The following is a 57,671-nucleotide window of genomic DNA, read 5'->3' as shown; positions in this document are numbered from 1 at the left end:
GACGAGGCGGAACGTCGTACATGGTTCCTGTTCGAGTTGACTAGAAGGGCTTGAGAGCAACGTCAGCTCGCGAAATTCGGGCGACCGGATCGGCTGGACAAAGCAGAAGCCCTGTGGCCACACACGTTAGCCGTCGGACCGCGCTTGCCGGGCCTCTGTCTGCCCAATCGGGTAGCGTAAGATCTGCTCGACGCCGATACTTAATCCAAAATGCGACGCCGCGAGTCCGAAGTAACAGCGCGTGCGGTAGAACTCAGGGCCATTCGGCTCCGGAGTAGCTGCCGTCTAACAGGACATTTGCTAACGCGCCTGCGATCAACGCACGCATCTCGACCGGCCTCACAGAATGGACTGGATACCTGACTTGAATAATACAAATGGATTGCAGGGTCCACGAGACGGGTCGACGCCGGCGACCGACGCTTCAGAGCCTCCCCGCGACCCGGAATTCGACGTCGACCTGTTCGTCATCGGCGGCGGTTCAGGAGGCGTACGGGCAGCGCGCGTTGCAGCCGGGTATGGCGCGAAGGTGATGCTCGCCGAGGAGTACCGGCTGGGAGGGACGTGCGTTATCCGCGGCTGCGTGCCGAAGAAGCTGTTTGTCTACGCGGGTCGCTTCCGCAGCACATTCGACGAGGCTACACAATTCGGTTGGCACTTACCGGTTCCTCGCTTCGACTGGCCGTCGCTCGTGGCGGCGAAGGACCGCGAGATTGCACGTCTGGAAGGGCTGTATGGCGCCGGCCAAGAACGTGCAGGCGTCGGGGTCGTGAGGTCTCGCGCTGTGCTCGACGACGCGCATACGGTGCGCCTCCTCCAGGACGGCCGCCGCGTGCGGGCGCGCACGATTTTGATCGCAACAGGCGCACGCCCCGCACTGCCTCCCTTCGAGGGCATTGAGCTCGGTATCACCTCGGATGACGTCTTCGACATGAAGACATTCCCCAGGAAGCTTGTCGTTGGGGGCGCCGGATACATTGCAATGGAGTTCGCCGGTCTGTTCGCCGCGTTGGGAAGTGACGTCACCGTCGTCTGCCGCGGAAGCAATGTCCTGCGCGGCTTTGACGAGGATGTGCGCCAAGCGATAGCCGGGTCCTACACGAATCGTGGCATTAAGCTGATGTTTTGCGACAGCATCTGCCGCCTCAAGAGACGTCACGGGGACGTTGGCGGTGGCGACGACGCAGGAAGGATAGACGTTACGACCGAACGGGGCGGGAGGCTGGTCGCCGACCAGGTACTGCTCGCCTTCGGGCGCGCTCCGAACACGAATTCGCTCGGACTCGACCGCGCCGGGGTCAAGACTGCAGCAGACGGCGGAATCATCGTAGACGCTAACTCGCGCACGAACATCGATAATATCTACGCTGTGGGCGATGTGTCGAACCAATTCAACTTAACGCCCGTCGCTATCCGCGAAGGCCAAGCGTTCGCCGACACGGTGTTCGGCAAAAAGGCTTGGCAGGTCGACTACTCCAATATACCAACCGCGGTCTTCTCCAGCCCGGAGATCGGCACTGTTGGTCTGACGGAGCTGGAAGCCAGAGCTCAGTACCTCGCAGTCGACGTCTACAAGGTCCGCTTCCGCCCGCTGAAGGCGGCCGTAACGGGGGATTGCGAGGCCTCTCTTCTGAAGGTCGTCGTGGATAGCGAGTCTGACCGGATCCTCGGGATCCATATCTTCGCTCACGAGGCCAGCGAGTTGATCCAGGTGCTCGCGATCGCCATAGGCAGCGGAGCAACCATGAAAGACTTCATGTCGGTCATGGCGGTGCATCCAACAGTTGGCGAGGAGATCGTCGGAATGCGTACGCCGACCGTGCGTTACGATCGGCGCGACGCCGCATCACTCGTCTCAAGCGCCGCTGTTTGATTCAGCCGCAGCTGGCTCGGAAGGACCCGCTCGGAGCGCCGCGGGACGTTGCGCTTCCTAAATGCTAAAAGCTTAGAGCGACCGCGAAACAATCGATAAGGTCGGGCCGCCTCCATAGCGTCGAGAGCGCTGCGGGCTTGTGCCGCTTGCCCAAACCAGCCACTCGTCGAGCCGGCTCGCTTGCTTACGTCCGAACATCTGAAATCTCCGATCCAGGTCCATAATTCCCTTTTGTTCGACCCGACACTCGATCCTGCCAAGGTAGTCCGCTCCTGAAGGAACGGATAAGCGCATCAGCTGGTACTTTTGACACGAGCAAAGGCGAGCAAGACCAATCGCCATTTCGCTGGCCCATGGCGAGGCGCGAGTGGAATGGAAACGATAACGATCCGTCATTTCTAATGTTTGGCGTTCCGGCATACCTTTCGGTGCGTCTAACCGGACTCGCGACCGTTGTGCACAGTGCCCGCCGCCATGGGGAGGTCCCATCGTCCTCTTGGATGGGGGCAATCTCCTCGTCGCAAGGGCCGGCCCCAGCAATCGCGCAGGAGTCACCGATGTCATTTCGCTTCATCACCAAGTCTTTCCACGCATATCTGATAGACTATCCCGTCGCGTTCGTCCTAGTCGCGGCGCCGTTCGTGCTGAAGCTGGGCCAGAGTGGACCGTTCGCAATGTGGCTTTCGGTTGTTGTCGGTGTCGCCGCGCTGCTCTTGGCCGCCATGACCGACCATCCCACCGGGTTGGTCCGCATCATTCCTTATTGGCTGCACCTTTGGGTCGATCGTGCAGTCGGCGTTGTATTTGCTATCGTGCCGTTTGCCTTTAAATTCGCTCAGCTAGATGCCCAGTACTACTGGCTCCTCGCCGCCGCTATCCTGCTCACGACTTCAGTTTTTAACGCGCCTGAGGAGTCAGTTGTGACGCCTTCGGGATTGTATCGGCGGCACAGCAGTTGAACTCCCCATCAAAGTCGAGGGGGGATCGCGGCATCTCCGTCGCAATGGGGCAGCACCTCGAAAATACAGGATCCGCCCCAGCTCGTTTTGTGGCAACGTTTAAGAGGAGCTACCTCACCGGAGGTCAATGACGCGGCAGGAGCTTGTCGTAGCGCATCTGGAGTTGCTGACGAGCGATGGTGCACTTCTGAAGACCAACGACTCTCGTGGGGTTCCTAGATGGAGCAGCACGCAACGCTATCCCTCCGCTCATCCGTTTGCGGCGGGTGCCCGGATCTCGGTCAATAAAGCGTCCAACGAGCCTCCATGATTTCACTTGAGTTGCCGCGCGACTGAGGCGCGCGACATGCTGCACAGGTCTGCGAGATTGGGCAGCTACTATGCGCTGGCCGACAGATGTCGGTTAATCCGTTTCGAATTATTGACCCTTCTTCTCAGGCGCAGCTCCGCTGGCAGCCTTCAGCTGTAGACTTTGGCAGCATTCCACGACCGGTTCATCGAGATGTTGCTTCGCGGGTGCACTACGCGGATTGGGAGACACGCGCAAGCTACCCTGATTAGACACATTAGATCGACTTCTGTTTTGACTTCGCACCGATTTTGGGTCCCATAGCTGCGCTAAGTCCGGCCTGGGTGATCCGAAATCTCCCCCACCCACTCAGAACTATCCATCTGTGATCGCCGGCAAACCCAATTCCGCGCTCGGATTCGTAATCATTGAGACCTGCCTCTGTGAGCCACGACTGTGCCATAGCGTCTGTGATATCGATATCCGGTCCGCACCCATGGTCGATGAGAACCCGCATCACACGCAAAGCTTCTTGTTCTTCCATTCCCGTGCTCCTAATTCCCGTGCGGTCAGGTACCGCCGGGTCGTGCGCCTGCCTTGCCACTTCGGACAGCGTAGTCCTGCAAAAGGGACACAAATGCGCGTCTCGTCTACCAGCCCTAACGAATGTTGGAGAAACTGAAGGATACCTAACTCGTCTCGTCTCCGCATGCGAAGTTAATGACGGGTCCTCGAGGCCAATTGTGACGGATTCGCTTGAACAAGCAGATCGGCGAGTTGGGGGGGGGCCAACTGCAACAAACCTTGGCAACCAGCCATTTCTGGCGTGGCATCGCAGATAACTATCGGTTCCCATGCACCAACGATTTGCTGTTCGGAGTGCCAATATTCAGTAGTTGCCGCTCGTACTCGCGCTCGATCAAGCTCCAGCAATGGCAGGAGATCTGCGCCAGCCGAAAAGCGTCGCGGACGACGAGGCAGCCACGCATCATTTCGATAAGCCCATCCCTCCTGAGTTGAAGAAGGCAGTCCGTAACGCCAGCACGACGCACTCCGAGAAGCTGAGCAAGCACTTGGTGTGTGAGAGGGATCTCGTCAGATCCCAAGGCATTGCGAGCGAGCAGGAGCCATCGCGCAAGGCGCTGCTGTAGTTGATGGGACGTATTACATGCCCCTGATTGGGCGATCTGAATAAGCACGGAAGCGATATAGGCATGCACCACGCTGCGGAAAGTCGGCAGCCGAGCAATCGCCTCCTGAAATCGATCCACCGTGAGTCGATTAGCCTCGCCGGCGACCTGCACAATTCGACGGTGCATCGGCTGCGTTTTTGCCGTCAACGCGAGATGTATTCCCGCTAGCCCTTCTGAACCGATCAACCACACCTCAACGAACTCTTGCGGCCCCACCTTGGCACCGACCGACACAAGACCACTCTCAATGAAATAGACGTGTTGCATGCGAACGCCGTAGCGATGAAGAACTTGCCGCTTCGTAAGCGGCACCTCTTCAGAGAGCAACAGAACGTGCTCGAGTTCATCAGGTGGGAGCAGACGTAGTAATCTGTTGCGCACTTCATACATCAGATTCAACGTCCTAATACTTTCTGAGAAACGGAGCTATCCGACTGTACGTTTTCGTACCAAAAAAAATGAGACGGAAGGCGACGTAACGCTCGCGGATCAGCTGCTCGGACTTGGTGACGGACGGGGGACGTGGATTGTGCCGCTACCAGACCTGAGTGTGCGAGGATGGTGCACGACAAGTCGACCGTAGCAGCGGCGTCATGATCAAGATGGTCAAGGTCGATGCATCGGCACGCGCAACATCGAGTGGTCCACGGCGGCAACGGAGTCTCTGCAGTTGGCGTCAGTTGAGTTCTCGGCTATGGCACCTGCGGATCGCGGCGGCAATAACGATCGTTTATCGACTCTATAGCGGGACGTGATTTCCCTCGGCAGCGCTAAACGGTCATTCTCGTCGGTGGTGGACAGTCAGTATCAACACGAATAGGGGCCGCCATGAAGATTTAAGTGGGAAGCGTGGCAATTGCTATTCCTCTCGCACTGCCGCAGACCTCCGCTAAATCGTCTGCTGCACCGATTAACACCGGTTCGATCAAGGTGGCGGCACCGGCCGTGACAACGGACGTGCGCTATTGGACGCATCGGGGTCATCCCGATGCTTCCTGCTGAGGCTATCTCGCCGATAGTTCGAGTTGGGCCAATCCATTCTATGATTCATATCATGGAGCAGACCGCTACCGGTATTACACTTCAAGCTTCCCGCACCACACCTCGGCGCTTTTGCGACGGCGTCCTGGACCGATACGCCGACGTGTCCGCCATATGGATAAACTTCCCTGCGTTCTCCTGAGGAGAGATGCTGAAATGAACAAGGCTGCAGAACCCCAGCCGGCCAATCGACGGGATGTCGCATGGGCAATTTAGCGAACTGGCTTTATCTTATCGGGTCGCTGTGCTTTGTTCTTGGTACAGTGATCAACATGCTTCCGGTTTGAGGAAGGCGAACGCCTGTTTGAACAGTTTCAGCCTTCCGCGGTCATGCGCACTGGTTCTTGGGTCGTTCTCGACGGAGCCAGGCGGTCCGGCCTGCCAATTGCTGTCCACTGAAGCGACATGACCCTTGCACGTAGGTGAAACGACGCGAAGGTCAAAACTCGAAATTAGCCCCAGTGCAAAGTCGATGGAGGCGTTGAGTGCCCTCATTGGTCACCTCGCTCCACCCCGCGATCTCGCACGTGCTCTCGATGAAGAGCACCGTCGATAGCAGCCGCCGGACCAATGCGGCTTTCCCATCACTGGGAACGGCCCGGGTGGTCAATCGTATCCTTTGGTATGGTCGTTTCAGACAAATGCAGTGCGCAGATCGACCTCAGTGTAATGGTCCGGTCCATCTTTCCTGAATAGGCTTGGATAAGAGGGAACAGTCGTCTGGAACTCCCGTACAGGAAGGGCCGAAAGGAAAGGAAAGAGTGATGGGCTGGATGTTCGACAACGTCGAACGTTTGATCGCCCGGCTGCAGAAGCCGGCCAATCGATGTGAGCCCCTCACCTCGGACGCTGCAACGACTGCCCTACGCCACACTCTTCAACCCGGTGACGTCCTGCTGGTCGAGGGCAAAGGTCGTCTTTCCAGCAGCATCAAATATATCACTCAGTCGACATGGTCGCATTCGGCGTTGTACGTCGGACCGATATCGGGCGCCACAAATGGCGGCGAGCCGCACGTCCTGATTGAAGCCAATATCGACGAAGGGGTCGTGTCGGCCCCTCTGTCGAAGTATTTGCATTGCCAAACCCGCATATGCCGGCCAGTCGGCCTAAGCGATGCGGACCGCGAACAGGTCTGCCGTTACGCATTCGAACGGATAGGTCTCGGCTACGATTTCAAAAACGTCATCGACCTCATGCGCTATCTATTCCCTTGTCCATTCACGCAACGTTGGCGTCAACGAACCATCGCGCTCGGCTCCGGCGATTCGCGTCGGATCATCTGTTCGTCTCTGATTGCGCAGGCATTCGACTCCGTGCGTTACCCGATCCTGCCCAACATCACGCACATGGAGAACAAGTCCGGGCGGTGCGAGATCGCCGAGATCCGTCATTCGTCTCTATATGCGCCGCGCGACTTCGATCTATCGCCCTACTTCATGGTGGTGAAGCCCACACTACCCGCCGGCTTCAACTACAAAAACATGCGCTGGGCAGATCTCCAAGTTGACGCCGCACAGGCTACACTTGCGCCAGACATAAAACGCGGGATCGCGGCAATGATTCAGCCCGACATTACGTAAGGTGAGGGCCAGACTATTGACTTCGGAATCGGTTGTTCTGTTGTCATTAGTCGCCATCGTGCTCTTTCAATAGGCTTGGACTCCGACTACCACTCATCGGCAAATTCTTCGCTGCTCTCAAAGGTTCAAAGCAAGCACGACCGGTTCGGAATAGCGCGCCATGACCAGTGGCTACTGACGCGTCGGCAGCTCTTAACCCCGCGCCCGGAGAGAACTGGGGTCTTTTCCGCTCCAAGGATTGGGGCGGCTTCAGCCGTTTCGCCACCGTGCGTAGGCCGCACGCCGTACGTTTCGGCCGCCCTAGCCCTGATCGCCTCGTCGGGCTAAACACCGGGAGGCGTGAAGCTCACCGGCTTGTGAGGCTCGCCACTCATTCGGTTTTCGCATAAGTTGGATCCGGGACCAAGCTCGAACATGACCAATCTCTGCGCAAATACGAGATGACTGATCGCCTCCTTGCTCTAACACTCTTCGTCCGTGTCGCACATACCGGTAGCTTCTCGCGTGCCGGCAAGGATCTCGGACTTTCGCAACCTTCGGCGTCCCGACACATCGCGTCGCTCGAACGCGAGGTAGGCGCGGCCCTCTTCGCGAGATCGACAAGGGCCGTCGTGCTCACCGAAGCCGGGGCGGACTACCTCGCGAAGGTCGAGCCCGCGCTTGCCATTCTGGAAGAAGCGACACAAGCCATTCACGGCAAGGGCGTACTTCGCGGCGTGCTCCGGATAGGGTTGTCGCCTAGCATGGCGATCCGGGAGGTCATACCGCGACTTCCCGCCTTCATTTCGAAGCACCCTGCGCTGCGGATCGATTTGGCGATGGACGACGGTCGCCAAGACCTTATCAGGAGCGCGATCGACGTCGCGATCAGGTCCGGAAAGTTGGAGGATTCCTCCGCGACTCTAAGACGGGTAGGATCAAATCCTCTGCTCATCGCCGCCTCGCCGGCCTACCTGAAACGGGCTGGCTACCCGAAAACGCCGAACGATCTGTCAGGACATCCCGTGTTGATTGGTGTCCCGGGCTCGAATGGCGTCTGTTGCTTCGAGAAGAACGGGAGAACCGTTTCCATAAAGGTGGAAGCTCCTCTGTCGGGGAACATCAACGAAGCGGCAGTGGCTGGCGGCGTCGCCGGAATCGGGATCGTGGCCTGCAGTCTCTGGGGCTGTCGCGCCGAACTCAAGTCGGGTGCGTTAGTGCAGATCCTCAAGGATTGGAACATGGGCGCCGCCGACGTAAACGCCATATTCCCGGCCGGACGCGGAGCGAAACTCGCGGCGCGCGCGTTCGTTGAACATTTTGCGAAGAGCCTCAAGACCAATCCGTGAGTCCCGCCGTGCGTCGGCCTGTCGTCGTTCGCATAGCTTGAAATCGTGGAATGCGTCCAGCATCCGACGAGAGAACCTGGCGCATACGTTCACTGTGACTCCTCAAAAGCCACCTAAGTGCGTTACGCAGCTCAGCGGCGCCGTTTGCGTCGTGCCAACGGGCGTGCGCGAAGATAATGCGCTCGGGCTCCCATGACAGCATCGTCTGGACCTCCACCTCCAGTTCATGCCGGTGCTGCCACGTGAAATTAGCCGCAGATCACGCGACCCGCCGCTGTACGGCGGTGCGATGCCGCCGATCGGCGAGCGCGTGCAATCAATCATCTGGCGCCGTCGCGAGCGGCCGGCGTCCGGGCCCGCGCAGACGCTCGATCACGAACGCCGCGCGTCCCGGTCCACGCCCCTAGGGGAACGCCAGGCCGAAAGCGGCCGGATCCGGCTTCTCGCCGTCGCGGGGGACCAAGAAGCGCTCCAGCCCACCCGGCACGAAGCTGACCAGCAGGATCGCCTGATCGCCGATCACCTCGACCGTATGCGGCACATCGCGGGGAAGAGCCGCGTAGGCCCCCGGCCCCACCTCGACGCGGGCATCGCCGACCCGCGCGATTAGCTTCCCCTGCACCACGTAGAGCAGCTCGTCCTCGCGCGTGTGGGTGTGCAGCGGCGGCTCCTCACCGGCCCGCAGCGTCCACAGGACAGTGCCATATTCGCCTCCGGACTGGCTGCTCTCCACTTTCAGCTCGATGCTCGAACCCGCACTTAACTTCACCGTCTTGCCGCCCCCGGGCGGCGTGAGAACCGGCTGCTTTACTGGCATTTATGGCCTCCTGATCGTGGACATTATTCGAGTCGGAGTGCCGCGTAAGCAATGGCGCACACTCTGCGAACAAGTTTGAGGGTGTCGCCGCCGCCGGATAAAGGGAAATGCCCTGTGATCATCTATCCGATAACCATTTATCATCGATCTCAATTCAGATGCGATCGCATCGCGGCGGTTTTGGCTGCTGCGGCTGCTGTTGCCACCTCGCGCATCTTCAATCAGAGTTCTGTCCATCACGCTCAGATTCTCCCGCGACCTGTCCATACACTTGACGAAAGGCGCGGAGAAAGCTGCTGCAGCTCCCATAATCGACGGCGCGATCTACTTAACTGAAAATATTCTCACAGCGAGCATGTCGGCCGCACGCTTCATCCATTTGACGGAGCGCGGACTGCCAATCATCCCCCCACCACTCCCCGAAGCCATACAGATAGAACTGGTGAGTTCGTTGTTTACCCTGTGGTTCAACTCACACCACCGCCGCAGCGGTAATTCCGGCCTGGGTGATCCGAAACCTCTCCCACCCACTCAATGTATTCCGGCGAGCCCTTCCGAACCGATCAACCACACCTCGACGAACTCTTGCGGTCCCACCTTCGCACCGACCGACACTGGGCTAGTCTCTATCAAATAGACTTGCTGCATGCGAACGCCGTAGCGATGAAGAACTTGGCGTTTCGCCAGCAGCACCTCCTCAGCTAGCAAAAGAACGCTCTTGAGTTCATCAGGTGGAAGCAGACGAAGTAATCTGTTGCGGATCTCATACATCAGGTTGGACGTCCCGATACCTTCCGAATGATCGGACATCCAAGTGTACGTTTTCGCACCAAAAAAAAGATGAGAGAGGTATTCGCATTTGATTCACCGCCTGACGACAACATTTTCCTGATGATGTTAGATCAACTGACTCGGTGTTTCGTCCCGCTTCAACCGCGGGCACCTTCCAGCCTAGCATGATGAACGCAGGTCACACCTTAATGGCTTCCAGCTCCAACAAGATCGCGGTGTTCATTGACGGTTCCAATCTTCACTCAACCGCAAAAGCGCTTGGCTTCGATATCGATTACAAGTGCCTGCTTAAGGAATTCGAGAGCTGGGGGACGCTTGTGCGCGTGTGCTATTACACCGCGATCATTGAGAGCCAGGAATACTCGTCCGTGCGCCCGCTGCTCGACTGGCTGAACTACAATGGATTTACCGTGGTGACGAAGGCCACGAAGGAATTCGTAGACGCGAGCGGCCGTCGCAATGTCAAAAGCAACATTGACATTGAAATTGCGGTTGACGCGATGGAGCTCGCAGATCGCATCGACGAAATGGTGTTATGCTCGGGAAACGGTTACTTTCGTCCGCTGGTAGAGGCGGTGCAGCGTCACGGCGTCCGTGTTACCGTCGTATCCAGCCTCGCTACTCAACCGTCAATGATCGCCGATGAGTTGCGACGGCAGGCCGACGTCTTTTGCGATATAAGGGAACTGCAGTCAAGGATCGGGCGCGATCGTTCCGAACGAGCACTATCTCGTATTGCGCGGGATCAAGCGCCACGGTTGATGCAGCGCGCGATCGGGCGGTCGAGTGATGATAACGATGAATAGCGAACCCGCGGAATCGGGTGAAGTACAAAGAAGATCTGTTTCGGACCATCCATGGCTGGAGAAAAAGAACAACAAGGCCGACGGGTCATTTTCGAGCACCCGGTACACATGATGGCTATCGACGGCACCTGGCGTCGCACGCGTAGCCTTAAAGATGTTTCACAACGCGGTGCGAGACTCCAAATTCAAGCGTCGATTGAAGGACTTACACTGAGCGAATTCTTTCTTCTGCTTTCGTCCACCAGGCTCGCCTATCGGCGATGTCAACTCGTCCGCTTGAACGGCGAAGAGCTGGAGGTCCGCTTCATACGGCACAAGAACAAGACGAAGGGGGAGAAGGGACTTTCCGACCCGAAAAGGCAATGTCGCGAGCACCCGCAGGGAACGGCGCGCGCAACACGCACGCGAAGAGCGGAGCTTCCCTCGCGGGCGAGCACGACATACTAAGGGAGAGTCAAAAAGGGCAAGCGGCGCTCGGCAACAGACGGTCGCAATCCCCGGTGAGCTCGAGCACCTCGCTAGATCCACCCGATCATCGACAGTGGGAGCGCCGCGCGCGATCCCACATTGCGCTGGGCAGCAAAGCCGATCATCTCGCTCAGCAGCTCCGCATCAGGGGTTTCTCTACGAGCGCGCGGGGGTTCATCATCTCATCGTTCATCGGTGGTTCCTCGAATCAGGTTGGTGTCAGCGACCTGACCCTACCGGCAAACTGCCGGTGACCACCGCAAAGCTGCCCCCGCTAGGCTCCATGGGAGGGCGCGCGTGCGGACGGCTTTGCTCTACCGAGCTACACCATCACCGGGGACACGACCTTCTTCGTGGGTATGGAAGCTTCAAAAGTTACGCCTCGTCGCGCATTAGTGAATGCGCGCAACATTCCCCCGTGCGCTTCCACGATTGAACGGCAAATTGACAGACCCATTCCCATGCCCGATGTTTTTGTCGTGTAGAACGGCTCAAAGATCCGCTCAATGTCCGCTTGGGTGACACCGGGGCCCGTATCGCTCACAGCAACGGTAACACTTTCATCGTCGCGCCGACTGGTACTAATGACCAAATCCCTCGGACCGTCATAATTTTCGCTCATCGCCTCGATTGCATTGAATACGAGGTTTAGCACGACCTGTTGCAGTTGAACCTGATCTCCTTCAACGAGGGGTAGCGTCTCGCAGAGTTGCGTCTGCATAATAACGCCCTTGCGACTCGCTTCCGCCCGTGAAAGGGCGACGACATCGTGAATTGCCGTATTAATATCAAGTGTCTCCTTTTGCTGCGGTGCTTTTTTGACCAGACTGCGAATGCGATCAAGGACATCGTTCGCCCGAATTCCGCCCTGTCGGATACGGGAGAATACCTGACGTGCCTCGTCGACTTTCGGATCGGCGCCACCCAAAAAGCGCTGCCCCGCGTCCGCAAGTGTGATAGTCGCGGCGAGAGGCTGCTTCACCTCGTGACTGATCATCGCCAGGAGTTGCCCCATTGTCGTCAGCCGGTTTGCATGGGCAAGCGCCGATTGCACTTCCCGGTATCGCAACTCGCTTTCGCTGGCTTCAGCTTCAGCGCGCTTTTGCTCAGTCAGGTCCAGCACGAAGGCAACACCTTCGTCCATACTCCCTTCGAAGCTGGCGATGCCCAGCAATACCGGGACACGGCGGCCGTCTTTGCGAAAAAGCTCCTTCTCGAATGGAGGTAACGTTCCGTCGCGTTTCAGCTTGGAATCCCAAATCTGCTCGTCACGTTCGGCCCAATCCGGAGGAGTCAGATCTGTCCACCGCACTTCGCCGAACTGAAAGTCATCGCGGTCGCATCCGACGATCTGAAGAAATGCGTCATTGGCTTCAGTGATGGTGCCTTGGCTTCCGTAAATGAAAATTCCGATGATATTGGCGTCCACGAGACGCCGGATCCTGCTTTCGCGTTCGAACAAATCGCGGTACAGCCGGGCGTTCTCCAGCGTGATCGCCGCCTGCGATGCAAGCAGCTTGAGCACGGGAATCCGGCTAAATGCGAAGATTCCCGGGCCCAGGTGATTTTCGAGGTATATGGCTCCGATCAGATTGGCTTGGTTGACCAGCGGAAGGCACAACACCGAGAGTGCTTGGTGCGCGTTAATATAAGGGTCGGCGGAAAACGAAACGTCCGACACAGCATCGTCGAGTAAAACATTGCGCCTTGTGCGCGCAACGTAATTGAGAACCGATTCGGGCAAGGTCGTATCGTTCATGGGCTCATCACAGAGCCTCACCGTGACCGAGTCGCTCGAGGTGACGGCTTCGGCCTGGACATTTAAACCCGTCTTTCGCCAAAGCATCAGCAGACCACGTGCAGCACCGGTATGCTCCATCGCCATTCGCATGATCGTGTCGATCAATTTCTCGAAGTCCATTTCGACTGATAGCGCTTTTGACATCTTAAGCACAGTGCCGAGATCCAGACTTTCGACAGTCGCGCCGAAAGTAGTGTCGAGTGAGGTGATGGTTTCGTGTGCAACTAGATGCGGATGCGACTCCTCGAGCTGCCGGACCTTGATGTTGGCACCCCAACGAAGGTAGCAGCAGCGGGCGTTGCGCAGATAGGCGTGTGAGACAATCTCCACGCCGCGGTCAGTGTAAAAGCGCGCAGCGAGTTCGCTGGCAAGGCCCTCGTTGTGCGGAAAGCCGTTCAACTGCGCGGCGCGAATCGCCTTTTCGAAAAGGCGTTCCGCGTCGAGGTCTCGTCCCTCGAGGCGCGCTATCTCCGCACCGACGAGCGCGGCCCGATCCTCGAAGTTTTCCGGTCCATTCCGCGCCCAGATCTCAAGCTGATGATGATGAGCAGCAATTGTTTCGCACAGCTGCTGCCGTTCTTCGATCGGCTTACCGGTCAGGGACGCGCAGAGCGCAAGCGCCGCATAAAAATGAAAGTCCGCTTCCTCGAGAAAAAGCGGGGATGTCCATAGCAGCGTGCGTGCTTTTGATAGCGCATCGATCGCGGCCGTATAATCCCCGATCAGATAACGCAGCTGCAATTTGCGAATCCAGTACCAGCACTGAGCGATAGCCAAGGCAGGGCTGTTCGAAAGGTATTGCTCGACCTGGTGCTCGTCCATGTCCTCATAGCCGAGGGAAGCAGGTTGTTTACCTGACCTGCGTAACGCCTTGATCAATGCAAGTTGAGTCGCGATGATGTGTTCGACCAGCCCAAAGCGGGCGTTTCGCACGAAATGGAGTCCCCACTCGGCCTCGCGCTCGGCATGGTCCAATGGGTCGCCGGCAAAGAGAAGATGCGAATTCAGGTTGTTCCGAGCGTACGAGGCATACAGCAGGTCTCCAATATTGTTTGCATCCGTGAAACCGCGGTGGATCAAGGCATTACTCGACCGAACGTGCTTGATCCAGCGGAGGCCGGTGAACACAAACACCAAAATCGTCGACGCACGGAATCGCCTGTTTTCCTGCCGTTCGATGAGGTCGAATCCCACTTGACCAAGCCGGAAGCCCGCGTCGTAATGGCCGTAACGTGGGCCGGCAACGCGCGCGAACATTACATAGGCAAAACACGACGTATCGCTATTGCCATGCGCGAGACTGATACTTACTGCCCTGCAGACTGCTAGTGACGCGAGGTTCAGGTCCGTGAACATGGCAGGCGTCTGCGCCTTGATTAATACTTCCATGACAGCCAGCGATGTTGAATCCTCCATGGATGGGGCTCTGAGGATCTCATCAATAGGCCGGCTGTTCAGAGTATGCAGGATCTGGTCGTACTCCCGGCGCACCTCCTCGTCCGCAGGATGGGCAGACCAGTGAATGCCTTCGTGCGCCAGGAAGTCCAGCGCGATAGCAATCGCACAATCGCTCTGGCCATTTGCGGTGCAAATATCCATCCTCAGGCAGGTGACGGCGGCGCGCTCTTTTGTACCGACGGCAAGGATGTTCAACCTCTCGAGGCGCGCGTCCGCGGCCAGTAGTTCACCCGTCAGAAATTCGCATTCTGCACGCTCGAATTCGAGTGCGTATATCAAATCGCGTAGACGAAGCTGACTATTCTCCTCCAATAGAGCGGCCCCCGCGATGAGGTATTTAAGTGCAGAAGTGTGAGCTGACGATGCTTTGGCACGCCGGGCGGCGATCAGATTAAGGTTAGCCAGTCGCTCGCGTTCCTCGCCCGTCACGATATGACTGGCCCGATTGAGTTGCCCGACTATGTCGAAGATCGCTTTCTCGAGATGCGCCGCGGGAGTATGTGCAACGAGAAGCCTTCCTATTTGCAGGTGCTTCTGTGCGCGTGTTTGCTCGGGTATGAGCGAGTACGCGGCCTCCTGTATCCGATCGTGGACGAACTGGTACTTATCCGGCAAGCGTTCTATAAGTTCCAACTGGCATGCTTCCCATAGATCCGCATCCACATCTTTTTCAGTTAACTGTCGAATTCTGGAAATGACCAGAACATCTCCCGTGTTGCCCAGACATGCAAGCTCCTGTAGCGCCTCCTTGCACGAGTCCGGAAGACGCTTGATTTTTTCGGCCAGCAGTTCAATGACGTTCTCCGTGTGCCGCGACGCCTGAATCTTTTCGACATCCCAATGCCAACATCCCGAAGCGCGATCGGGAACAATAGCGTTGCGATCGACCAGAGCATTCAAGAACTGACCCACGAAGAATGGATTACCATTAGTCTTCGTATGCACTAGGCGCGCAAGCGATGCGGCGCGTTCGAGACCGCAGTGCAGCGCATCCGCTATTAACTGCGCTAGATGATGGTGCTCAAGGGCATCGACACGAATCTCAGTGACTGCGGTTCCTGCATCGCTCATTGATTTCAGCGTCCGTGAAAGCGGATGAAGCGCGTCGACCTCATTTTCGCGGAAGGCACCGATTAAAAGCATATGACGCGGGTCTAGCCGCGTTGTCATATCCTCAATGAGGTCCAGCGTTGCAGCATCGAGCCATTGCAGATCGTCGAGAAAAAGCACTAGCGGATGTTCCGGTCTCGCAAAAACCGCGACGAACCGACGAAATACAAGCTGAAAGCGACCTTTTTCCTGTTGAGGAGGGAGTTCTGGTACTACCGGTTGCTGACCGATAATGTGCTCGAGTTCAGGCACGAGATCGGTAATGAGCCTGCCGTTTGGTCCGATTGATTCCAGAAAAGCGTTGCGCCATCCTCGTAACTCGTTCTCGGTTTTCCCGAGCAATTGGCGTACAAGCCCCTGGAAGGCCTGTGCCAATGTCGAGTACGGAATGTCTCGCCTCCGCTCGTCGAACTTTCCTGATGCAAATAGCGCGTGCGTTGACATCAGGACCTTACGTAGTTCTCCAACAATCGCAGACTTGCCGATACCGGAGCCACCGGATACCAGTACCAGCTCGGGAGTGCCGCTCCGGACGACGCGATCAAAAGCCGTCGTAAGCGTTCCGATTTGCTCCTCTCTGCCATATAACTTCTCAGGGATGAGCAGACGGTCTGATAAATCTAGCTCGGCTAGCGGAAACGGAACAACCTGGTAATTCGTTTCAAATTCCACAAGACAGCGCCGTAGGTCATGTTCGAGACCGACTGCCGTCTGGTATCGATGCTCCGCGGGTTTCGCGAGCAGCTTCATGATGACATCCGAAACTTGGGCCGGAATGTCAGCTAGTCCCTGTTCTGGAGGTACTGGCGTTCGCGCTATATGGCAGTGAATCCACTCGCCAGGTTCTGACGCGATAAATGGGAGCGTACCCGTTAGCATGCGATAGAGGATCACACCGAGCGAGTACAAGTCGCTACGCGCATCAACGGAACGATTCATGCGGCCAGTTTGTTCGGGCGCCATGTAGGCAAGAGTGCCCGCGACATATTCGGGCAGTTCGGACATACGACGCATGCGCTGTAGCTGTGTCGCGATTCCGAATCCGGTCAACCGCACATGCTCCTCGCCGAGCGCAATGAAAATATGCACGGGCTTCAGGTCTTTATGGACGAGCCCCTGTTGATGAACACCAGCGAGCGCCTCAGTCAACTTGATGGCGAGCCGCAAGAAGCGGCCAAGCTCAAATGGTGTCCCGAGCAGAGCCTCGAGAGGTTCCTCGCCATTGTCCTCGAGGAGCAATGCAACGCGCCCACTTCGATTGACGAGCGAGAGAGGGCAAAGCGCCCATGCGCCGTGAAGCCGATCTTTTAATCCATATTCATGAGAGAGACGGGCCAGGCTGTCAGCGGATGGCATCGCGGCCAAGTTGCTAACGGTGAAAACGCTCGTTTGCTCGCCATTGCTGTTTGTTCGCCATTCTCGACAGAATATGCGTTCGCCATCTCTCCATAGGACATCTATTCCATTGTTTCTCACTGTCGATCTCGTTCGTTCAAGAGATTAACTCATCATCGGTCCACGGCCATCGGAGGCGTTGCCGTAGAGGCCAAGCCAGAGCTGTACCGCGTAGGAGACGGCCTGGGCTCCGCGGACTGCAACTTCCCATTGGTTATGGAATCGATGACAGTATGTTTCGCATCACCAGGCGGGTTGTTGGCTGACCACCCGGACCTCCTGCGTTATTCTCTAAACCGGTCCAGTTGCAGGAACGCCTGATATCATCTGGGTCGATCTAGTAGCTTGCGAACCCCACTCTTTCCGTCACATTTTGAGGCCGTTTCCGCACCACCCACAGCCGGCGCCATGACAAGCGGCTAAGTCGCTGGAACAATTAAGGGGGCTCGTAGCGCGTCTACGCCGCAATCCGAATATGTGAGCGGGAATTCGTACTCCGCCAGTGGACGGAAGTCGGGAAACGGGCCGCATGACGGGCAGTCGTATCGAAACGATAGCGACGAGGCTATAGCGCTAGAGGCCGTGCGTCGCTCTACCCTGAGCGGTGATGCGGACGACTTCCGGGTCACGTTGACGTCGGGGCATGGCGGTGAACGGACCTGTGTTTGGCGCGATCCGCGCCTGCGCCTTTGTCAGCAGCGTCTGCCAATCGAATCGCCTGCAAATCTTTATGAAAGCGTCGAGCGCAGGCGAATATTGACGTCCCCCGACAACAAAGAGCTCAACAGTGTGTTTGAAGTCGAAGTCCGCGATAGGACGGACGACAGCATCCGGCAGTGCTGGCGCGTGCTCCGGGGTTAGCATAACGCCAAGGTTTGCGCTAACTAGGTGCTGCAGGTGCTGCAGCCCTTGCGCGCGGTGCCCGGGCTGTGCGACCTGCCCCTCGCACAGCTGCTCGCGGAACGCACGGTAGATCTCGCAGTCAATCGCTTCAAGCCATTTTGCGGACCGCAGATCCTTCAGGCTAACGGTGGCCTCCTCTGCCATCCGGCTCCCCTCGGCGCATGCGACAAAGACTCTCTCGCGGAATAAGCTGAAACGCTCGATGCGTTCGGGCGTTGGCCCAATGCAGCTGCTACCCAGAGCGGCGCTGACGTCGCCGTTCAGTAAGCCTTCGAAGACGTTAGAGGATTCAGCATCGACCAGATCGACTTGGAGGCCCGGTAGCTGGGTCGTGAGCGCGGCGATCGGTTGCGCCAGGATCGACGCCGAGATCATCGGTGTCAGGGCCACCCGGAGTGTGGCGACCTTCTTCCGCTTGAATTTCTTAGCATTGGCGCGAGCATCCTCGACGGCGAGCAGCGTCCGCTCCAGCGCGGGCAGCATTAGCTTTCCAAGGTCTGTTAACTGGCTGAGGTGCCTTTCACGGAAAACCAGTGCCCCACCAAGTTCGTACTCCAGCTTCTGAATTGACTTGGTCAGCGCAGGTTGGGAGACGTTGCACTGTTCGGCCGCCCGAGTAAAATTCATGCACTTGGCAAGGGCTACGAAATACCGAATTTGGTGGAATTCCATGGTGGCTCCTTCTTATTTCGTCAGCTAGCCCGTCAAGCCGGCTTTCGTCAGGGGACTTCGTTCGTCAACGAGATCCGGCTGGACGTCCGTCATGCGGCAACACTCCGTTGAACGATGTCGAGCAGCGATTGCGTCTCGATTGGCTTTCTGAAAAACCCGGCCGCTCCGGAGTACATCGCGCGTTCGCGCCACGACTCCTCAGGGCGCCCGGTAATGAGAATGACCTTAGGTGGATCCGACATCTCGACGACGCGCTCGACCAGATCGATACCGGACAGCCCCGGCATATCGATGTCCGCGACCACGCAGTCACAGCGCTCGCTCTCCTCGGAATCGAGGAAGGACTCGGCGCTCCCGAAGCAGGCTACTTCGTGGCCAGCAGCACGCAGCAGGTAATTCAGCGACTCCCGGAGGAGGGCATCGTCATCGACGACGCAGATGAGAGCTTTCTTGTTCATGAAGCGAAACTGCGCCTATTCGACGCGCTCGCCTACTCTCCCTCGGCTGAGGTTAGTCCTGTCCTTTTGGACAGGCATCGATGAGCACCTACTCCTCGCCTTCCAGAAGTGCCGCCATCCGGGTCAATTCCGCGAGGCTGCTGGCCATCATCTTCATCATGACCGCGCTCCGATGAAATTTCACGGTGGTCTGCTGGATCTCTAATGCGCCCGCGATTTGCTTGTTCATTTGGCCTGCGCACACTAGCGCCATGACCTCGCGTTCACGTGCGGTCAGGCTTTCGTATCGTTTGCGCAATTCCGACAGCCGGTCCGGCGCCGCCGATGGCGGCTTCCACGTTCGGATGGCGTTGGCAACTGCCTCCAACATCTCCTGGTCCCGAAAAGGCTTTTCGATGAAGTCAACAGCGCCCGCCTTCATCGCCTGAACTGACATGCGGATATCGCCATAGCCGCTCATCAGGATAATTGGCAAACGGTTATTACGCTGAGCGAGCGACGCCTGCAGTTCGAGCCCGCTGGGCCCCGGCATCCTGACGTCGATGATCACGCAGCCAGGGACATCAGCTAGATCGGCAGCAAGAAAGTCCTCCGCACGACCGTAGAGCTTCACGGTGTAACCGACTGATCGCAGAAGATCGTCGATCGAATGTCTCATGAGGTCGTCGTCGTCGACGACATGGACGATAGCGTCGCCCAACATAGCTATTTCGTCTTCAGAGCAAGCGGTTGCCCTTCGGTCACGTTCACCGCTTATGGTCCCCAAGCTTCGGCTTCCGGTCGATCCGACGCGCTCGTCCCCTCTATCATTTTGTTGGGAGACATTGGTAGGCATCGAGTCAATTCCCAATGGGAATGGATGTAGTGCCGCTGCTGAAACGCGGACGGAACGCAATTTTCCATCATCCAGCATCCCAATATCCCGGCGGGCGCCGCCACAGGACGTCCGGTTAGAGGATAGCGTTCCTAGGTCATCTCCGACAGCCATAGATGCCCAAGAGAGTCACGTCCGAAGAGCTCGCGGGCCTGTTGATGACCATCACATGCAACTGAGATCAACGTTGAAGATCACCGGGCTTACCTCATACGCATCTGACTTCAGCGAGGCGTGCATCTTCACCGCCGTTATGGCCGCGCTCGCGTGCGCCCTGACCTATCGCTATTGTGTTTCGAGGATACCGCGCTCGTCCGGCGTCTAATCGGGCGCGGCTGTTCCCTTAAGGTCGATTGACTGTAAGGAGTGTCGCGAAGTCGGACCCGCGCCTCGCGAGGGGCCGCGATAACGTAGGGATATAGAACTTATGGCGACCGATGTCTCCAAATCGGTCCAAAGTCGTTCTCGTCGCGGTGTCGCATGTCGGCGCTGTGACGAGAACTTGAGGGAGACGCGAATGTCGGTCGTGAGCTTGCGAGAAACGTTGAAGTCAGCACTGGGAGCTATTCTTTCGCTACCAGATGCGGCCGCTGTTCCTATCGGAGACGGAGCGTTCGCGATAGATCTCTCCGCCGTGACAGAGGCGACATCTGCAAATGTCCGCAATGGTCGGGCGGAGATCCCTTTGCAAGGAGCAGATGGAGAGACCACCAGCGTCCTGTGCAAAATCATTTCCAACGATATTCCGATCTGCGGGCCCGCAGACATCGATCGAGACACCACGAAGATCTTCGTCCATGACATCGCAAATCTCTTGGCAGTTATCGATGGAGGCCTGCGGCTGCTTGATGTAAAGACTGACGCGCAAGATCGCGCTGTGATCATTGAAAGGCTCCGCCGCGCAGTCCAGCGCGGCGCGTCGCTCAGCCGCAAACTGCTGGACAGCAACCGTCCGTATTGCAGCACAGCTCGGACCGTCTCCCATGACCATATCGTGGACATCGGTGATCTGGTCGACCAGACGCTACGCGCTGACGTTGTTGTCGACACGCACATCAACCCGGGCCTCGGGCAGTTCCAAGCTGATCCGGAGGAGCTCCATCTTGCACTCCTCAATCTCTGCAAGAATGCAAGCGACGCGATGCCCGAAGGTGGGACGATCAGTATTAGCGCGCGGAACGTCTGCGTGCAGATAGACGCTCCCTGGGTCGAGATATCGGTTTCCGACGATGGGACCGGCATGAGCCCGGACGTGCTCGAACGAGCCTTCGAGCCCTACTTCACGACGAAGGAAATCGGCACAGGCACAGGGTTGGGCCTCACGCAAGTCAAACGCCTCGTCGAGCGCTGCAATGGAACGATTAATATCCAGAGCGCGGAAAACAAGGGAACTATCGTGCGTATGCTATTTCCCTGCGCGTAGAATGGCATCAGCGCGGCCGATCCGCAGGGCAAGTGGAGGACGGTCGGGCATATCGTCCATGAAGGCGATGGCGCCTTGGGGTCCTGAGCCAACGCGGTGCCGACCGCTAGGCACAGAACAGCCGACGCAGCGAGTTTGATCATCATGGCCGCCTCCTTAGTTGTACGCATCCGGCGTAGGCCGCAGGCTGGTTGGATCATTCCCGTTGCCAGCGCGTGAGCAGCTTGGGGTTTTCTTTGTAGAACCTGACGAGCTCGATCAGGTTTTCGATGCCAAAGTCGGTGAACGCCTGAACACCATCTTTGCCGACGCCATAGACCCAGATCAGGCCGTCCTCGATCTCCATTTCGACGGCAATGTCGCGCAGCCGGTCCTCGTCTTCGCCGAGGTCCTTTGCGACCTGGGTGATGGTGGTGACGTGATGAACCTTGTTGACGTGCGTGGTCATGCCGCTCGAGCGGAGAACGCTGATGCCGGCGTCCAATTCCAGGGCAGAAGCTCGTCCAGCCGGTGAGCTGGGTGGGCGGCGATGCGGGCAAGGATATCTGAGCCAGGCCTGCGGATCGACGCCATTCATTTTGGCCGTGATGATCAAGCTATACATGGACGCCGCGCGCCGTCCGCCGCGATCAGAGCCGCAGAACAACCAGGATTTTCGTCCAAGAGCGATGCCTCGCAAGCCTCTTTCGGCGGCATTGTTGGAGAGGCAAACCCGCTCGTCCTCCAGGAAGAGAGTGAAGCTCGCCCATCGCTTTAGGATGTAGTTGAACGCCTTGGCCAGGCCGTGCCCACGGGACAGCTTGGCGAGCTGCTCCCGCATATAGACCTGCAGGCCCTCGACCAGAGGCCCGGCTTAGCGTCCGTCGCATCTCCAGACGCTCTTCGGGCCTCCTGCCATTGATAGAGCGCTCGATCTCGAACAGCGTATCGATCCGCCGCACGACCTCGACCGCGATGGGCGAGAGCGGGATCTCCTTCTTGCCGGCGGCCTTGCGACGCGCATTCTCTTCGATATCGGCCATGGTGAAGACCGGGCGCCGCGCATGGACCCAACACGCCGCTTCCTGGATCGGTCCAGGGTGGCGTCCCGCCAGATAGGGCTGGTTGTACCCGTCATAGGCGTCCGCCTGCAGGATGCCGGCATACCCCGCCAGATGCGCCTGGGGATGCTCGCCCCTACGGTCGCGGGAGTAGAACATCGCCGCCGGCGGCCCGGCGCCGCCAAACGGCCGAGCGTCCCGAACGCAGATCCAGCACCGTGCCGTATCGGTTTTGCCCTTGGCCAGCACCGGCACCGTCGTATCATCGGCATGCAGGCGCTCGGCCGCCATGACATGGGCTTCGACCAGGCGCAGCAGGGGATCCAGCGCCGCACAGACCGACCCCACGGCGTCCGCCAGGGTCGACAGCGCGATCGGCACGCCTTCGACGGCGTAGCGCTCGGCATGACGGTTTGAGGGCTGATGTTGGCCGTGCTTCTCGAACATGATCATTGCCAACAGGCTCGGGCCGCGGATCGCCGACCGCCTTGAGATAGCGCGCGATGATTTCGTTGAACGGGGCTCGTTCCGGCGCTCGCCTGCAACCGGAGGCCGTCCGGAGTTTTCCTCGCTCCCCTAATGGCATCGCGTTGACGCAATGCCCCCCGGCGAGTCGGTCTAGATAGCGATACCCGCGCGTTCAAGCGGCGCTATGGCGCGCCAGGCAGCTATCGCACAAGGACGACATTTAGCATTGAGCGCCGCCATGCGCGTTTTGATGCAACCTGGTTGCACGACGCTAAAATTAGCTGCAATCTGTTGTTGTAGTAGTCGCCCTCGCCGGAGTTTTGCATGCTGGGGTATTGCTCTGTCGGAAATTGCGTTTTCGAGCCGTTCCGTTTTCTAAGCCAAAGGCTTGTCAGCGGCGGGAGATTGCGAGTTTCCTCAGTACTCGGCGCCATGTTGCTGGTCTGGCTCCTAGGTCCAGTCGCCGCGCAGAATGCGGATCGACCGCTTATTTTTATTCCTGGAATATTCGGCAGCAAATTATGCCAGGACGGCGACCCGAAGCACGTGATTTGGGGATCTGTAGCTGCACTAAGTCTTCTTCCGAAATTAAAATTACATGCCGACGGGAAGACGTCCGATGTGGTGGTCAAGCCTTGCGGCGAAATTGATGAGTTCGTCTATTTCGGCCCGCTCGGACAGGACATCTACGGTGATTTCCTGAAGGCCCTGGATACTGCAGGTTACAGGCGCGACAAAAATCTGTTCGTGTTTGCGTATGATTGGCGGCTGAGCAATTTCGAAAACGCCAAGATTCTCGAGGCGGAAATTGAGAAGTATGCCGCCCTCGCGAACCTCGGCCCATCTGATCAATTCGATGTTGTTGCCCACAGCATGGGTGGATTGATCATTACAATTCTGCAGAACTCAGCAAATCCAAGGATCGCCCGTGTCGTTACTGTGTCCACGCCATTCCAGGGATCTGTCAAACTGTTCTCCTCTCTCGAGATCGGTTGGGGTTGGATTCAGCGCAAGCTCGTTTCGATGAAACAAGTTCGAGAGACCGTGCTGAGTTTTCCGTCATTGTATGAGTTGTTGCCGACCTATCGAAATTGCTGCGCTCTCGGATCGGGAAGGCCGGGAAAAGCGCTTGACATGCGGAAAGCGGGCGACTTGCAGAGCATTGCTTGGTTGCGTGGAGTTCCAAGCGACGAGTTAGCCAAGAGGCTGGACTCGCTTTTGAAACTGCGGGCGCTCTCGGCAGCATCGCAGACCACTTCGGCCCGACTATACGGCGTCAAGGAAGAGACGCCGGAACAGATTTACCTTGCTCCCGGACAAGATGCCGATCCTGATCATCTGATCAGGAAGATCGTCCCCTCGTGGCTGGGTGACGGCACGGTGATGGACTACAGCGCTATGCGCGACAATGATCTTGGAAGGCTCCCTGGCGCTAGATTACACGAACGCATCATGTCCGACCCTCAGATTTTCGAGCAGATCAAGGCCGCGCTTGGCCGCCGGGGGCCGCCAGACGTGATTGCCGGCGCGCCTTTGGCAAAATGCGCCACTTCGAAGGGAGACCTTGAAATCGATGGGGCAACCATAGACGGGTCCGAAAGGCTGAACTTTCCCGAGCAGGATATGTCGGCAGTCTTCTACGTCCGCAGTTCGTCGGAAATGCAGGATCCGTCGGTGCTGCGTTCTATACCGATCGAAGGTCTCGTGGTTTCACCCGACGGCGAATCTTCCGTCAGGTTCGCCCCACAAGGGGCGCCGGAATTCGACAAGGAGCAAACAAAGGACGGGCCTCTCGACTTCTACACTCAGAAGTTCTCCGCAAGCTTTCGCGCTCCACGGCATCCGGGAGATGCAAAGATCGTAGTTCGTTGCCGCCCCCAACAAAGAGACGTTATTGCCTCGTGGGATTTCAGGGTTGCAGAATGATCGCTCGAACCTGGCTATTATCGTTGTCCTTCGGATTGGCCCTCGCCGGAGCGGCCGAATCTCAGACTCAGTCGTTCGACCGTGCTGTAGGTCTGGCGCGGAAATACACCGTGAAGGTGAAAGTTGAGGGCACGAGAACTGACAACGCAGAACCTGAGCGGTACGGGTCCGGCGTGATCCTGAGTAGCGACGGCTTCATTGCGACCGCAGCACACGTGATCGGTGCAAACTCGGAATGGGTACAAGGCGAAACTGACGGCTTGTTGAAGCGAACGGTCAAGGTCCGGATTTCGGACCCTTACGGAGAACTGGAGGATCGTTGGAGAAGCGCGATCGTAATTAAGGACTTGCCCGCCTCCGACGTGGCGGTGATAAAGATTACAGGAGGCGGGTTCGCTCGCGCCGAATGTAGATCCCTGCAGACGGTCCGCGGCACGGACATCTATAGACTCGGTTTCTCCGTGGGCGCCGCTTCGTCCGCTGATGAGAAACCCGGCACGACAGCGGTCAGCGAATTGCCCCAGAACTTCCGGGGAAACATGATATCCGAAAAGGGAATGAGCGGCGGACCTGCTATTGATATCAGCGGTAAGGTCGTCGGGATCGCCGTGAACCGCGAGGACAATCCACGTTTTGCATCTCAAAGCTATACGGAATTCGTCCGAATCGAAGAGGCCGCCGCACTACTCCCGAAGTCAGTCGGCGAGTCGAACTGCGCTGTCGGAGCGGATTCGGTCATCGGCGGCGGATCTCCGGTCGATATAACCGACAGGCTGAGGTCGCTCGGCTCGACTTCCACCCTCGTACTCCAATATCCCGATCAGACGGTTACCATCCGCGAAGGCGAGTATGTTCTTGACGGTCGGAGCCTTCGTCTGACAGCCAAGAGGTTGATCGTCTCAGGGAAGGTCACGCTCCGGTCATTCGCTGAAAATGCGTCGGCGCCTTTGGGGCAAACTGGCAATACCGGCGGCCCAGGGGGCCAAGCGGGCGGCGACGGACAGAACGGTGGGCCCGGTCTACAGGGAGGCCCCGGGTCGACCGGAGGCGACGGGCAGCCTGGCCGCGCGAGTGGCGCCTTTCTGCTCGATGTTGCCGATATAATCTTCGGAGCAGACGCCTCGCTCGAGATTTTCGCCAATGGCGAAGCCGGCGGGCGTGGAGGACCCGGAGGCGTAGGTGGGCCAGGAGGTGCGGGCGGCGCCGGCCGAAACCGTGGCGGCAACGCCGTCTGCGCCGGTAGCAAATCTCCAGGTAACGGCGGGCCGGGAGGAAAGGGCGGCACGGGCGGTAAGGGTGGTAACGGCGGCCGCGGCGGCGATGGAGGACAAATTGCATACTCGGCCTCGCTTGCAGACTATGTCGCTGACAAGAAACTGGTTCTGGTTGCTCCCGGCGGCCGTGGAGGACCAGGCGGCGCGTCTGGGGGAGGCGGCGCCCAAGGATCCGGCGGCGCAGCTGGCGCCGGTAGCCACTGTGGCGGTGGTGGAGATGCAGGAGCAACTGGTCCAGCAGGCGATCCTGGACCGCAAGGTCAGGTCGGCTCGACTGGCTCTTACGGAGATGTGCGCGGACTCTAAAGGGGTGGTGACTACTCTCGACCCTGAAAGTCACAGAGGGACATCGACTTTGTGAACCCTAGGACTTGCTGGAGTCCTTTTTTTTGCTGCTCGTCAACCTGATCTCGCCATCGCTTGACGAGATCGCGCCTGCGACCAGGATATCGCTCTTCGATCAGCTCCACCCGCTCGATACGGTCTGCACGGAACGTTCGAAAGTCCTCCCGGAGCTCGCACCAGCCGGCCACGAAACGCTTCGACTCGATGAAACTCAGCACGATCGGCCAGATGACGCGTAGCGTTTCGCTGCCCTTCGTATCGCGATAGGCGATCTGAAGCTTAAATTGTTCGCGCATGGCCTGGCGGACGATCCGCAGGTCCACGGCCGGCGCTCTGGTCTGTTGCGGCCGACGTGAAAAGCTTTTTCGGTGAGCAAGTGCCGCAACTCGGTCGGCGGCACTGCATCGATCTTCGCAATCGCGTTCTGGGCGGCGAAGGCAAGTCCGTCGTCCGTCTGGCGACCGACCCACTGTGCGCCGAGAGTCAGCGCCTGAAGTTCCTCCTGAGAGAACATTAGCGGCGGTAGCAGAAAGCCGGGCTTTAGCACGTAGCCGAAGCCTGGCTCTCCGTCGATATCGGCGCCCATCGCTTGAAGGGTCGCGATATCGCGATACAGCCTGATTTTCGAAGCTTGCCTTCGGCCCCGAATCTCTTGATCTTCGGCCGAAAAGGGAATTCGCAAGTGAATGGCGCTGGACCAGCTATCCGGACGGCAATCATTGAGGGATCACTCGCGTTTCATACGCATCGGCTTGCCGCTGCTCGCGCAGGGCTTTCAGGACTTCAGATCCTCACCCTCCCCCAACTTGCGGCAAGGCTAGCAGGCGGGTTCTCCACGCCAGTCACTCTTGAGCATCTCGAGCCCGCAATCCAAGCGGCCCTGAATCAAGGGGACTTCGTCGAGTTCGAGCCCGTGCGCCGTTTGCCTGGTATGGCGCGAGCCGTGGCAGGCACTCTGAGGAAGGTATGGGAAGCTGATCTCGATCTTTCTGCGGCTCGCTACGCCGAGAGTGCCCGTATTCGTGAACTCAGGCTCATTGGGGACCGCCTAAGAACCTTTCTGCCGAAAGCCATGCCCAGCACGCGCGAATTGCGCGACGCCGCGATGGAGCGGCTTCAGCACGCGCCGCGCCTGATCGGCCCGGTTCGTATCGAGGGTCTGTCCAACGTCGTGCCAGTCTGGCGGCAACTTATCAATGGACTATGCCGCGTCGTTCCCGTCGAATGGCACGCTCCCAAGGACGCGGATACTGGGTGGTTTCCTGGGACCGTCAGGTCTATCGAACATACTGCGCCACCCAGTGAGCCGAGCTTGGTCTCGTGCGCCGATCCTCGTCATGAGGCGGTCGAGAGTCTGCGGTGGGCGCGCGAACTCATCACATCAGGAATCGCGAAGCCTCACGAGATCGCGATAGCCGCCTCCAGTACCGGGGCGTGGGACGATCACTTCCTAGCGCTGGCCGCCGACACGGATCTGAAGATCCACTTTTCGCATGGCATTCCTGCTCTAGCCACGAGAGATGGACAGCGCTGCGCAGCCTTGGCCGACATCTTGATGCATGGATTTAGCCAACGGCGCATCCGGCGCCTATTCTCGCTCTGCCGTGGTCAGAACCCCGAGTTCGACGATTTGTTGGATCGATGGATGGCGGTCGTGCCGCGGGGCGCGAGCCTGCTGACATTGGAAGACTGGGGGCGCGCGCTCGATACGGCGAAGCTAAGAAACCCATCCCTCGGTCCGGCGGAAACTGTCCTCTCAAGGCTGGAAGTTCTCGCGAAGGGATCGCCGGCTTCTGCAGACGCAGCGTCCCTGTTCTTGCGCGACCGGTCACTACAGATCTGGGAAGCAGCGACGCGCTCCGCGCCGGTGGACGCGATAGAGTTGTCCCTCCGGAACACCCGCCTTGCGGCGGAAACCGATGCGACGGACTCCATCGCTTGGTGTACAGCGCGCGAGCTTGCAGCCGCGCCACGTCCCTATGTGCGTCTCTTGGGGTTAACCAATCGGGGTTGGCCGCGTCGGACGGCCAGCGACCCCATCCTTCCGAGCCACATCGTACGCGCGCGCGAGCTCGATCCCGATCCGGCCTCGCAAGCTGATCGTAGACACTTCGAGGTAATTCTCGGAGCCGCAACGGGGCAAGCCGTATTGTCCCGCAGCCGCCGGGGGGCTCAGGGTAGCCGTGTCGGACGAAGCCCTTTGCTACAAAATCGGCCTGAGACCGCGCTGTCGCGTGCGCGCATTCCCGAACATGCCTTCAGTGACGCTGACAGATTAGCGGCGCGCCCTGATGAGGCTCGCGAGGTAGGCCTGATCGCATCGGCAGGGCGATGCTGGCGTGATTGGCACGAAGAGAACCTCACAGCGCACGACGGGCGCTTCGAGCCAGGTAACGCCGTGATCAAGTGGGCAATCGGGCGGGTTCAATCCGCGACTTCGCTGCAGAGACTGCTGCGCGATCCGCTCGGCTTTGTCTGGCGATATGCGTTGCGCTTCGATGCGCCGCGCGAGCGAGCCAATCCGCTCACAATCGCACCGGATGAGTTGGGAAAGCTGGTGCACGAGCTCTTGCGGCGTGCGGTGGATTCTCTCGAGCCAGATCCTGGTTACGCGAGTGCTTCCGACGTGCAGATCGAAAATGCGTTGAAGGATGCCGCAGACGCAGTTCACCGGTCTTGGCCACTCGAACAACCCGTTCCACCAAGACTGCTATGGGCAAACACAGTGGAATACGCCTCGGCGATGGCGCTCGCCGGACTGTTGCGCAAGGAGATCGCTGAGGCGACCACGCGAAGTTGGACCGAGGTGCCTTTCGGCCAACCTGAGGACTTTCGTACGGATCGAGATCTTCCGTGGGATCCGACGATTCCGGTTCTTATACCCGGTACACCAATTCGTCTTTGCGGCTCAATTGATCGCCTCGATCTGAGGAAAAATCCCGTTGCCGCAAGAGTGACGGACTATAAGACCGGCAATCCTCCTAAGAATCCGGAGCGCGTCGTGATCGGCGGTGGCACGGAGTTGCAGCGCTGCCTCTATGGTCTCGCCTGCCGACAGCTCTTAGAGGATGAGCCAAGGGTGATAGCGCGACTGCTGTACTTGGCGGGAGACCCGTTTGCCGTAAAGCTTGACGATCTCGACGCGGCGCTCGAACAAGTCACCGGCTTCGTGAACGAAGCAGTTGCGACGCTAGAGCGCGGCACCGCGGTACCGGGGCGATTGTCGTTCGATTCGACCAACGATCTCCGGTTGGCACTACCGGCATCTCCGAGCTACGAGCGCCGCAAGCGGACGGTTTTCGGCAAAGCTGCGAACGATCTTTCCCGTTTCTGGAGCTACCCGTGACGGACGAGACGGACGACCGGAATAGACTTCGCGCCCTTGCTGAAATGCAATCGACCCTGCTCGTCGAGGCCGCGGCGGGCACAGGCAAGACTTCTTTGCTCGCCGGCCGAGTGGCCATGCTTCTTGCCGAGGGCACGGATCCGGCGTCCATAGCGGCCATCACATTCACCGAGCTCGCGGCAGGCGAGTTGCGGCAGCGCGTCGCGCAGTACCTCGACGCCTTGTTGGCCGGGCGAGTCCCCGAAGAGATGAAGCTTTGTCTGCCGAACGGGTTGAGCCCCGAGCGGAAGGAAAAGCTCAGGGCGGCAAGCGGCTGTCTCGACGAGCTAACTTGCTCGACCATTCACGGCTTTTGCCACGATCTCTTGAGCGCCTACGCAGTTGAAGCGGGCATTGACCCCGGCGCGGAGGTGATGGATCGCGACCAGGCGGATTTCGTTTTCGGTGCGATATTCGAGCAATGGTGGCGCGATCGTCTCGACGCGGCAAAGCCAGACCACGATCCGATCGCTTTGGTGGCACGAAAGGATCCCATCGGCGCCGAAGAGCTTCTACGCGATTTTGCCAACTTCAGGCGGCGCTATCGTAACGCACGGCCACTTCGACCTGACCTCGACAAAGATGCGATCATCGACTTTTCGGAGGCCGTCCGCGAGTTCAGGCGCTGGTGCGCGAGCGTCGCCGCTCCTCCGGAGGCCGAGCCGGAAATTGATCATCTGGAGGTGTTGGTATCGCATTTCGGCCCTATCTCCGCCGGCACGCTCAGTTTTGAACTCTTGTGGGACATGGCGCACCCTGCCTGGCTCCCGATTATGAGGAAGAACTCGTTCGATCTTCGTGAATACAGGCGCCGTTCGATGTGGAAACGCGTCGGTGGCAATGAACGCGGAGACCGTCTGGCCGATCAGGCTGAGGAGCATTACGCGCGCTGCCGCGCATGCTACAGCAGGCTCATGGGCCGGATTGCCACCTGCATCGTGAGCACCTTCTCCGCCGAGCTCGATGGTCTGCTCATAGAGTACGAAGCGTTCAAGCGCCGTGCTGCTGCGCTGGATTTCGACGATCTTCTCTTCACTTGCCGTGAGGTGCTCCGCCAGTATCCGCAAGTCCGCAAGGCGGCGGGCGATCGGTTCTCGCGCATTCTCGTGGACGAATTCCAGGATACCGATTCGGTCCAGGCCGAGATCATGTTCCTGCTGTGCGGTACCGACGATGACAGCGAGAGCGAGAGTTGGTACGAGCGTCGCCTTCAGCCTGGGCATCTTTTCGTGGTTGGCGATCCGAAGCAGGCGATCTATCGCTTTCGCGGCGCTGACCTCGCGATCTATCTCTTGGTCCGTGGTGCCATCCAAGCGCAATTCCCCGACAACATACTTCGTATCACCGCGAACTTCCGCTCTCGGGTTCAGATACTGAATCACATAAATCGGTGCTTTGCGGATCCGCTGGCGGCGCAAGAGGCTGGTTACGTAGCTCTGCGCGGCACTCGGGATGCTGCGGAACACGGATTTCCGTGCGTCGCCAAGGCAACCATTCAGCTCCTGCCCAACACCTGGCTCGACAGCAGCAGAGACGAAGAAGCGCGCGTTGTCGCTGAAATCTGCTCGCGGCTGATCGGAAACGTCGAACTGACGCTAAATGACGGAAAGCGCAGACGACTAACACCGGGCGACATCGCCCTATTGGCGCCCGTATCAACGGATCTGTGGCGCTACGAACGGGCCCTTGAGGAAGCCGGGCTGCCCTTTGCATCACAAGCCGGGAAGAATCTTTTCCGTCGGCAGGAGGCTCAGGATCTCGTTGCGTTGGTGCGCGCGTTGGCCGACCCTCGCGATACGATCGCTCTGGGCGCGTTGTTGCGCGGTCCATTGGCCGGCCTCACCGAGCAGGAGTTGCTCGAAATCACGCAAAATCTGTCTGGGCCTGACGATGCCGCTGGATTCGGCAGGTTGTCCTTGAACGTCGACCCGGCGAGCGTGTCAAACGCGGTCGCTCGAGAGGTTCTCGGGATCCTGCGCGAACTTCGCAAGCGGGTGCGTGGCACGACGCCGGCGCTGCTTCTTGCCGAGGCTATCGAGCGACTGCGGATCCGAGCGATCGTCGCCGCCCGGAGCCCGGATCAAGCCGCGCGTGCGCTCGCGAATATCGACGGGATTCTGGAACGCGCTCGAAGCTACGGCGTGCGGGGATTCGCCCAGTTCGCTGATGACCTGGATCGGGATTGGTCGAGCGGTCTTGGTTCAACCGAAGGATTGGTCGAAGCCGACGGGCAATCGATCGAAATCGTGACAGTGCATAGCTCAAAGGGTCTGGAGTGGCCTGTGGTGATCCCGATCAACCGTGCCTCCATGCCACGTCGGAGCGAACCGTTCGTCTATCGGCGGAGCGACGAAAGCTTGCATTGGGCATTAGGGCAGATCACTCCGCCGTCTCTCGAAAGCGCCCTTCAGGGTGAGAACCGGGAAAGACGCCACGAAAGCCTTAGGCTCCTCTACGTCGCATGCACCCGCGCTATGGAGCTGCTAATCATTCCGGACTTTACCTGGAGCAACGATTCGTCCTGGGCGAAGCTGCTGGACTTCCAACTCGCCGACATCCCCGAATTGGACCTGGAGCGGCTGCCTCGCGGCGCCTTTACCGCGCGAGGTCCAATTGAAAACCATCAGACGTCCGAGCTCTTTGCAGCCGAGCACGCGCGGCTCCAGGAGGCCTTCCGACCGGTGAAGTGGGTTCGGCCAAGCGACGCCGACCCTGACATCGTACCGATCCAATTTTCCAGTTCGCCTTCCGATGAGCCGCTTGAAGCTCCTGTCCAAGTAGACGGCAGCCGTGCTCGTGGCATTCTCCTGCACAAGCTGATGGAAGAGCTGGTGACGGGCGAACTCTTAGCGACCGTGGACGACGCGAGCGCGAGGGCGGCTTTCCTATATGATCAGCTGTTCTCGTCGCCCAAATCAGCACAAGGTTTGCCTGATCCGGGCGAGTTGGCTGCCACAGCCCTCCGGACCCTTGCTCTGCCGGAGCTCCAGCCGTTCCGACATCGACTCGTGGCAGAAGTGCCGATCTATGGCCAAGTTCCGGCTCGTCCGGACACGTTCATTTCGGGGCGGACAGATGCGATCGCTTTCACCAATGATGGCCACATGGTTGTATTCGACTGGAAGAGCGACGTTGCGCCGGACCATATAGCGAGAACGGAGTACCGGCGCCAGCTCGGCCAATATCTTCATGTACTAAGGGCCACACGCGGGGCTGTGGTTTACATGACATCGGGGCAAGTTGACTGGATCTCTTGGGCCTGAGTGCGGCTAGTAACGCAAACTGCGTGGTCGCACACGGCTACAGGCACCTCAGTACGCAACGCGAATAGCCGCACCTCTGGTACTTCCGCAATTTTACGGAAACCTGGGTTAGCACCGCTCGGCAGACTTCCCACCGATTAAAGCCAGCACCTCGAGGCAAACTCACCTCGACGATAGTCTAGTTCCCCATGCCCAACAAACACTTGTCGACAGGCGCTTTTTCCGAGGAGATTGCGAGTGATTCTTCACGGCCAGCCATCTCCCTGAATGTCTCCCCCTCTCGCTGCGTTTGTAGAAACCGAGCGGAGATAGTCAGGCTGGTTTTCCCCAACGCGTCACGAATATCCTCCGATTGATCCAGATATCCACTTGAAGTTGCAGGAATAATTGCGGAAATTGCTGAGGGGGTGGCACGCGCCGTCCACGGGGCTCTGCATCGGCACCTTAGCCGTACCGTTCCCTCACCCGTGACCATGTCCGAGTGCCGACCAAGTTTGGACATTTGAACTCAACAGGACACGATGCCCTCTTTCCTTGACGATTTTGCAGGCTTTCTTGAATTGGGCGCATGGACGTCTCGTCACGTCAGACCGTTGTTTGATCTATTTCGGGATGAAAACGTTGCGCCTGCCCTCGCGCTTATCATCTTCGGGAGCGCATTGATTTTTTGTGTCGCGTTCCTACTTGATTCGACCCTGATACGCATTCGCGTGTGGCGGCGCGTAAAATTTGTTCGAAGGATCAAGGATCGAGTTTCGTTCGCTGAACAGCTGCCCGAAATCGATAAACTGATGCTCGGGTACAAGTACCTGCGGCATTCTTGGCAAGAATTCCGCGAGACACTCATCGAGCCAGAGCCGAATAGTGAGAATCCGCGCGTAGTCCTCAACACCGATCGGCCGCAGAATTATTTTAACACTGCGGAAGCAGGTCTACGATTTCCGCTTTACCGTGCAATGCCGAACCTTTTCGTCGGGATCGGACTGCTACTAACATTCTTTGGTCTGGTTACGGCTCTTTTCTTTACCACTGCCGCCATACGAGGAGCCGCGGATCTTACGGCAAGCCAGAATGCGCTCCGTGATCTACTATACGCAGCGTCCTTCAAGTTCTACACGTCGATTGCAGGCCTTGCCGGCTCAATCGTGTTGACGCTTGTTATCCGGTACGGCGTCTCTGCGATCGAAAGAAGCTTCGATCACCTTGCGTCAGCCCTTGAAGCAAAACTCGTTTTCGTCACTCCGGTATCGATCGCATTCAGCCAATACCGGGAAGCGCGAGAACAAACTAGAAATCTCAAGCTCTTCAATACTGAAATCGCCATCAGCGTGGGTAAGCGGATCGAGGAAGCACTCGCCGCAACGCTGCCCGCATATTTGGCGCAAGCGATGGCGCCGATCGGCAAGAGCCTCGATGAAGTGGCAAACAAGCTTACTTCAATGAACGAGGGCGCGATCGGCGAGATGGCCGGGAATTTTGCCAATAAGCTGCAAGGTGCAACTGGCGATCACTTGCAGGGCCTGGCAGGCACGCTGTCTGAGCTGCGAACCTCCCTTGAGGAAATGAACCGAAATATGAAGGAGAGCGGCGCCACCATGGTTGCCAGCGTGTCACAATCGGCGCAGGAAATGCGCACGATTGTGGAGACGATGACTTCCAGCTTGGATAACGCAGCCGCTCGAATGTCCACTAGTTCGGAGTCGGCTGGTACCCGCTTCAGTTCCGAGCTAGCCGCAGCAAGCGATGCCTTCGAACAAGCCTCCACGCGCCTAACCGCTAACATTGAGGAGACGATTAACTCGATTAGCCGAGAGCTCTCAAGCAAGTCTGCTTCAATTGGGGAGCAAGTTGCGGAGGCTGCGATCAAAGCCGGTGAAGACTCTCGGGTCAAGATTGTCGACGCCGGAGACGATCTGACAAAGACATTCTCCGACATAGGGAACCGACTGGCCGATGCGGTCGCTCGTATGGAGCGGTGCTTCGTTGGCACCGTCGACGAGATGTCGAAAATCGAGGGCGCGATAGATCGGCACGTTCAATCATTAAGCCAGCTGACTAAGGCTGCTCAGCAAACTGAAGGTGCTATGAGCAGCAGCGCAAAATCTATTGTCGAAGCGGGCCACCCGATCGCCGAAGGTTCTCGGCTAATTGCCGTTGCTTCTCAACGAATCCTTGACGCGACCACCGGCTCCGAGAGGAGCATTTCCGGCGCCCAAACAGAGATCCGAAACATCAGCGAGCTTTTGCAAGCGACCCTTCGTACCACCACCGAGCAGTGGGAAAGTTACGAGCGGCGTTTCAAGGACGTTGATGATAGTTTGGGTGTCGTTCTCGATCGGATCATCAGATCGGTGCAAGAGAATCTGGAAGCACTTCGCGGATTTGTTGAGAAGGTGGACGAAAAGCTATCCGGTGCAGTCGATCGATTGGGCGGGGGAATAGATGAGTTGGGTGAATTTGCGCAGTCCATGGAGCATTTGACGGCGAATTTGAGTACCGCGCGCAACCTTAATCCAGATAGCGCAGTGAGAGGCTAGGCAAGATGGCAACTCGCCATTATTCCGATCACGCCGAAGAGGAGAGCTATTTCGCCTCAATGACCGACGTGTTCATCGGTCTTCTGTTCATATTTATTATTATGCTGATGTTTTTCGCCATGCGGTTTCAGGAGGCAACCGAGAAGCAAAAGGAAGTAAATCAGACGCTAGCCGACGCAACCCAAAGGCGGAATGAAGCCACAAAGAAGCAGAACGATCTCATTGAGGATCTCACCGCCTCAGAGGCTACGCGAGCGGAGGTTCTGCAGAACATCGGCAGTTTCCTTCAAAGTCGCGGCCTCAATGTCACGATCATCAGGGACGAAGGCATTCTGCGGTTGCCTGAGGAAATGTTGTTCGCCAAATCGAACTGGGAGTTAAGCGCGAGAGGCGTGGACGCATCCAGAGTTCTAAAGAACTTGGCGGAGGCGCTAGACCAAGTATTGCCTTGCTACACCCTCGGCTCACGCTCGCGCACCGACAACTGCCCTAAAACCAAATCAAAGATCGAAGCCATCTTCATAGAGGGGCACGCAGATGCGGACGCATACAATCCTCGACGCAAGCCACCGATCAATCCCGGTCCGGCGACCGCCAACGCGCCACCACCCAGCGGCGTCTTGTCTATGTTTCGACGTGACACTGCTCCCACCCCTCCTACATCCCCGGACAATCGCCCATCAACCGCTCTCATATCCGGCCCCCCGAAGGACAATCTCGACCTATCTGCTCTTCGGGCTACGAGCACTTTTCGAGAATTGATGCGTGTCAAGCGGGAGCTCAGCCTCTATTTGAACCCAAATGGGAAGCCGGTTCTCAGTGTTTCGGGATATGGAGAGTATCGGCCCGTGACTCCCGAATCAGGCGAAAATGCCGAGAGCTTGAAGCAGCGAAATCGCCGCATAGACCTACGCATCTTGATGGCTAGCCCGCGTTCCGAGGATGCGAAGCAGATCGAACACGACCTCAATAGCACTGAAGACGTACGATGAGCTTGAGTGAACGAGTCGAAGAACTTAAGGCGCTTAGAACATTAGTTCGCGCGCCACGGCTACCGGACCGCCCTAGAGTAGAGCGAATTTACGATGACTTATGCAAGCGCTACGAAGAAATTCGCCGCCTCGATAAGGTCGACTACGCCGTTCTGCTGGAGAAGCTACGGTCGGCGGCTCGCGCGGGAGATTTGTCGTCTCTCAGCTTGAGGGACATGCGGCTTTCTGCCAGCTGCTTATTCGACGGGGAGGCTAAGCTAGCGGACGATCCGCGATTTCTAGAGCTATACCTGGGTGCCCTCCGTTCAATACGAAGCCGCCTCGCGATCAAACGTCTCATTCATGCATATTGCGCCCACTTCGACGAAAAGCATCCTGGAATCCGTCAGATTGGGATGTTTCTGCGGGAGATAATCACAACCATTCCAACGAATGGACAGTGGTTGTGGCCTGAGAGGCACCAACTGTACGGACTTTTCAACCCAATGCAGGTTTCCGCGCGTCTGTGCGATGCCATCATGAAGACTTCAAATCCACGCAAAGAGATGGAGCTGGCGGGCCTTAGTGGACCATTGCTGTCCGGCGGACTCTCCTCGGCCGTATTTTTGAACGCACTTGTCCTTACCGAGCATCGCCTCAAAAGTGATCCAATGCTCGAGGATGTCGATCGCGTCATTGCATGGGCGAAGTCAGACACTGGCGGGCTTCATTATTCGGCGCATCGTGGCGCGATTGCCAACGCTCTCCTGACGCCTTGGGCAAGAAGCGATCCCGACCCAGCAATCAAGGATGTCATTCAACGGTTCTTGATCGAAAACCTAAGCGACCCACGAATCGATCGAGGAGCGTGGTTGGGCACACGTCAAGCAGCTCTAGAGACAATAATCAGATGGCTAGCGCAGGCCACCCTTGAGCAATTTCTTAAGGTCGTCGACCGCGTTGCCGAACGACACCAATGGGATTACCGACGTGCTTTCTGGAGCGCATACATCGAAAGAGGATTTGTTGCCAACGCGTGGGTTGCATTCGGAAGTAATGGTGCGCACGTTGCGCGCAAGATCGCGGAAGCAACGTCTGACCAACTTATGAATCGCTTCGGCACGCTGGGCGGCGCGGGTCCTGACCAAGCGGTACTGCTGCTCAGCATCGGCGATCTGATCGTCGCCGACTGGAGTCACAACGGTCGGCTCCGTATTTGGAGGAGAGGAAATGCTGCGGCCCCTAAATTTAACTCGTCGACCTACGTAGCGGTTGAGCTACGGAAAGATTCCGATTTCGATATCGTTCATAGTCCGCCCGATGGATGGCAAGGCAAAGCCGAGAGCTACATTCGAAGGCACACAGGAATCAGATTGGCAGAGCACGAATACCTACCGCGTAGAGGCAAGAGGTAAACCCATGGGTCGTCTCTCTTTTCAATACGGGATAACGCAGGGAGGTGTGGAACTACGTTTGGTCGAGAAGCCGTGGATCGGTCGTACCGAAACTCTGCCGGTTGAGATCTGGGCCGATCGTATGTCAAACCAGTCGTTCTCAGGACTTTCCCGCATACTTGCGTCGGCAGACGACACTGAAAGCCGGGTGGAAAGACGCGCAGACGCTCTCTTTATCGATGATGAGACGATTGCCTCGCTGTCCGAGCCGCAAGCCCTTGGCTTAGGGCTGCCGCCTTCCATGCGCTTTGTCCTGCAGGTAAGTACACAGAATCTGGTCACGGACGCGGATTTTTCCATTTCGTACCGATGGATCGACGAGGCAAACAGGTCTCTACGAGCGGAAAGACGAGGTGCTTTGGTATCTGTCGGCGGCGAAAACTACAGGTTGCCACAACCGTTGTTCTCCATGATTGAAGCCGTGGACGGCTTCTCTGCTGCGGATATTCGCGACGACGGCGCCCGCATGGAGCGTCTAGCGCGCTTGCAAGCCCTATTTCCTCAGGAGACAGTTGAGCAGCTTTCTATCAATATTTCTCCAATTTTCGGATCGTTCATGCGTCCGCGTTCTCGCTTAGTTTGAGAGTAAACAAAGGAAGCTTCGATTTTGATCCGGTTTTATTTGGACGACGCATTCGTGATCGTGGCCGCGAGGACGATATCGGGGCAGCGGTAAGCGAGACAGAAGGTGTTTTGACCGAGCATCAGCAATCTGTTTTCGCTAACGAACGCTTCCGATCATCACTTGCCGTAAAATCCTCCTACCTAATCGAGCGCGGAGTTTATCTGTATCTTGATCCGGTGCTGCAGTCCGCCATGACCGTGGTCCATCAAATGCAGCAGGCGGATGCCGAGACCCGCAAGCGCTTCGTCCAGGCCCCCCAACTTTACCTGAAGGAGGCTCTTGGAGAGGCTCTTGCCGAGGATGAAGTAGAGCGGATCTTCGTGGAAACGGAGCAGTATTCAGCTCGTGTCACTGGTATTGGCGTCTGGACACCTCCGGTACTTCCTTGGATCAAGCGAGAGCCTAATGCTTGGCTCCCGGAGAAATTTGGCCTGCAGGTTGGCGGACAATACCTAGAACTTAAGCCTGAGGACGTTGCAGCCCTCCGGGACTCGATCAAAAACGCCAAAGCGAAAGGTGAGGAGTTTGTCGAGTTCGGAGAACAAAAAGTCCGAATCCCAACTACAGATGAAACTGAGAAATCGCTGTCTGAACTGATGGGAGCCATCGATCCGTCGCCTAACCTGGTGACAGCCGACCAAACTACAGCGCGACCGACGGAGCGTGCGGGCGAAGACAAGCACGTTCTCCTCGTTGAGGAAAATTTCGACAAGCTCGGATTCACCAGAAAGCCATCACCGCGAAGTGGCCCGACCTTAGAGTTGCCAGTCGCGGTACGCCCAACTTTGATGAAACATCAAAGGACCGGGTTGCAATGGATGCAGCAGAACTGGATGCGCGGTACCGCGGGCGTGCTGCTTGCCGATGATATGGGCCTTGGGAAGACGCTCCAAGCGCTGTCGTTTCTCGCGTGGCTCAGAGAGCAAAGCCAACGTGTTTCGGGTCAAAGGCGGCCGATAATAATCGTCGCACCCACCGGCCTTTTGGCCAACTGGGGTAATGAACATGACCACCATCTGCACGAGCCCGGGCTTGGAGAGATATGCCGAGCCTACGGGCGACACCTTAAGGCCTTGAAAATATCGAGTACGCGTGACGTGGACCGCGGAGCTCCAGCTCTCGATCATCGACGCATGCAGCAAGCAGACTGGGTCCTGACAACCTATGAAACCTTGCGGGACCACCATCTTAGCTTCGCATCGATACCCTTTGCGTGTGCGGTATTTGACGAGATGCAAAAGGTGAAATCGCCCTCCTCGCTGCTGACTCGTGCGGCGAAGACGCTGAATGCAGACTTCATTCTTGGTTTGACAGGCACACCGATCGAGAACCAGCTTTCGGATCTTTGGTGTATTATGGACATAATAAGTCCGGGCTGCCTTGGCGACCTAAAGGATTTCAGCAAGAGGTATTCGCCAGACGACGATGAAGCCATGGTAACGCTTCACAAGGCGTTGCTCTCGAGTGATTCTGAGACTCCATCAGCAATGTTGCGCCGGCTAAAATCAGAAGAACTGGAAGGTCTCCCGGAGAAGCGGATTCACGTCCGTCGACGCGCAATGCCATTGGATCAGGCGCGCGTATACGCGAACGTGGTCAATCGCGCGAAGGATCCCGCGTCGGGACCTATGTTGGAGACATTGCACTTGCTCAGGGGCGTTTCACTGCATCCGATTTGGCCGCCGGCCGGTGAGATCAAGGATCCAAAATCATTCATCGAACAGTCTGCGAGGCTGGCTGAGACATTCTCAATTCTGGATGAAATTGCTTCGCGCAAGGAAAAGGCCTTGATCTTTTTGGAAAGCCTCGAGCTCCAGGAGCACTTGGCCCCCATCATTAAAAGTCGATATGGGCTCGCAAGGAGGCCCATGCAAATCAATGGTGAGATTTCAGGAGACAAGCGCCAGGCTTTCGTCGATCAGTTTCAGCAGCAGCGCGGAATGTTTGACGTAATGATTCTCTCGCCTCGTGCGGGTGGAGTTGGCTTAACGCTGACCGCGGCCAATCATGTTATTCATTTGTCGCGTTGGTGGAATCCAGCAGTTGAGGACCAATGCACCGACCGCGTGTACCGCATTGGTCAAGACAGGACGGTGCACATCTATTATCCGATGGCAATTCACCCAAGTTATGGCGACAGTAGCTTTGATGCCCTTTTAAACGCTCTTCTTGCTCGCAAGCGCAATTTATCAGCGCGCATGCTCGTTCCGCCGGTAAACGCCAAGCGAGATCAGGATTGGTTTACCGAAAATCTCGCTCGAGAATCTCCGGAAATCAGACTTAGTCCAGTCGAAATTGACGACCTTGATTTTATGGAACCGATCGCATTTGAACGGTGGGTGCTGAGCCGCTGCATCTCGCTCGGCTGGGAAGCATCGCGCACCCCGAAATCTCATGACGGCGGCGCGGACGGCGTGTTGCTGCATCGAGCTTCCGGTGCCCGCGCTATCGTTCAATGCAAGCACACTCAGGGGGACAATGTTGTTTGCGGTCCAGAAGCTATAGATGACTTGCTGCGAGCACGAACAAACTATTCGGAAGATGCTCGGCTCTTGGCAGTCACCAACGCGGCCCGGTTCTCGCGCTCAGCGGTCGAACGCGCCGAGAAATACGGGATTGAATTGGTTGGCCGCAAGGAATTGCTCGAGTGGCCGAGGCAATTGCTTGCTTAACGCGCTCAAGGTCTGATGGGCGAGACCGATTACCCCGGCCGCGTAAGCAAGTATGTCAACCTTCTTGCCGGTGAGGTGAAGCGCGTACGGGAAAACCGTGGTGTCCTGTCGCCGGTTCCTCGTTTGGCTAGAGGCATTCACGGATGCTGGAGTGTTCGATCCGTACGATCGCTTCTAGCAACCGTCGGGCCGCGTCCATGCCTGCTCCGGGATCAGTTGAAGTGGCGCACGAACAACGCGAGCGGCCGAGACGCCCAGAACCTCCCAGACCATGCTGAGGAAATCGGCGCGGATGTCGTCTAGCAGGATATTGAGCGGAGCCGATGGCAGTAGCCGCTCGGGGTCGCGACAACCAGGCTGACGCACGCTGAAAGCGTGCCGACCGTGTAGGCCGAGCAGCGTTCGAATTTCAACCGTTTCTGCGCAAAGTCGAATTCTTGCGGTTCCGCCCCTGGTTTTGCCCCTCCACGGAGATCGTGGTGCGCTGCAAAACTAAGAAATTTTGAGCAGGCCATTCCGCTTTCGATGCTTCCCTTCGTGCACCGGGTATGTCGCCTTTCTCAAGGCCGCTCCGGGAGAGCGCGTCGGAAAGGCCGACGCAGCTCGAAAGGAACCACAATGAACGGGAAGACCATCGGAATCGCGCTTGTCGCCGTCGCAATCAGCATGCAGACCGCAGCGGCACAGGAATGCCGCAAGATCTACGTCAACAACAAACCGGTTACGATTTGCCCGAAGAAGCAGGGGCCGATGACCCTGCCGAACCCGACGGTGCCACCGAAGAAGCCGACCTCGCACCGCACATAAATCTCGGCCGCCCGCCGGCTCCTCAGCCCCCGGGCGGCCTTTTTCAACCCTCAACCCACCTTAGATCAAGTTCAAACATCGTGTAGGTGTCCCATGCGCAAGTATCTTCGTGTTCTTGTCTGCTTGCTCAGCCTCGGCGTGACGACGACGGCAGCGTCCGCTCAAGCCCTCATCGTCGCTCGCGCCGTCTCAAGGGCGATCGTCGGTGATACAGCCGCGATCGCGGCGTCCAGGAGTTCGCTCTCTTTTGGCAGTTCGGCCATGGAGAGGGCGATGCAAGGTATTGCATCGCAGCGCAGACTTTCCTTGCTCGACAGCACGGCACTGAGCACGTCCGTGCTCGTCGGCGGGGGCATGTCGCGGACGTGGGCCCGGAGCAAGGACAACGACGTAACCATCGTGGATCCGGTCATCAGTTCGAACGTCAAGGAGTTCTGCGCCGAAAAGGCCGATACGCCCGAGCACAATCGAGCGAGTAAGGCTTTGCTCGCGGCCCTGAACGTAGAAGCTGACAAGCGTCTACGCCGCTATCCGTATCTCGGCTTGGAAGCGGATGACGTCTCGAGCGAGATGATGATGAAGATACTGGTCAGGTGTCCGTCTCTGTCCGCCCTGCCGGACGGAAGGCTTCGAGCCTACGTGCTGAGGGCGCTGAGAAACATGCTCACCGACGAGGGGCGGAGCATTCAATGGACGCCTATCGAAAGCATCGATGAGCGCGATGCCGACCCCAACCAACTTCTCTCGGAGGGCGTCGAGTACAGAGATGTTATGGCCAAGCTGCAGGATTCTCTCAATCCCAAGCAGAAGCAGGTCTTCGAAGGCCTCGTTGCAGGGCGCGATCAGAAAGCAATCGCAGCAGATATCAACAACTCGACGCGATGGGTGCGCACACTTCACGGGCAGATCGAAACCAAGTACCAGAACCTGAACGCTCATTAATCCGCCGCGAGTGACGGCGTCGCTCTAGCGAACCCTGCCGCCGGATCGACTGCTATCCGGCGGGCTTCCTGCAAGGGATGGGTCCAGAATGGCCGCGGCGCGACTGATCACCCACAAACGGACAGCGTTACGCCGACCATGCCGACGCCTCCCATGAGATCGAGATGTCCGGCGACGGCACATAGCAGCTCAGGTAGAATGGTCCGACGACGGAACGGATCGACCGTCTTGTCGACGCAAACGCGGGTGATTTGAAAGATGTCGGCGGAGTGTGGAAGGTCGTCCCGCACGAGGTGAGGCCAATAGCTCTCCATCATGTAGGGCCGGTCAGTGCGAAGCATGCGGATGAGACCACGCACGATCCGCTGTTCATCACGCCATACCAGGTATACCGCGGCAGGGGTGTCGAACTCGTCGAATTCTAGATCGCCGTGATGCAAATGGGGCAGCCCCGCTGCTGAACGAACACGCGGTATCTCAGGCGAGCTTGGGAGGCTAGTGCATCTTGGAAAAGGTGGGCAGTGGGGAGCGGAACGCAGCTATCGGCCGTTTTGAACAGGCGGTCACGTCGCGGCGTCGGACCGAGCTGGATCTAGATCAGTTTACTGTGAGACAGGACCCGTCGGTAAAGACCGATGAATTGGCTGACCAGCCCCCAGTTGCGATGCGCCGGTTTGTTGTCCAGCAGTATCGCAAGCGCCCACAGTAGATCGCGATATGCCACGGAAAATGACCGCTCGATGAGTTCGTCGAGTCGATCTGCCATCGCACCGTAGCCTGCGTCCGTCGCGTATAGGAGCGTATTGCGGAACTCGGCTCGCGCCGTGATGAACTGTCGAACGGTCATCCCGCTTTGCCTAGTGATCTCCGCCTCGAAATCGCGAAACAATTCCTCCACGACATCTTCGTGATCAAGATCGTCACAGGAGATGGAAACGTTGAGTGGGTTCAGCGCCACGAGCTCCTGACCATCCTCCTTGTGCATTCGCAGCTTGACTCGACCCTCGTCGACCACCGGTTCGAGCCGCATCGTGATTAGGTTCTCCCAACCCGGAAATGTGATCCCATTCCGGATCATGTCGCTCAGTATCCAGCGAAATTGAGAAAGCACTGGATGGAAGGAGAGTTTCACGTAATGGTTCTTGTATCGTCGGATGAAGTCTTCGTGCGCCGGAAGGTTTGCGGCGTTCAATTTGAGCACTTCAAAAATTGCGACTACAAGCTCCTCTTCGGCCGCAATACAGCGGATGGCACCCATTTCCTCGTCGACGCCAGTGAGCCGCATGGCTTTGGAAAAGTGATCGAGGGCCTTCGATACCCTCGAGGCCACTTTCCGCGGTGCCCGCTCGAAGATGAATTCGACGAACTCGGCGCCGATGAGGCGGACGAACGGCTCAAGTGTCTTTTCGCTGGATGAGGGATCGAGATCTACGTTCGTATTCAACTGAATGCTCGAGCGGGCGGATCGGCAGGCCGACCGAATGACTAGGGATTTTGCTAACAGGACGCAGGCGTCGCTTTGTCAAGGCGGCCCACCGGTCAATCGTAGGCTCCTCGCCAGGCCGTCCACATGCTGTTGTAGTCGATTGCCGTGGCCGGAAGGGGCATCCGCCTTTCGTCGAGGGCCCGCAGCCCGTCCAGGAAGAGCGGGACGTCGCGGAGGGGTATCGCCAACGGTCCCCCGGTGAGGTTCGCCAGCGCCATGCTGTCGGGCAATTCCGGGAAGTAGGTCGTCATGTTTCGGACCACGACCGAGAGCCGGGCCGGTTGGCGTCGGCGGACGAATTCGTAGGCGACCATCGCGGCGGCGATCGGATCGATCCACTTCAGGTTCAGCACGTCGTCCATGAAGTACGTCGGAACGCCGCCGCGCAGAATGTCGCGGCGGCTCCTGAAGGCCCTCTCAGCTTCCGCGATCACCTTCAGGTCCGCCAATTGATTGCGGTCTCTGACCAATGCGGCGACCGACGGATCGAGACGATCGACCAGGTGGCCGATGGGCAGCAGGTATTGCGAGATCACCGGGTTTCCGAATTCGTCGAGGGTCGCAACGATCAGGGTGGTTCGATTGGGCGAAGCCACCGAGGCGACCGTGTATGACGCGCCGCCGTTCGTACGGAGCGATAGCAGGATCGGCCCGGCGAGATTTCGGAAGACGGCCTCCTTCAGTCCGCGCAATCCCGCCGGCTGCGTCGCCGGCGACCAATCGACGCGCTTCGGATCCGTCGATGCGGCGACGTCAAGGACGGTGCCGGGATCTTCGAACCCCGCCAACACGTACACGGGCGCGGAGCCGGGAGGCTCGTGGGAGAAATCCTGCAACGGAAGCCGCCCGATTTTCGAATAGTCCGTATACGGCGTACCGGACATGATTCTCCCGCCTCCGACGAGGGCCAGCCACACGTTGAGGTCGGGATCGGATAGCGGTCCCAAGGACTCCGAAAAGTCAATCGCGCCGCCGTCGACGTCGAATTCACCTGCCAGGGAGGCGTGTGGGACGCTACCGGACCAGTCCGCGATCCTGACCGATTCCTGAGGCCCCACCACGATGTCGTGGGAATTGAGAACGCGGTCGTTTCGATCGAGGATCGTCGCCGCATAGCGCCCGCGAGGGACAACGATCTTCTCCATGCCGCGGAACTGCTCTCGCTTCCCCGTGGCGAGCTCCTCGAGCTCGAGCGTGAGGCTTTTGGGAATCGCGACGTCTCCCGTATTGGCGGCAGGTGTGCTGGTCGTCACGCCCGGGCCGGGAGGCTCGCACTGGAAGGTCAGCGTCGCATCGTCGAATACCACGACCTCGCGGTCGTTTTCGCGGACTTGGGCGCCGTTTACGTGGACGGAGACGGTGTACCGGTCGGGTTTAAGTTCGAACGACGTGGATTCTCCGACTATCTCTGTATCGATGCGCGCAGGCGCACGCTTGCCGGTCGTGACGATGGTGCCGGCCGGCGAGCCGACGTTACCTTCGATCTGAACGGTGAACCGGGACATCGGAGGCGGCTTGAGCCGAATGATGATGGCGTCGGTTTCGCCGTCACTGCCAGCGACGTTGTTGTGGACGCGCTGAGGCTTCATCCTTTCCTTCACGAAGCCGCGCAACGTGTCGAACCTTACCATCATCGTGTCATTTTGGTTCTCGTCCCACATCTTCGCCGTGCTTTTTCCGTTCAGCCCGGCGAGCAGCGAGGCCGCGAAACGGCCATCGACGGCAGCGGTAGCGGCGGGGGCAGTCGACTGAAGGAGAAAGGTCGTGGCTTCGTCCGAGGTTTGAGGGTCGCTTGGCGGAACGATGCCGCCAGGGTTAATCCGTCGTCCGTCGAGGTCGTTCCGACACGCATCGACGAAATAGTACTGGTGTCCCGATCCCAGGTGCTGCCGAAGCCAATAGATGGCTTTATCGAGCTGGAGGCACGAGCTTCCCGACAGATCCATAGACCTGTAGCTAGACGCGATGAGAACATCGGACCGCGCATCGGGCTGGACGAACGAGAAGCCATGACCGCTGAAATAGAAGAAGAACTCCTCGGTGGAATTCTGGCCTGCGACCCTTAGGTCCAGCAGCGCCTGCGTCAGATCTTCAGCAGCCGCGTGTCTGCCGCCGGCGACCGCCGGCTCTGAGCAGAAGATGATCTGCCTGTCGGCAGCCGCCACGCCTTCGGCATCCCATTTCGCCGAGAGCCAGCGTTGGAAATCCTCAGCGGATTTGAGAGTGCCTTCAAGCTTGGACACGATGCTGTTGTCGCTTACCCTGGCGTATTCTTCGATACCGATTATCAGCGCGCGCCGACCCATCGCGACGACCTCAAAGGAGCGCCCGGATCTCGGCCGAGCTGACCGCTTCGTTCCGAAACATGAAATACCCGGATCTGTGAATTCCGGTGACCTGCCCCGTGGCGATCGCGAAGACCGGAGATCCGGAATTTCCCTGCGTAGTCGAACAATCGTGGAAAATATCGGCTGCGGCAGATCCGTCAAGCACCTCACCCAGGGCGGCGCTTTTTACGCCAAACTTTCCGTCGAAGACGGACGTAAGGAAGAGCGGGTTGTTGGCCTCGTCTTTTCCAGGGAAGCCCATCGTAACGATGTTGGCACCAGCAGGAGGCACGTCGTCCGCGAAAGCGACTGGCGTGCGAGCCGCCGTATCCGCACGCAGGACCACGATGTCCTTGACCGGATGGATCGCGACCACTTCAACCAGAGCGGCGATGTCGGCGGTCGAGTTCGTTCCAAGGTACTCCTGCTTAAAAACAATACGGCCGGCTCCGGGAGCCAGGACCTCCGCGCCGCTGCTCAAGACGGCGAGTACGTGCCGGTTCGTTGCAACGAGTCCGGCTCCGACAACGAAGCCGGTCCCGACATGGCGGCTGCGAGCATCCTCTATCCGACCGACCGAACCCACATATTGCTTGGCGATCGTCTGAAATTTGCTCCAGGCATCCTTGAGCTCCACCGGTCTTAGATCCCGATTAGCGGTCTCGGGAAGGTCGTCGAGTAGGCCGTTTCGAAGAAGCACGACCGGTCGCAATAGCCGCACCACAATTTCAAGGGCCGTGAGCTGCTGAGGAGTGGGCGCTTCGCCGTTCCGCAGGGCCTCGAGCGCTAACTGAGCCTCGGCCTCACTATTGGGAATGTTGAGGGGACCGATTATGGACCGGACCTTGCGTACGGCCTCTACGGGCGAATTCCCGGCCAACGCGCGTTCCGCGCGTGCCAACAGTGCGGCGTGATCGGCGGGCACGACCTAGACCAGTCGTTTGGAATAGATGACTTCGCCAGTCGCGCTCCGCACTTCCTCCTCGAGATGGACGCCGTCGATATTCAGTACCGCGTATCCGTGCGGGGTGAACTTGTCCTCTTCACCAACGATAAACTCGTTGCGCCCCTCGAGCACCACCGCGCGCGGCAGGGGATTTCCTTCGACCGTGACGGCAGGACAGAATCGCCAGTCGGCTCGCTCGTAGGCCGGTCCGGTTGCCTTCGACAAGCCGATGGTCAGGTCGCGGCTTTGCGGCATACCGCTATGTCCGATGCATCGTGCCCAAATCCCGAAGTTGGTGTCCGGCGCCTCGTACACCGTGCATCGATGTTCATGTCCCCAATACCAGGCGAATATCCGCTTGCTGCGCAGCAATTCACCCAAGCCGGGATGCGACCACAGCTTGGTGCCCTGCTCCTTTTCGATGTTCGAGTACAACTGGTGATGTGAAAACAGCACAATCTTGCGGTCGCCGGCCTTGCGGACGACCTCGGTGAGCCATCTCACCTGTTCGTCGTCGATGGCGTGATCTTTATAGGCGACATCCAGCCCGATCAGGGTCCATTGACTGTTCTGATACGCGAAGTAGCTGCCTTCCTGACCGAATGCCGGCAGTGTCCGACCGAAATACGCATCACCGCCGGAATACATTTCATGGTTGGAGTTCAGGGCGCGGTTGATCGCCCCGCGACGCGTCGGCCAGATCTCGAGAAACCTCTGATCGACCTCCGAACTGGTACCGGAGTAATAGACGTCGCCGAGATGCAGCAGGAGGTCGAACGGATCGCGGTCCTGCCGGACCGCGGCGCCGATCTTCGGGGCTCCATATAGACCGGTCCCCCAATCTCCCAAAACCGCAATGCGGCACGTGTCCGGAAGCGATGCAGCGATGTCCGTCTTGGGCCGCACCATCGGGTGGGGGATGAGGTGCTTCAGCTTTTCCCACACAACGGTCGCCCATCCGGACCAATCGTTCGTATCGAACATGGCTTCCAGTCCGCCGCTGGGCAACTCCGCATATCGGAGTTTGGCGGCCTCCCCCGATGCGACCAGACTCTGCAGTCGAGCCGCGCGAGCATCATGCGGCGTGGTTAAGACCTTCGCGCCAGCGGTTCGCTCGGCATCCTGCAGCATTCTGAGTACATTGCCAACGCCGGCCATGATCGCCGCTTTCTGAACGGGATCGACGGTGGTATCTCGTCCCGACGCTTCGGCAAGGTTCCCAATCGCCTCGTCGGAGCCGATCGCCTTCGAAATCTGCGCGAACGTGACGACGACTGGTTCGGACGGCTTCGTTTCGGCACCCATCGGTCGACTCCTGCTGCCGTCGGCCCGCGACCGACATGCTGTCACGTCAATTCAGCCAGACAGTAAAGGCATCTGGCACCCGAGGCGATACCCTAGGTTTGACTGCTTGATTAACTTAGCATCGCTTGATATAACTTGCAACCCAACTGGTGATTCTTGAGATGGCGCGACTCGGAAAGACACTGACTGCGGCACGCGAGCGAAAGGGGCTGAGCTTACGTGACGTCGAGCGCGCGACCGGGCTGTCGAATGCTTATTTGTCGCAAATCGAAAACGGCAAGATCGCATCGCCCTCACCAAAGGTTCTTCACAAGATCGCCATCCTATATGAGCTCTCGTATGCTGCGCTGATGAGCCAAGCGGGATATCCTGCCGGAGAGTCGGACCGCGCCAGCGACGACAGGCTACGGTTGGCGGCAAGGCTGGGTCCGACCAGTCCCGAGGAGGAGGATGCCTTGGCGGAATACCTTGCCTTTCTTAGATCACGGACCGGCAGAACACGCTGATGAAGTGGTCGTTGTCAGCCGCAAAGACCTTCCGGAAGTGCCAACGGGAATGGTACTTCCGGCATTGTCTCGCGAGCCCGACGGCGAACGATCCGGCCCGACGCGACGCATTCAATCTCGGGAAGTTGCAGACGGTGGCCGGCTGGCGCGGGTCAGTCGTCGACGACATCATTTCCAGAACCGTGGTTGGGACATTGAAGGCCCGCAAGATGCCGGAGACCGGAGGCGTGCTCTCGGAGGCGCGTCGCATCTTCGACATGCAGCTCGATACGGCCCGCAAACATCCGTTGCGCGAACCCGATATGCCCGTCTCGTCATGGGGCCGCTCGTATGCCGCTCTCGCAAGCGTCGAATACGGCGACGGCCCGACGATGGACGAGATCGACCGCGCATGGACCGAAATATCGGAAGCACTCCGGAATCTGCTCCGGCGCCGCAACTTCCTCGAGCGTCTGTCGGCCGCCAAGATACTGATGCCGCAACGCACGTTGCAGTACGCCGACTACGGCGTCACGGTCGTCGTGGTACCGGACCTGGTCGCCTTCTACGAAGACGAGCCTCCCGCCATCGTGGACTGGAAGACGCACGCGGTTGGCACGAGTGACGCCTGGCTTCAACTCGCCATCTATTCTTCAGCGCTCAGGCGCTGCAAGCCGCACAAGGATTTTCCGGAGGCCCCTTCGGCCCGCGCTCCCGACGAGATCCGGTTGGTCGAGGTTCAGCTCCTGCTGGATCGGATGCGACGTCACGAGCTCGACGATGAAGACCGCGCGAGCGCCGACGACTACATCGCGGAGAGCGCGACGGCGATGCTCGCCGCGCTCGACGGCCGAAAGGGACACGAACTCGCGGTGGAAGATTTTCCGGCGTCTCCGTTCGAGACGGTCTGCGAAAACTGCGTATTCAAGAGGATTTGTTGGGAGCGGCAGGCATGAGCAGCGAGACCAACATCTTCCGGATCGCCAATCTGGAGGAATTGTCGACAACCTATCAGACTTACAGGATCCGGGGTCTCAATCCAGAGTCCGCCGAATTCTACAGGAACCGGCACCAGATCGTCGGCCGCCTCAGCCGTCTTCTGAAGCAGCCTGTGGAGATGTTCGAGGAAGACGACGGCATGTTTCTGGGGGTGCCCGAGGGTGCCGAAGAGCTCCCGACTTCGATGATCGTCACACGTGCGAACGTCCGTTTTGACGCGATGCCTGGCACCCGTGTCCTCGACTACACGGCGCGCAGTCCCGCGACGGATTTGCTCTGCACGAGATTTATCGACTTTATGGTCCAGGCGCCGCTCCGGTCTCGGCAGGCCTTGTGGCGACCGGGAGCGGGTGCCGCCTTTTTCGAGAAGGCTACCCTTCCTGGTGAAGGCCCGATCGGACGCCACGAGGGTTTTAGCGTTCGTGCGTTCATCATGGCGGACGGAGGTATTGGACTCTGCGTCGACTCGCGTAGCTGCTACGTCGATCGCAGGCCGCTACAGCGAAATATGACGCGAAATGACTTCAGGCGCATCAAGGGGAGACACGCGGTCTACCGAATGGGTCATGAATGGTTCGACATCCGGCTTCTCGCCATCTCCGATTTCAACGTCGGCGAAGTCGTGGTGCCTATGCCGGACGGACGCCAGGTTGGCCTGGCCGAATTCATCGAAACGCGGTCGCGTAAACCGATCTCTCCCGAGTTGGCCCGCCTGGATCCCGCCGGCCAGGTCGTGGTCTATCTGAATACGCGAGGAGAGGAGCGCTCGGCGCCGGCGGCGCTCTGTCACCTCACCTACGACACCGAGTCGCGCGAGGTCCGCAAGTCGCATGCCGACGCCATCCTGGCGCCCGGCGTACGTCGCGCCCGGATCACCGAGCTTTGTCGGAAATACATCGGCGAGGTTAGGATCGGCGGGGCCGCCCTAAGGCTGGAGGCTCGACCGCTCGAGATCGAACGCAAGACCTTCGCGGTTCCGGACCTGAACTTCGGCGGTAGCAAGGTTCTTTCGCTCAACGGACGCGGGAACGCCAAGAACGTGTCCGCAGCCGAGTTCGGCAAGAGCCGACGAGAAATGCTCCTTGATCGCAAGGCCGGGTTCTACGTCCGATCGCAATTGGACCGTCAGTACCTGATCCTGCCCCAGACCGTGGTCGACAGTTGGGGAGAGCCGTTCGTGGCCCAGCTCAAGCAGGAGGTGTCCGCGCTATATCCGCATGGAGGGTTCGAACCTGTTGTCGTCCCCTACAACGACGTCGGCGTCGGACACACCTTCGTGGATCAGGCGCGCGCGATCCTCGCGGCGGCGCAGGCGTCCTGCCTCCTTCCCGGTTTCGCCGCGGTCATGATCCATGAAATCGAGCGGGGAGGTAGACGGGCGCACGACCAACTGGAGGCCGCGGTCCTCCGCGAACTTCCCAAGCGGCTGGATGTCCGGGCAACGGTGCTGCATTCCTCGAAGGGCCGCGAGTGCTACGAGCAATACGTCGATTCCCAAGGAAACCCGGCCTATCGCGTCAGAGCGGACAAGACGAGCTTGTTCAACAGCTATGTCCGCAACGTCGCCTTGTCCAAGGTTTTGCTTGCCAACGAAAAGTGGCCCTTCGTGCTCGCCGAGCCGCTCCACGCTGATCTGATCGTGGGAATCGACGTGAAGCAGAACACGGCCGGCTATACTGTCGTGTCGAACGCCGGCGGCTCGATCCGGTTCCGGTCCGAGCCGTCTCGCCAATCGGAAAAGCTGCTGGCATCGCAAATCCGCTCGCAGCTCGAAAGTCTGCTTAGGGCTGAATTCGAAGATAGAGTCGATCGCTCGGGCGCATCGTGATCCACCGCGACGGTCGGAGTTTTCCAGAGGAGCGGCTCGGGGCAAGGGCAGCCTGTGACGCCTTACGTCTGGAGGGGGTGCTGCGCGACGACGCGACGCTGACGGTGGTCGAAATACACAAGACAAGCCCCTCGCCTCTCCGGTTCTTCGACGTGCAGCGCCGGGATGGCAGGGAAATCGTCGGGAATCCGCCTATAGGCCTTCACTACGTCAGCGGACAGGACGGCTATCTCGCAACGACGGGGATGCCCTTCCGTCGGCCGGGCACGTCCAGGCCACTGCATGTCAGACATGTCGAGGGCCCGCTGAGCTTGGTGCAGTGCATGGAGGATATATTCCGGCTTTCGAATCTGACCTGGAGCCGGCCCGAGGATTGCCTCCGCCTGCCAATAACGATCAAGTTGACCGACCGCGTGTTGGGCGAAGATGCCACCGACTATGACGAAGATCTGCTGAGATTTGGGGAAGGCTCCGAGAGGGAAAGCGCATGAGCAACGCTGGACTGCAGGGCACGCTTTACGGCGAGATCCGGTTGTTGTCCGAACTCGTCGACGCCGTGATCGCCGACTTGAGCATGGACGCGCGCCGGACTTCGCGTTCGCGGTCCGAGCTTTCGAAGACGTTGCGCGAGTTGACGACATCGGGCTCGACCGCCCTGCTCTTGCGCTACGTCCTGCCCGGCTCCGAGGACGCGGCCCGGGGGTGGTCGACCCTTCCGGACGCCTTGGATCAAGAAACCGCTCCGGCCGGTCTCGTCGATCGGCTCGAGACGCTCGCCCGGATTCTGGATCGCAGTCGGTCGGCGGCATTCGAGAGACTTCGCGGTGTCGGCGCTTGACGACTACTTTGCCGTTTCGGCGAACCAACTAGCCGCCCGCGGTCGCGTGTTGCTGGGTAAGATCCCTCGCGATCTTTCGCCCCATTATGGTGGACTCGTCACCATCACGCAGGATCGGCTCAACAGAGCGATCGAAGGATTTCTGGAATTCTCCAACCCGTCCGCAAGACCACTCCCCGAGGCGGTGAGGCAACGGCAGTTTCGGCGGATGGTCGAGGAACTCGATCTCATCGAGTCTACCGCGCTGACCGCGCTGAACCGCGCGTCGGACGACGATCTAATCCTCACGCATCTGGTGACCGAAATCTGCAGAGAGGTGAAGTATCCTTTGCTTTCTCCGGTCGTTTCCGCCACCTCGCAGCGATATTTCGGGATCTATCCCGGGTACAAACTCATGATGGTACCGTTGACGGAAGGTCATTTCCTGCTCCATCTGCCGGACATCTACCACGAACTTGCCCATCCGCTCCTAGCCCCTGACAATCGCAACGACCCGCGGATCGAACCCTTCAGGAAGGCATGGTTCGATATGATCGAGGACACCAGTCTTCACTTCGAGAGCGAGATTGCGACGGTCAGACGCGGACGATCCCCGGAGCGGCTCGCGACCCTCTTGAATCGGGCAGAACTGGCCTGGGCCGGGCCCTGGGGCGTCGAATTCTTCTGCGACGTATTCGCCACATGCACGGTGGGGCCGGCTTTCGCCTGGTCGCATCTTCATCTGCACTCCAAACGGGGCGCGCTCGCCTTTTCCTTCCCTCAAACGGGCAGCGCATCACACCCGGCGGACGACGCCAGGATGCAGATCATCGTTGCCACGCTCGATCGGCTCGGTTTCGCCGCCGACGCCCGCACGGTCGCCGATAGGTGGGCCGAGCTCGTTCAGGTGTCCGAACCGTCCGCACCGCCCGAATTCCGCCGCTGCTACCCTCCCGCGCTCCTAAAGTCCTGTGTCGCGAGCGCGATCGAAGCCACCGCGGCGATCGGGTGCGACTTTGCGGCCCCGTCGATGTCAGGAAGAATTCGGCGGGTGTTGAACGACGCCTGGACCGAGCTCTGGGCTCAGCCTACCGGGTATTTGAATTGGGAAAGGGGGATCGTGGGCGACCTCCGGTCGGCCTACAGCCCCAAGTAGCGGCCGTTGGGGGGCGCTGGCGCCCAAAGGGTCGATTTTTCCTGTATTTCGGGCCGAATGGCCTCCCGAATTGCACGAATCAGGCATAGATTCGGGGTTCCCTAAGGAATTCCGAGCTAGATCGACCCCAAATGAGCTCCCAGCGGATCCGATTCGGCAATCTGGCGTTGAGAAATGGTTCCGAGCGTGGTAATGCGTCGCGGACCCACCTAGTTCAGCCGTCGTCGGCCGCGCTATCAAGGATCGCTTACCCATGGCCGAGAATAACGCCACAAAGCGAGAGGAGTCGCCTGCTCAGACGCAGCAGACGTCGGCCCCGACATTCAGGATTCCACCCCTTACTCAGGACCAGAGGCAGTACCTGAGCCGTATCCGCACGTCCGAAGAAAATCCGGATCTCAGCATCCCGCTGGGCGGACCGCGCAACACGCCTGCCCTCTAGTTCATGGCAAGGTGGAGCGCGGCGCCGGTCGAGGCGGCCGAGTTGCCGGATCAGTGGCTGTGCTCCGCTCCGTTCTCGTTTTTCTCTGACGTCATCGAGCAGTTTTTTACTGCAACTACTAACCGCGCACCGATACATCGGATCTGCACACTAATGCGACAGCAGGGTGCCAACCTGCTCGTCGCTGAATCTGTGTTGTCCCGACCCGACGTGGTCGAAGAGATCACGGCCTTGGACGCGCGGTACAACGGCGGAGGCGACGCTCAGGCCATCGCGCTCTCCTTCTTCAAGGTCGCGCAGGGCGTCAAAAAGCTCGACGATGCCAGCGCTCCTCGGCTGCTGGCGCATGCGGTTCTTATCAACTATCGGGTCAAGGGCTATTCGAGCTTCACGCACTCATACGTCTACGAGGCCATTCTGCCTCCTCCCGGTAGGACGCTCGGCCGCCCCCTCGATTTCCCCAGGACCCTCGTGCTGCCCGTGCAGGAGTTCAGCTGTACGGTCCTCGACCGCACGTTCGGTGTCCAGGGCGTGTTGTACTGCCAGCAGAACGACACATTGCATGTGTGTGCCCATTCGTGCCTGCGCATGGCGATCGGCTCGTCGCAGCACTCCATGGGCAAGATCAGCAGCAACAAAATAAATCGGCTTCTCGGCATCAGAGAGCGGGTCAGCTCGCTGGACTCCGGTCAGATTGCCGAGGTCATCGACGCGTGTGGACTGAAGGCTGCGGTCAGGACGAAGCTCAAACCCGACGAATACCTGTCCGAGCTGGCCGCGCTGATAGATTCCGGATACATGGCCCTCCTCGGCTTCACCACGAAGCAGGAGAAGGGACGGCCCATAATGGGTCACGTCGTCACAGCGTTCGGGCACTCGCGGAATGCCAATCAGTGGCATGCACAGGCTGTACAGACGTACTCCGGCCCCCGATCGTCGAAATATCTAGCGAGCAGTTCCTGGATCGACAATTTCATCATCCACGACGACAACCTCGGTCCTTATCTTTCGCTCAGCGCGCGTTCGTTCATGCGTAATCCTGTGATGAAGCTGAACTGCATCATTGGTTTGCTGCCGGAGTCTGCGATCAGCAGCAACCACGCGGAGCTGATCGCGGTGGGCGTGCTTCGTCATCTGCTTCCGCTTCTCCGCGAGGACAGCACGAACTACTGGATTCGGTATCTGGCCGAGCAGCGCGACGTCCCGATTCTCAGGTCCGTCTTGATGACGAAAACCGATTACATCGGGCACTTGAAGTGCGCCAAGGCGCATGACCGAACACGAATGGACGCCTTGGCGCTGTCGAAGTTGGATTCGCTCGACGGATCCTTCTGGATGGTCGAATTCAGTCTTCCGCCTCTTTACACGGGCAACGGTTCCAAGCTGGGCGAGGTGCTGGTAAGCGCGAGAGAAGGCGTTGCCGGGGGCGGCGGCAAGGTTCTTGCCGTCAGACTGCCCGGAAGCGTCCTGTCGCTGGTGGGTGACGACACTCTCGAACTGGACAGCTGCGATCTCGCCTCGCATTCAGCTATCTACGAGAAGGCAATGGTTGGGGGACTGAGGTGATCTCCTAGGCACTTCCGCAGTTGCAGGCGACCGAGCGAGAGAGAAATCGTCCGTGTATGCTTGATCTAGGCGCAGCACCTTGTGAGGGGTCGTAAATGGCGAAAAAGACGTCTGCTAAACGTGGGCGCGGGCCTTCTCGCTCCCGAGCGAGGAAGAAGACTTCTCCGAAAAGGACTGTTGCCACCGTCGAGGCAGCTCGTCCCCTGCCGTTCGGCTTCAGCCCTCCACCCGGGTTCGAACTGCAGCCGGACGGGCTGGGATTTTCCCTGTTTCCAAATGTGACGACGACATTCCTGCCGAATGCCGCCGTGTCTCCGGATCTGCTCGAAACGCGTCTATCGCCAATTCCTGTCCGCCCGGCCAGCGATCTGAAACGGCTGCCGCTCGGACTCGAGCGCGGCCTGGATCCTCGCCTGCAACTCGCCGTCGCGAACTTCCGTATGGGCAAGACCGGCCCGGAGCTCGCGTCTACCGCAGGCGACGAGGTGGCCGTGATCGCGCGCGTGAATTCGGTCGAGGCTTGGGAAGAGATGGCCGACGTCGATCCCGGCGTCGTCCTTGGCACCGCCCGCGACGGCAAATCGTGGATCGTCACCGGCCGCGTTCCGATCAAACGCGTCGAGGCCGTCGGCCGCGGCGAAGGTGTCGTCGCTCTGACGGCTTCGCAGACGGTTCAACCTAGTTTGGCGGCAACGACGACGGCTATGGAGGTGGCGCCGAGCGCACTTCCGAAAACTAGCGCTCCCGACGGCGGCGCCGGCGTCGTCGTCGGCATCGTCGACTTCGGGTGTGATTTCGCGCATCGGAACTTCCGACTCAAGAACGGCAGAACGCGCCTCTTGTCGATCTGGCACCAGAGCGGAAAGACGCGGCCAGGCAGTTCGGTCAAATACGGCAGCGTCTATTCGCGCGCTGAGATCGACAACGCTCTCTTGGAGGCCAATCCGTACTTGGCTCTCGGCTACGGACCACGGAGCGACCGAGGCGGTACGCATGGCACGCACGTCATGGATATTGCAGTGGGAAATGGGAACGGCACGCGCGTTCCGGGCGTGGCGCCGAATGCGGACATCGTGTTCGTCGAAGCAGCGGTGACCGACATCGCATGGCATGGTCATGCGACCATCGACAGCAGCTTTGGAGATTCGGTCCAACTCCTCGAAGCCGTTAGGTTCATCTTCGACACGGCAGGTAATCGTCCTTGCGTCTGCAACATCAGCCTCGGTACCAACGGCGGACCACACGACGGGAGCACGTTGGTCGAGCAAGCGCTCGACGCGATCGTCAGGGAAGCGCCCAACAGAGCGATCGTGATCGCCGCCGGAAATGCTCAGGCAGACGACATTCATACCCAAGGCATCA

42 protein-coding genes and 1 pseudogene (2 of these 43 running past the window's edge) are annotated in these 57,671 nt (G+C 58.7%); 26 read left to right on the top strand and 17 right to left on the bottom strand.

The features are described 5' to 3' along the window. The 3 genes from QA640_RS10035 to QA640_RS10025 form a co-directional block, all read left to right on the top strand. Positions 1 to 54, top strand: partial view of a DNA starvation/stationary phase protection protein gene (locus QA640_RS10035; protein ID WP_283040519.1) — the 3' portion only. The gene continues 462 nt to the left of window position 1, outside the view; only the last 54 of its 516 coding nucleotides appear in the window; its start codon lies off the left edge, out of view; its stop codon occupies positions 52 to 54. 406 nt (positions 55 to 460) lie between these two features. Next, positions 461 to 1,873, top strand: a complete 1,413-nt coding sequence (gorA, locus tag QA640_RS10030; protein ID WP_283042759.1) for a glutathione-disulfide reductase — start codon at positions 461 to 463, stop codon at positions 1,871 to 1,873. 557 nt (positions 1,874 to 2,430) lie between these two features. After that, on the top strand, positions 2,431 to 2,832 hold the full coding sequence (locus QA640_RS10025; protein WP_283040518.1) for a hypothetical protein: 402 nt from the start codon (positions 2,431 to 2,433) through the stop codon (positions 2,830 to 2,832). A gap of 566 nt (positions 2,833 to 3,398) precedes the next feature. Here the strand turns inward: QA640_RS10025 and QA640_RS10020 are convergent. Both QA640_RS10020 and QA640_RS10015 read right to left on the bottom strand, forming a co-directional pair. Then, positions 3,399 to 3,665 carry a hypothetical protein gene (locus tag QA640_RS10020; protein ID WP_283040517.1) on the bottom strand — a complete coding sequence of 89 codons (267 nt, stop codon included), beginning with the start codon at positions 3,663 to 3,665 and terminating at the stop codon, positions 3,399 to 3,401. Positions 3,666 to 3,963: 298 nt separating this feature from the next. Next, positions 3,964 to 4,704: a Crp/Fnr family transcriptional regulator gene (locus QA640_RS10015; protein ID WP_283040516.1), complete on the bottom strand. Its 741-nt coding sequence runs from the start codon at positions 4,702 to 4,704 to the stop codon at positions 3,964 to 3,966. Positions 4,705 to 6,119: 1,415 nt separating this feature from the next. On the opposite strand from QA640_RS10015, the gene QA640_RS10010 reads away from it, so the two are divergent. Together QA640_RS10010 and QA640_RS10005 are read left to right on the top strand one after the other, a co-directional pair. Next, positions 6,120 to 6,938 (top strand): YiiX/YebB-like N1pC/P60 family cysteine hydrolase, encoded by an 819-nt coding sequence (locus tag QA640_RS10010; RefSeq protein WP_283040515.1) that lies wholly within the window; start codon positions 6,120 to 6,122, stop codon positions 6,936 to 6,938. 440 nt (positions 6,939 to 7,378) lie between these two features. Next, entirely contained in the window at positions 7,379 to 8,266 is an 888-nt protein-coding gene (locus QA640_RS10005; RefSeq protein ID WP_283040514.1) for a LysR family transcriptional regulator, read from the top strand. Between the two features lie 403 nt (positions 8,267 to 8,669). Here QA640_RS10005 and QA640_RS10000 read toward each other — a convergent pair whose 3' ends face one another. Beyond that, a complete protein-coding gene (locus QA640_RS10000) occupies positions 8,670 to 9,083 on the bottom strand; it encodes a cupin domain-containing protein (RefSeq protein ID WP_283040513.1) in 414 nt (137 codons plus the stop codon). A 531-nt stretch (positions 9,084 to 9,614) separates the two neighbouring features. Continuing rightward, positions 9,615 to 9,893, bottom strand: a complete 279-nt coding sequence (locus QA640_RS09995) for a hypothetical protein (RefSeq protein WP_283040512.1) — start codon at positions 9,891 to 9,893, stop codon at positions 9,615 to 9,617. Positions 9,894 to 10,063: 170 nt separating this feature from the next. Here QA640_RS09995 and QA640_RS09990 point away from each other — a divergent pair, with 170 nt between their 5' ends. After that, a complete protein-coding gene (locus tag QA640_RS09990) occupies positions 10,064 to 10,681 on the top strand; it encodes an NYN domain-containing protein (RefSeq protein ID WP_283042758.1) in 618 nt (205 codons plus the stop codon). Positions 10,682 to 11,471: 790 nt separating this feature from the next. Here QA640_RS09990 and QA640_RS09980 read toward each other — a convergent pair. The 4 genes from QA640_RS09980 to QA640_RS09965 all read right to left on the bottom strand — a co-directional run bounded on the left by QA640_RS09980 (position 11,472) and on the right by QA640_RS09965 (position 19,649). Further along, positions 11,472 to 16,874, bottom strand: coding sequence for an AAA family ATPase (locus QA640_RS09980; protein WP_283040511.1), 5,403 nt, complete (start codon positions 16,872 to 16,874; stop codon positions 11,472 to 11,474). Positions 16,875 to 17,486: 612 nt separating this feature from the next. Next, complete coding sequence (locus QA640_RS09975; RefSeq protein WP_283040510.1) at positions 17,487 to 18,488, bottom strand: LysR family transcriptional regulator; 1,002 nt, start codon at positions 18,486 to 18,488, stop codon at positions 17,487 to 17,489. Between the two features lie 89 nt (positions 18,489 to 18,577). Beyond that, positions 18,578 to 18,946, bottom strand: a complete 369-nt coding sequence (locus QA640_RS09970; RefSeq protein WP_283040509.1) for a response regulator — start codon at positions 18,944 to 18,946, stop codon at positions 18,578 to 18,580. 88 nt (positions 18,947 to 19,034) lie between these two features. Next, entirely contained in the window at positions 19,035 to 19,649 is a 615-nt protein-coding gene (locus tag QA640_RS09965) for a response regulator transcription factor (protein WP_283040508.1), read from the bottom strand. A gap of 688 nt (positions 19,650 to 20,337) precedes the next feature. Here QA640_RS09965 and QA640_RS09960 point away from each other — a divergent pair. Further along, entirely contained in the window at positions 20,338 to 21,243 is a 906-nt protein-coding gene (locus tag QA640_RS09960) for an ATP-binding protein (protein WP_283040507.1), read from the top strand. A 196-nt stretch (positions 21,244 to 21,439) separates the two neighbouring features. Here the strand turns inward: QA640_RS09960 and QA640_RS09955 are convergent, their stop codons facing one another. Together QA640_RS09955 and QA640_RS09950 are read right to left on the bottom strand one after the other, a co-directional pair. Continuing rightward, a complete protein-coding gene (locus tag QA640_RS09955; protein ID WP_283040506.1) occupies positions 21,440 to 21,691 on the bottom strand; it encodes a hypothetical protein in 252 nt (83 codons plus the stop codon). After that, positions 21,688 to 22,754, bottom strand: a pseudogene (locus QA640_RS09950) (IS66 family transposase); the annotation flags it as partial. The gene QA640_RS09955 and the pseudogene QA640_RS09950, both read right to left, overlap by 4 nt. Positions 22,755 to 23,075: 321 nt before the next feature. Between QA640_RS09950 and QA640_RS09945 the strand changes: the two are divergent. Beyond that, a complete protein-coding gene (locus tag QA640_RS09945) occupies positions 23,076 to 24,677 on the top strand; it encodes a hypothetical protein (protein WP_283040505.1) in 1,602 nt (533 codons plus the stop codon). Further along, a complete protein-coding gene (locus QA640_RS09940; RefSeq protein WP_283040504.1) occupies positions 24,674 to 26,257 on the top strand; it encodes a serine protease in 1,584 nt (527 codons plus the stop codon). The genes QA640_RS09945 and QA640_RS09940 overlap by 4 nt, the downstream gene beginning before the upstream one ends. An 11-nt stretch (positions 26,258 to 26,268) precedes the next feature. Here QA640_RS09940 and QA640_RS48285 read toward each other — a convergent pair whose 3' ends face one another. Both QA640_RS48285 and QA640_RS48280 read right to left on the bottom strand, forming a co-directional pair. After that, entirely contained in the window at positions 26,269 to 26,619 is a 351-nt protein-coding gene (locus QA640_RS48285; protein ID WP_349253706.1) for a WYL domain-containing protein, read from the bottom strand. After that, the gene (locus tag QA640_RS48280; RefSeq protein WP_349253705.1) at positions 26,508 to 26,882 is read right to left on the bottom strand and encodes a hypothetical protein; all 375 of its coding nucleotides are present in this window, start codon (positions 26,880 to 26,882) and stop codon (positions 26,508 to 26,510) included. The genes QA640_RS48285 and QA640_RS48280 overlap by 112 nt, the downstream gene beginning before the upstream one ends. A gap of 3 nt (positions 26,883 to 26,885) precedes the next feature. On the opposite strand from QA640_RS48280, the gene QA640_RS48275 reads away from it, so the two are divergent. The 9 genes from QA640_RS48275 (at position 26,886) to QA640_RS09890 (ending at position 42,952) form a co-directional block, all read left to right on the top strand. Then, positions 26,886 to 29,642: a PD-(D/E)XK nuclease family protein gene (locus QA640_RS48275; RefSeq protein WP_349253704.1), complete on the top strand. Its 2,757-nt coding sequence runs from the start codon at positions 26,886 to 26,888 to the stop codon at positions 29,640 to 29,642. Then, complete coding sequence (locus QA640_RS09925; RefSeq protein ID WP_349253703.1) at positions 29,639 to 32,944, top strand: UvrD-helicase domain-containing protein; 3,306 nt, start codon at positions 29,639 to 29,641, stop codon at positions 32,942 to 32,944. The genes QA640_RS48275 and QA640_RS09925 overlap by 4 nt, the downstream gene beginning before the upstream one ends. Before the next feature lie 521 nt (positions 32,945 to 33,465). Beyond that, a complete protein-coding gene (gene zorA, locus QA640_RS09920) occupies positions 33,466 to 35,481 on the top strand; it encodes an anti-phage ZorAB system protein ZorA (protein ID WP_283040503.1) in 2,016 nt (671 codons plus the stop codon). 59 nt (positions 35,482 to 35,540) lie between these two features. Beyond that, a complete protein-coding gene (locus tag QA640_RS09915; protein ID WP_283040502.1) occupies positions 35,541 to 36,473 on the top strand; it encodes a hypothetical protein in 933 nt (310 codons plus the stop codon). Further along, complete coding sequence (locus QA640_RS09910; RefSeq protein WP_283040501.1) at positions 36,470 to 37,867, top strand: EH signature domain-containing protein; 1,398 nt, start codon at positions 36,470 to 36,472, stop codon at positions 37,865 to 37,867. Before QA640_RS09915 ends, QA640_RS09910 begins: the two co-directional genes overlap by 4 nt. A 4-nt stretch (positions 37,868 to 37,871) precedes the next feature. Next, positions 37,872 to 38,489, top strand: a complete 618-nt coding sequence (locus QA640_RS09905) for a hypothetical protein (RefSeq protein ID WP_283040500.1) — start codon at positions 37,872 to 37,874, stop codon at positions 38,487 to 38,489. A 110-nt stretch (positions 38,490 to 38,599) separates the two neighbouring features. After that, positions 38,600 to 41,203, top strand: coding sequence for an SNF2-related protein (locus QA640_RS09900; protein WP_283040499.1), 2,604 nt, complete (start codon positions 38,600 to 38,602; stop codon positions 41,201 to 41,203). A gap of 618 nt (positions 41,204 to 41,821) precedes the next feature. Then, positions 41,822 to 42,010 (top strand): hypothetical protein, encoded by a 189-nt coding sequence (locus QA640_RS09895; RefSeq protein ID WP_283040498.1) that lies wholly within the window; start codon positions 41,822 to 41,824, stop codon positions 42,008 to 42,010. A 93-nt stretch (positions 42,011 to 42,103) separates the two neighbouring features. Next, positions 42,104 to 42,952 carry a hypothetical protein gene (locus tag QA640_RS09890; RefSeq protein WP_283040497.1) on the top strand — a complete coding sequence of 283 codons (849 nt, stop codon included), beginning with the start codon at positions 42,104 to 42,106 and terminating at the stop codon, positions 42,950 to 42,952. Between the two features lie 107 nt (positions 42,953 to 43,059). Here the strand turns inward: QA640_RS09890 and QA640_RS09885 are convergent, their stop codons facing one another. From QA640_RS09885 to QA640_RS09865, 5 genes are all read right to left on the bottom strand, one after another. After that, positions 43,060 to 43,392, bottom strand: coding sequence for an acyl-homoserine-lactone synthase (locus QA640_RS09885; protein WP_283040496.1), 333 nt, complete (start codon positions 43,390 to 43,392; stop codon positions 43,060 to 43,062). Positions 43,393 to 43,544: 152 nt separating this feature from the next. Continuing rightward, positions 43,545 to 44,396: a hypothetical protein gene (locus QA640_RS09880; protein ID WP_283040495.1), complete on the bottom strand. Its 852-nt coding sequence runs from the start codon at positions 44,394 to 44,396 to the stop codon at positions 43,545 to 43,547. A 95-nt stretch (positions 44,397 to 44,491) separates the two neighbouring features. Further along, a complete protein-coding gene (locus QA640_RS09875) occupies positions 44,492 to 46,681 on the bottom strand; it encodes a caspase family protein (RefSeq protein ID WP_283040494.1) in 2,190 nt (729 codons plus the stop codon). A gap of 73 nt (positions 46,682 to 46,754) precedes the next feature. Next, positions 46,755 to 47,690, bottom strand: a complete 936-nt coding sequence (locus tag QA640_RS09870) for a serine protease (RefSeq protein ID WP_283040493.1) — start codon at positions 47,688 to 47,690, stop codon at positions 46,755 to 46,757. A gap of 3 nt (positions 47,691 to 47,693) precedes the next feature. Continuing rightward, positions 47,694 to 49,016 carry a metallophosphoesterase gene (locus QA640_RS09865; RefSeq protein WP_283040492.1) on the bottom strand — a complete coding sequence of 441 codons (1,323 nt, stop codon included), beginning with the start codon at positions 49,014 to 49,016 and terminating at the stop codon, positions 47,694 to 47,696. Positions 49,017 to 49,177: 161 nt separating this feature from the next. On the opposite strand from QA640_RS09865, the gene QA640_RS09860 reads away from it, so the two are divergent. The 8 genes from QA640_RS09860 to QA640_RS09825 all read left to right on the top strand — a co-directional run. Beyond that, positions 49,178 to 49,522, top strand: a complete 345-nt coding sequence (locus tag QA640_RS09860; protein ID WP_283040491.1) for a helix-turn-helix transcriptional regulator — start codon at positions 49,178 to 49,180, stop codon at positions 49,520 to 49,522. Beyond that, entirely contained in the window at positions 49,522 to 50,457 is a 936-nt protein-coding gene (locus QA640_RS09855; RefSeq protein WP_283040490.1) for a PD-(D/E)XK nuclease family protein, read from the top strand. The genes QA640_RS09860 and QA640_RS09855 overlap by 1 nt, the downstream gene beginning before the upstream one ends. After that, positions 50,454 to 52,328 (top strand): hypothetical protein, encoded by a 1,875-nt coding sequence (locus QA640_RS09850; RefSeq protein WP_283040489.1) that lies wholly within the window; start codon positions 50,454 to 50,456, stop codon positions 52,326 to 52,328. The genes QA640_RS09855 and QA640_RS09850 overlap by 4 nt, the downstream gene beginning before the upstream one ends. Beyond that, on the top strand, positions 52,325 to 52,819 hold the full coding sequence (locus QA640_RS09845) for a hypothetical protein (RefSeq protein ID WP_283040488.1): 495 nt from the start codon (positions 52,325 to 52,327) through the stop codon (positions 52,817 to 52,819). The genes QA640_RS09850 and QA640_RS09845 overlap by 4 nt, the downstream gene beginning before the upstream one ends. Next, positions 52,816 to 53,166: a hypothetical protein gene (locus tag QA640_RS09840; protein ID WP_283040487.1), complete on the top strand. Its 351-nt coding sequence runs from the start codon at positions 52,816 to 52,818 to the stop codon at positions 53,164 to 53,166. Before QA640_RS09845 ends, QA640_RS09840 begins: the two co-directional genes overlap by 4 nt. After that, a complete protein-coding gene (locus QA640_RS09835) occupies positions 53,153 to 54,301 on the top strand; it encodes a hypothetical protein (RefSeq protein ID WP_283040486.1) in 1,149 nt (382 codons plus the stop codon). Before QA640_RS09840 ends, QA640_RS09835 begins: the two co-directional genes overlap by 14 nt. Before the next feature lie 445 nt (positions 54,302 to 54,746). Then, positions 54,747 to 56,309: a hypothetical protein gene (locus QA640_RS09830; RefSeq protein ID WP_283040485.1), complete on the top strand. Its 1,563-nt coding sequence runs from the start codon at positions 54,747 to 54,749 to the stop codon at positions 56,307 to 56,309. Between the two features lie 95 nt (positions 56,310 to 56,404). Then, positions 56,405 to 57,671, top strand: partial view of a S8 family serine peptidase gene (locus QA640_RS09825; protein WP_283040484.1) — the 5' portion only. The gene runs 791 nt beyond the window's last position; only the first 1,267 of its 2,058 coding nucleotides appear in the window; its start codon is at positions 56,405 to 56,407; its stop codon lies beyond the right edge, outside the window.

Source organism: Bradyrhizobium sp. CB82 (genome assembly GCF_029714405.1).
GTDB lineage: Bacteria > Pseudomonadota > Alphaproteobacteria > Rhizobiales > Xanthobacteraceae > Bradyrhizobium.
Note: the sequence above shows the minus strand (reverse complement) of the source record. Positions and strands in the feature narration are given on the sequence as shown.

Bases quoted from the DNA above. Each gene is read 5' to 3' on its own strand.
- QA640_RS09975 (WP_283040510.1), bottom strand. From the start codon at position 18,488: ATGGAATTCCACCAAATTCGGTATTTCGTAGCCCTTGCCAAGTGCATG.
- QA640_RS09965 (WP_283040508.1), bottom strand. From the start codon at position 19,649: ATGTTGGGCGACGCTATCGTCCATGTCGTCGACGACGACGACCTCATG.
- QA640_RS09865 (WP_283040492.1), bottom strand. From the start codon at position 49,016: ATGGGTGCCGAAACGAAGCCGTCCGAACCAGTCGTCGTCACGTTCGCG.
- QA640_RS10015 (WP_283040516.1), bottom strand. From the start codon at position 4,704: ATGTATGAAGTGCGCAACAGATTACTACGTCTGCTCCCACCTGATGAA.
- QA640_RS09905 (WP_283040500.1), top strand. From the start codon at position 37,872: ATGGGTCGTCTCTCTTTTCAATACGGGATAACGCAGGGAGGTGTGGAA.
- QA640_RS09940 (WP_283040504.1), top strand. From the start codon at position 24,674: ATGATCGCTCGAACCTGGCTATTATCGTTGTCCTTCGGATTGGCCCTC.
- QA640_RS09850 (WP_283040489.1), top strand. From the start codon at position 50,454: ATGAGCAGCGAGACCAACATCTTCCGGATCGCCAATCTGGAGGAATTG.
- QA640_RS09890 (WP_283040497.1), top strand. From the start codon at position 42,104: ATGCGCAAGTATCTTCGTGTTCTTGTCTGCTTGCTCAGCCTCGGCGTG.
- QA640_RS09990 (WP_283042758.1), top strand. From the start codon at position 10,064: ATGGCTTCCAGCTCCAACAAGATCGCGGTGTTCATTGACGGTTCCAAT.
- QA640_RS09995 (WP_283040512.1), bottom strand. From the start codon at position 9,893: ATGTCCGATCATTCGGAAGGTATCGGGACGTCCAACCTGATGTATGAG.
- QA640_RS09860 (WP_283040491.1), top strand. From the start codon at position 49,178: ATGGCGCGACTCGGAAAGACACTGACTGCGGCACGCGAGCGAAAGGGG.
- QA640_RS09855 (WP_283040490.1), top strand. From the start codon at position 49,522: ATGAAGTGGTCGTTGTCAGCCGCAAAGACCTTCCGGAAGTGCCAACGG.
- zorA (WP_283040503.1), top strand. From the start codon at position 33,466: ATGCCCTCTTTCCTTGACGATTTTGCAGGCTTTCTTGAATTGGGCGCA.
- QA640_RS09980 (WP_283040511.1), bottom strand. From the start codon at position 16,874: ATGCCATCCGCTGACAGCCTGGCCCGTCTCTCTCATGAATATGGATTA.
- QA640_RS10005 (WP_283040514.1), top strand. From the start codon at position 7,379: ATGACTGATCGCCTCCTTGCTCTAACACTCTTCGTCCGTGTCGCACAT.
- QA640_RS09910 (WP_283040501.1), top strand. From the start codon at position 36,470: ATGAGCTTGAGTGAACGAGTCGAAGAACTTAAGGCGCTTAGAACATTA.
- QA640_RS10010 (WP_283040515.1), top strand. From the start codon at position 6,120: ATGGGCTGGATGTTCGACAACGTCGAACGTTTGATCGCCCGGCTGCAG.
- QA640_RS10025 (WP_283040518.1), top strand. From the start codon at position 2,431: ATGTCATTTCGCTTCATCACCAAGTCTTTCCACGCATATCTGATAGAC.
- QA640_RS09840 (WP_283040487.1), top strand. From the start codon at position 52,816: ATGAGCAACGCTGGACTGCAGGGCACGCTTTACGGCGAGATCCGGTTG.
- QA640_RS09970 (WP_283040509.1), bottom strand. From the start codon at position 18,946: ATGAACAAGAAAGCTCTCATCTGCGTCGTCGATGACGATGCCCTCCTC.
- QA640_RS09830 (WP_283040485.1), top strand. From the start codon at position 54,747: ATGGCAAGGTGGAGCGCGGCGCCGGTCGAGGCGGCCGAGTTGCCGGAT.
- QA640_RS10000 (WP_283040513.1), bottom strand. From the start codon at position 9,083: ATGCCAGTAAAGCAGCCGGTTCTCACGCCGCCCGGGGGCGGCAAGACG.
- QA640_RS09915 (WP_283040502.1), top strand. From the start codon at position 35,541: ATGACCGACGTGTTCATCGGTCTTCTGTTCATATTTATTATTATGCTG.
- QA640_RS48280 (WP_349253705.1), bottom strand. From the start codon at position 26,882: ATGGGCGCCGATATCGACGGAGAGCCAGGCTTCGGCTACGTGCTAAAG.
- QA640_RS10020 (WP_283040517.1), bottom strand. From the start codon at position 3,665: ATGGAAGAACAAGAAGCTTTGCGTGTGATGCGGGTTCTCATCGACCAT.
- QA640_RS09955 (WP_283040506.1), bottom strand. From the start codon at position 21,691: ATGACCACGCACGTCAACAAGGTTCATCACGTCACCACCATCACCCAG.
- QA640_RS09895 (WP_283040498.1), top strand. From the start codon at position 41,822: ATGAACGGGAAGACCATCGGAATCGCGCTTGTCGCCGTCGCAATCAGC.
- QA640_RS09960 (WP_283040507.1), top strand. From the start codon at position 20,338: ATGTCGGTCGTGAGCTTGCGAGAAACGTTGAAGTCAGCACTGGGAGCT.
- QA640_RS09945 (WP_283040505.1), top strand. From the start codon at position 23,076: ATGCTGGGGTATTGCTCTGTCGGAAATTGCGTTTTCGAGCCGTTCCGT.